Below are 56,930 nucleotides of genomic sequence, written 5' to 3'. Positions count from 1 at the left end.
AGACCGCGCTTTTTCATGTTCTCAAGGGCCACGGCGCGAACGTGCTCTTCGCGGAATTCCGGGAAACGTGCTGAACCCAGGAAGGTGCCGCCGCGGTTGATCATATCGGAAACGCTATAGCGGTCGAGCTGGACCATACGATCTTCATACAGCCCGAGGTAACCGTCATAGATTCCAAAAACTTCCAGACCTTCCGTTAATGCCGCGCGCACAACGCCGCGAATTGCCGCGTTCATGCCCGGCGCATCACCGCCACTTGTCAACACACCGATTTTCTTAATCATGACTACCTCTGAACTTAGGAAGCAAAAAATAATCCTGTTGCCTGAAGCGCTCCCTTATCAGGAGTGCACGACGATAATTGCAATAGTATATCAAACGCTTCTGGCTGAATTGATTCAGGTCAGACCAAACGGCGGTAATTTATACAAATAATGCCGGGCTGCCCCACATTTTTACATCGAGTTTACAGACTATAACTCAAAGCTTAAAAAACGCCCTGCCGCGCCAGCGGCACCACAGAACAGGGGTCCTGATGGATAATGACATCAGAACCCGGAAAACGGTGCAGAATCGCCTGCTCCACCTGGTCGGCAATGACGTGTGCCTGAACCAATGGCAGGTTATCTTCCATTTCCAAATGTATTTGAATAAAGCGAGTCGGCCCTGACTGCCGCGTCCGTAGATCGTGTGCCCCGCTGACGCCAGGCCATGCGGTCACGATATTGATAATGTCCTGACGTTCCTCATCAGGCAGCGCGCGGTCTAACAGCGACTGGACGGCCTCATAGGCCATGCGCAGCGCGCTATACAGAATATAGACGCCTATCCCTAACGCAAATAGCGCATCGGCACGATGCCAGCCGTACCAGGAGAGGCCCAGCGCCACCAGAATAGCGCCGTTCATCATAACATCAGACTGATAATGAAGCATATCTGCACGCACCGCCTGACTCTGCGTTTTTCTCACCACCCAGCGCTGGAAGGTCACCAGCACCAGCGTACTGAGCAGCGCAATCAAGGTCACAATCATCCCGACGCCCGCCGCCTGCATCGGTTCCGGGCGCGCCAGGTGCTGAATACCGGTTAAAAACAGGAACAGCGCCGACCCGGAGATAAACATACTTTGCGCCAGCGCCGCCAGCGACTCGGCCTTACCGTGGCCAAAGGTATGCTCCTCATCGGCAGGTTGCAGCGAATAACGCACCACAAGGAGATTGGTTAACGAGGCGGCAATATCCACCAGCGAGTCCACCAGCGCAGCCAGAATACTCACAGAGCCGGTATACCACCACGCAAAAATTTTGATCAAAAGTAACGCGGAGGCCATCACCGTTGCCGCAACGGCCGCACGACTCACCAGCCGCCCATAAGATTGATTCATAAACGCTCCTTCACCCGCAATGCGCTTAGTATAACCCGATCTATTGTTACGACGGATGGCAAGCGGGAGGTCGTTTAGCTGAATGACAGGCAAAAAAAACCCCCACATCATGTGGGGGAAGACAGGGATGGTGTCTATGGCAAGGAAAACAGGGTTTGTTACTGGGGTTGCACGGTATTGCTACTACTTGAAAGCATCTTCGCTGAGCCTTTCTGCATCCTTACAACCTCACGCAACTGATCCATTCGCTGCTGGTGCTTAGCATTTAAAACCGCTTGCTGCTCTGGCGTTAACAGGTGGTACATCTGGTTGCGAACCTTCGCCATTTCGATCTGGCGGTCAACCTGTTCCTGCGCCATCTTATCGGCCTGAGCGCGCACAGCGTTTTCATCAAATTTTTCTGCGGTGACAAGGCTATGCATTGTCTCCATTTCGCTAACATTAACGGGTAACCTATCGTGGCGTGCCCGTTGCATAAGATCTCGTAACTGCTGTCGTTGCTGTTCGGTTAAACTTATGCCATCAAACATGTGGCCCTGGATGCTGCGCTGCGCCCCTTCTTCTCCGGGGAGCCAGTTAACGCTGGTAACGACTTCAGCGGCCTGGCTATAAGCACTTAGCGCCAGCGTTGAGGCCATGACGGCAGCAATAACATTGCGCATCACATACTCCCAAAACGTTTGTGTCGCGATTCAACGAGAGACAGTTTACGATTCGGGCTGCAAACATGCGTCAGGGGGTGTAAAACAACGTAAAGTCATGGATTAGCGAGCCTTGATGACGTAATTTCTGCCTCGGAGGTATTTAAACAATGAACAAAATCCTGTTAGTTGATGATGACCGGGAGCTCACCTCCCTGTTAAAAGAGCTGCTCGATATGGAAGGCTTTAACGTGCTCGTAGCCCATGATGGGGAACAGGCGCTGGCTCTCCTGGACGACAGCATCGATTTACTTTTACTTGATGTGATGATGCCGAAGAAAAACGGTATCGATACGCTTAAAGAGTTGCGTCAGACACACCAGACTCCCGTTATCATGCTAACTGCCCGCGGTAGCGAGCTGGATCGCGTTCTCGGCCTTGAACTGGGCGCGGATGATTATCTGCCTAAGCCGTTTAACGATCGTGAGCTGGTGGCGCGCATACGCGCGATTCTGCGCCGCTCCCACTGGAGCGAGCAGCAGCAAACCACCGAAGCCGGCTCACCGACGCTGGAGGTTGACGCATTGAGCCTCAACCCGGGCCGTCAGGAAGCCAACTTTGATGGTCAAACGCTGGAGCTGACCGGAACGGAGTTCACCCTGCTGTACCTGCTGGCGCAGCATCTGGGCCAGGTGGTCTCTCGTGAACATCTGAGTCAGGAAGTTTTGGGAAAACGCCTGACGCCGTTCGACCGCGCCATCGATATGCATATTTCTAACCTGCGGCGTAAGCTGCCGGAGCGTAAAGACGGCCACCCGTGGTTTAAAACCCTGCGCGGGCGCGGCTATCTGATGGTCTCAGCTTCATGATTGGAAGTTTAACCGCACGCATCTTCGCTATTTTCTGGCTCACGCTGGCGCTGGTGTTGATGCTGGTTCTGATGCTGCCCAAGCTGGATTCGCGCCAGATGACCGAACTTCTGGAAAGCGAGCAACGCCAGGGCATCATGATTGAGCAGCACGTTGAGGCCGAGCTGGCGACCGATCCACCCAACGATTTGATGTGGTGGCGTCGTCTGTTTCGGGCGATAGATAAATGGGCTCCGCCGGGACAGCGTCTGCTGCTGGTCACCAGCGAAGGGCGCGTTATCGGCGCAGAACGCAACGAAATGCAGATTATTCGCAACTTTATCGGCCAGGCCGATAATGCCGATCATCCGCAGAAAAAACGCTATGGTCGTCTGGAAATGGTCGGCCCGTTTTCCGTCAGGGATGGTGAGGATAATTATCAGCTCTATCTGATCCGCCCCGCCAGCACGTCACAATCCGATTTCATCAACCTGCTGTTTGACCGTCCGCTGCTGCTGCTTATCGTCACCATGCTGGTCAGCGCTCCGCTGCTGCTATGGCTGGCGTGGAGTCTGGCAAAACCGGCGCGTAAGCTGAAAAATGCGGCCGACGAGGTCGCCCAGGGGAACCTGCGCCAGCATCCGGAACTGGAAGCCGGCCCGCAGGAGTTTTTGGCCGCCGGGACCAGCTTTAACCAGATGGTCACCGCCCTGGAACGGATGATGACCAGCCAGCAGCGTCTGCTCTCCGATATCTCCCACGAGCTGCGCACGCCGCTTACGCGCCTGCAGCTGGGCACCGCGCTACTGCGCCGTCGCAGCGGCGAGAGCAAAGAGCTGGAGCGTATTGAGATGGAGGCGCATCGGCTGGACAGCATGATCAACGATCTGCTGGTGATGTCGCGCAATCAGGCCAACAACGCGCTGGTCAGCGAGACGGTGAAAGCCAACCAGCTGTGGGGCGAGGTGCTCGATAACGCCGCCTTCGAGGCCGAGCAGGTAGGAAAATCGTTCACCGTGGAGTATCCGCCAGGGCCGTGGCCGCTGTACGGCAACCCCAACGCGCTGGAAAGCGCGCTGGAGAATATCGTACGCAACGCGCTGCGCTACTCGCATACCCGAATTTCGGTGAGCTTCTCGGTGGATAAAGACGGCATCACGGTTAACGTCGATGATGACGGTCCGGGCGTCAGCCCTGAGGATCGCGAGCAGATTTTCCGCCCGTTTTACCGCACCGACGAAGCGCGCGATCGCGAGTCAGGCGGTACCGGTCTGGGACTGGCGATTGTCGAAGCCGCTATTCAGCAGCATCGCGGCTGGGTGAAGGCCGACGACAGCCCGCTGGGCGGCCTGCGGCTGACCATCTGGCTGCCGCTGTATAAGCGCACCTGACGCGGCATTCCCCGGTCTGCGCACGCAGCCGGGGGAGTCTCATTTCCCCCACAATCGGCGGGAACTATCTTCGATCTGCCCGCTTAAGCGCCGCTTCTGCATGGTGCGGCTCCAGCTTACCGATAGCCCTCCAGCAGAGAGCAGGCGATGATACTGCTCGTCATCAAACGGCATATGCCAGGCAATCGCGCCGGCCTCATGTACGCTGACATCGCTCACCCTGGAGACCAGCTCCAGCGGCGCGTCGCAGGACACAACGCCCCCCGCCACCACCCGATACAGCCAGCCGGTTTTACCGCTATTCTGCATGCGCTGGGCCATATCGCTGATGGCAAAATGGAAGTTGAGCTTAAAGCACGGCGATCGCGGCTGCGTTACCTGAATCAGCGCCTCGCCCCAGCGAAAGATATCGCCGATATAAACGTTTTTCTCGGTCATTCCTTCAGCAGAAAGGTTTTCGCCAAAGGCCGGCGCGCAGAAAAGGTCGGCCTGCTGGGGGAATTCGCGGATCCAGTCGGCGTAGTGCTCGCGCGGGTACTGGCATAGCGCGCGATCCGGGCCGCCATGAATTTTCTTTTCCGCCTGCTCATCGCCCTCTAGCCCCAGATCGCCGAGGGTTAACTCACCGTCGACCTGGATTTTCCCGATGGCGCTCGGACGGCTTCCTTCGTAATCCCTTATCTTGCCCACAAAGACGTTCACCGGATAATGCATCTGCTGCCCCCTGCTACAGGTATAAAAAAAGCGAGTCATCAGACTCGCTTCTCGTTCAGCACAATGCAACCTTATTTTTTGGCGGCAAAACGCGCTGCTGCTTCGTCCCAGTTAACCACGTTCCAGAACTCTTTGATGTAGTCCGGGCGGCGGTTCTGGAATTTCAGGTAGTAAGCGTGTTCCCACACGTCCAGGCCCAGGATCGGGAAACCGGAAGCGCCGGAGATAGCTTCACCCATCAGCGGGGAGTCCTGGTTCGCGGTAGAAACCACGGCCAGCTTGTCGCCTTTCAGCACCAGCCACGCCCAGCCGGAGCCGAAACGGGTGGCGGCAGCTTTTTCAAACTCAGCTTTGAAGTTATCAACGGAGCCGAAATCGCGCTCGATAGCCGCTTTCAGGTCGCCCTGCAGGGTGGTACCGGTTTTCAGGCCTTTCCAGAACAGGCTATGGTTAGCGTGGCCGCCCGCGTTGTTACGCAGAGGACCTTTTTTGTCAGCCGGCAGCTGATCCAGTTTAGTAATCAGCTCTTCAACAGACAGATCGGCGAATTCCGGCAGGCTTTCCAGCGCAGCGTTGGCGTTGTTAACGTAAGCCTGGTGGTGCTTAGTATGGTGGATTTCCATAGTCTGCTTGTCGAAGTGCGGTTCCAGGGCGTCATAAGCGTACGGCAGGGCTGGCAGTGTAAAACTCATAATCATCTCCATTATTGTCGAGCGGCTGCGAGTGTTAAGGCCGCGTAAGCAGTTGGTTCATTATAGTTAATTAAATGATATTGAAAACGCTTATCAATGCCGTATTTTTAATAAGGTTATAACAGAGTGTGATACCCGCGGTTTTGTGAGCTGGAACAACTAATTAAGCTGTTGGTTGCCAGGGTTTTCCAACACGTGGCAACAGCCTGAAGGCGATAAAACTGACCGATTTTTACACTCATCGGGTCGGAAGAAGATTTATCCGATAAAAAATAGATGAGGATAAAATCAATGAATCACGCGATTACGATGGGTATTTTTTGGCATTTGATAGGTGCGGCCAGTGCAGCCTGTTTCTATGCTCCGTTCAAACAAGTTAAGCAGTGGTCATGGGAAACCATGTGGTCTATCGGCGGGATTGTCTCGTGGCTGATCCTGCCCTGGACTATCAGCGCCCTGCTGTTGCCTGATTTTTGGGCCTATTACAACTCCTTTAGCGCCTCGACTCTGCTGCCGGTCTTCCTGTTCGGCGCGATGTGGGGTATCGGCAATATCAACTACGGCCTGACCATGCGCTATCTCGGCATGTCGATGGGGATCGGTATCGCCATCGGCATTACCCTGATCGTCGGTACGCTAATGACCCCGATTCTCAACGGTCAGTTCGAGGTTTTAATCAATACCAAAGGCGGTCAGATGACGCTGCTCGGCGTGCTGGTCGCGGTGATTGGCGTCGCCATTGTGACCCGAGCGGGGCAGCTGAAAGAGCGCAAAATGGGCATTAAGGCCGAAGACTTTAACCTCAAAAAAGGCCTGCTGCTGGCGGTGATGTGCGGCATTTTCTCGGCGGGGATGTCGTTTGCGATGAACGCCGCCAAACCGATGCACGAAGCCGCCGCGGCGCTGGGGGTTGACCCGCTGTACACCGCCCTGCCTAGCTACGTGGTCATCATGGGCGGCGGCGCGCTGGTGAACCTCGGATTCTGCTTTATTCGGCTGGCAAAAGTGAAAAACCTGTCGATAAAAGCGGACTTCTCGCGGGCAAAACCGCTCATCATCGCCAATATTCTGCTTTCCGCTCTCGGCGGCCTGATGTGGTATCTGCAGTTCTTTTTCTACGCATGGGGCCACGCCAGCATTCCGGCGCAGTACGACTACATGAGCTGGATGCTGCATATGAGCTTCTACGTTCTGTGCGGCGGGCTGGTTGGTCTGGTGCTGAAGGAGTGGAAAAACGCCGGGCGGCGGCCGGTCGGCGTACTCAGCCTCGGCTGCGTGGTCATCATTATTGCCGCCAATATTGTCGGCCTGGGGATGGCGAACTAGGCGCCTAAGCGGCGACGCGACTGCGTTGCCGCCACTGCCCCGGCGTCATGCCGATCTCACGGTTAAAGACCACCGAAAAGTAGTTACTGTCTTCAAATCCGCACAGCATGGCGATTTCGCCAATCAGCCGCTCCGTATGCTGCAGCAGGTACTGCGCGTGGCAAATTCTCAGCTGACGTAAATAGTGGTTGACCGTCATACCCGTCTGCTGGCGAAACTGCTGGCGCAGGGCGCGCTCGCTGCACGCTTCCCGCGCGCAAAAGCGATCGAGGAAAAAGGGTCGATTCAGGCTGCCGGCCAGCTCGGTCAGCAGTTTATCGAGCAGGGCTTCGCTTTGGGTTGCCGCCAGGTTGTCGGTCGCGTAGCGATGTCGGTGCAGAATGAGCGCCAGCTGGGCGAACAGCAGCTCGGCCATCTGATTGGCCTGGGGGTCGCTGCGGGTGCTCTCCTGTTCAAGCTGGGTAATCACCTGCCGCACCTGGGTCATACCGGAGCTGCCGATTCGCCAGTGCGGGAGCCACGGCGTACCAAACAGCCCGGGAATATGGGCCGCCCAGTCAAAGTTGAGCCGCAGCCGGTCCGGGCAGTAGATGACGTTTTGCAGGACCAAATCGTTCACCGACGCGTAGGAGTGTTTGTCCTGCGCGCGGATATAGAACAGATCGCCGCGGGTAATGCGCCACGGGCGATCGTTAAGCACGTGCAGGCCGTTTCCCCGCCATACCAGCACCAGTTCGCAGAACTCATGGGTATGCTCGGCGAAGACGTTTTGCGGGTAGCGATCCGCTACCGCCACCGCCTGAGAAGGCGAGGCAAAAAACTCATCTTTGCGAAGAATCAACTGACCGGCCACCGCGACAACTCCAGGCGCAAATAACGTTTCATTATTCGCAATTTTGCTCGCTAAAACGTTGACTGCTCTCGCGTTACTGAAGAATGGCGTCGCGCCCCTGGCGGATATCACGTGGTGACCAGGAAAACTCGCGGCGAAAAAGCGTCGAAAAGTGATTACTGTCGCCGAATCCGCAGTGATAGGCGATATCCGTGACGCTGTCATCGCTGTGCCGCAGCAGATGGCGCGCCTTCATCAGCCGCACCCGGTTCAGGTAGCGCTGCGGCGTCAGGCCGGTCTGCTGCTTGAGCTGGCGATGCAGCGTGCGCAGCGACAGCGAAAACTGGGCCGCCACCTCTTCCCAGCAAACATCCTCGGCAAAGTGATCTTCCAGCCACGCCATCAGGTGATTGAGCCGCGCCTCGCTATCGGCGGCCCCTTCCGCGAGGCTGCTTTTGCGCAGCAGCACCAGCAGCTGCATAAACAGAATCTCCCGACTGGCAATAGTATGCACATCCGACTCAGCGCTGAGGCTTTCCATCTGGCTGACGATCTGTCGCACCTGCTGCAAAGCCCCCTGATTAACCCGCCAGTGCGAGAGATAGTTGCCCTCCTGCTCCTGCGGCAGCAGCTGGCTGACGCCGTTCAGAAAGCGAAACGCATCCGGCGCGCGATAGAGCACGTTGGTCAGGCACAGGTTATCGGTATGTTCATAAAGATGGCGATCGCGATCGCGAATAAAACAGACCGAGCCGCCGCTGATGGTATAGGGCTGGCCGTTGAAAACGTGGATCCCCGTCCCGTGCTCGACGATAACAATTTCATGGAAATCGTGGTGATGCTCCGGAAACGCCGACTGAGGGAGGCGTGGCTCAATGGCAACAGCAGAAGTACCGGACTTAAAGAAATCCACACTGTGCAATACGGTCATAGCAGCTCCCTCGAAATGAGAAATGTTATCAATCAGTGTCGCAAATAGTAATTAAGGACCGGCAATCCGGCCTTCAATTTTTGACCGCAAACGACGTAAAGCCTGCCGCTTTTTCAAGAAACAGCCGGAAAGATCGGGAACTGCGGAGAGCGTCACATCCCCCGCGTCGATAGCGACAGAATGAAATTGTGAGCTCTCTCACGGTCACCTTTGCTTTCTTGCCAGCGGAGAAATTTCCCTGTCCGTGGCAAGAAGGTGCGCGACCGGCGACTTTTTTAGACTGCTGGCAATGATTTTCAGAAGGATCTCTGCCATGAATTTTCGACATTGTGTCGCCGTTGATTTAGGCGCCTCCAGCGGGCGGGTGATGCTCGCCAGCTATGAAAGCGGACAGCGTGCGCTGACGCTGCGTGAAATCCACCGTTTTACCAACAGCCTGCACCAGGTGGATGGCTACGACTGCTGGGATATCGATAGCCTGGAAGGCGAAATTCGCCGCGGGCTGGCGCTGGTGTGCGCGCAGGGCATCCTTATCGACAGCATCGGCATTGATACCTGGGGCGTGGATTATGTCCTGCTCGACGCCCAGGGCCAGCGCGTCGGCCTGCCGGTTTCCTATCGCGACGACCGCACCCACGGCCTGATGCAGCATGCCGAAGCGCAGATAGGCCGGGCGGATATCTATCGCCGCAGCGGCATCCAGTTTCTGCCGTTCAACACCCTGTACCAGCTGCGCGCCCTGGTTGAGCAGCAGCCGGAGCTGGTGAGCCAGGCCGCGCACGCGCTGCTGATCCCGGACTACTTCAGCTTTCGCCTGACCGGTCGGATGAACTGGGAATACACCAACGCCACCACTACCCAGCTGGTCAATATCAACAGCGATAGCTGGGACGAAGAGCTGCTGAACTGGAGCGGCGCGCCGCGCGAATGGTTCGGTACCCCGACCCATCCCGGCAACGTGATCGGCCACTGGATTTGCCCGCAGGGCAACGCGATCCCGGTGGTCGCCGTCGCCAGTCACGATACCGCCAGCGCGGTGATCGCCTCTCCGCTGGCCGGTAAAAATGCGGCCTATCTCTCCTCCGGCACCTGGTCGCTCATGGGCTTTGAAAGCCAAACCCCCTGCACCGGCGATGAGGCGCTGAAGGCCAATATCACCAACGAAGGCGGCGCGGAAGGCCGCTATCGGGTGCTGAAAAATATTATGGGACTGTGGCTGCTGCAGCGGGTGCTGAAAGAGCAGAACGTCAGCGACCTGCCGGCGCTGATTGCCCATACCGCCGAACTCCCGGCCTGCCGCTCGGTGATTGACTGCAACGATGAGCGCTTTATCAACCCGGACAATATGAGCGCCGAGATTCAGGCCGCCTGCCGTGAATCCGGGCAGCCGGTGCCCAGCGGCGACGCCGAGCTGGCGCGCTGCATTTTTGACAGCCTGGCCCTGCTGTATGCCCGCGTGCTCGGCGAACTTGCCCGGCTGCGAGGCCAACCCTTCAGCCAGCTGCATATCGTCGGCGGCGGCTGTCAGAACGCGCTGCTCAATCAGCTGTGCGCGGACGCCTGCGGCATTACGGTCATCGCGGGTCCCGTCGAGGCCTCTACGCTCGGCAATATCGGCATCCAGCTGATGACGCTGGATGAGCTGAACAACGTCGATGATTTCCGTCAGGTGGTGCGCCACAACTACGCGCTCACCACGTTTATCCCTAATCCTGAAAATGAAATTGCCCGCTTCGTTGCGCAGTTTCAGCAACAACAGACCAAGGAGCTTTGCGCATGACCACTCAACTTGAACAAGCCTGGGAAATTGCCAAACAGCGCTACGCCGCCGTCGGTGTGGATGTCGAGGAGGCTCTGCGCCAGCTGGACCGGCTTCCCGTATCCATGCACTGCTGGCAGGGCGATGACGTCGCGGGCTTTGAAAACCCGGAAGGGAATTTAACCGGCGGGATTCAGGCCACCGGCAACTATCCGGGCAAAGCCCGCAACGCGGGCGAGCTGCGCGCCGACCTCGAGCAGGCGCTCAGCCTGATCCCCGGCCCGAAACGGCTGAATCTGCACGCTATCTATCTGGAGTCTGATACCCCGGTTGCGCGTAACGAAATCAAACCTGAGCACTTTAAAAACTGGGTTGAATGGGCCAAAAACAACGGCCTGGGGCTCGATTTTAACCCCTCCTGCTTCTCGCATCCGCTAAGCGCCGACGGTTTTACCCTCTCGCACGCCAACGATGAAATCCGCCAGTTCTGGATCGATCACTGCAAGGCCAGCCGCCGGGTTTCCGCCTATTTCGGCGAGCAGCTGGGCACCCCGTCGGTGATGAATATCTGGGTCCCCGACGGCATGAAGGACATTACCGTTGACCGTCTGGCGCCGCGCCAGCGCCTGCTCAACGCGCTGGACGAGGTTATCAGCGAGAAATTCGACACGGCGCATCATATCGATGCCGTGGAGAGCAAGCTGTTCGGTATCGGCGCCGAAAGCTACACCGTCGGCTCCAATGAATTCTATATGGGCTACGCCGCCAGCCGCCAGACCGCGCTGTGTCTGGATGCCGGGCACTTCCATCCAACGGAAGTTATCTCCGACAAAATCTCTGCCGCCATGCTCTACATTCCGCGCCTGCTGCTGCACGTCAGCCGCCCGGTACGCTGGGATAGCGATCACGTGGTGCTGCTGGATGACGAAACCCAGGCCATCGCCAGCGAAATCATCCGCCATAACCTGTTTGACCGGGTGCACATCGGCCTCGATTTCTTCGACGCCTCCATCAACCGCATCGCGGCGTGGGTGATTGGTACCCGCAACATGAAAAAAGCGCTGCTGCGCGCGCTGCTGGAACCGACGGAACAGCTGCGCCAGCTGGAAGCCGACGGCGATTACACCGCCCGACTGGCGCTGCTGGAAGAGCAGAAATGCCTGCCGTGGCAGGCCGCCTGGGAGATGTACTGCCAGCGTCACGATACCCCGGCGGGCAGCCAGTGGCTGGATAGCGTTCGCGGCTACGAGAAAGATGTGCTGAGCCAGCGCGGGTAGCCCGGCAGCCGACAGATACACAACCTATTCAGGGCGCGGGGTCAACCCCGCGCCGAATCAACAGGAAGCACAAGACTATGCACACCATTATCGACTCCTGGTTCGTCCAGGGCATGATTAAGGCCACCACCGACGCCTGGCTGAAGGGCTGGGATGAGCGCAACGGCGGCAACCTGACGCTGCGCCTCGACGAGGCCGATATCGAACCTTTCGCGGCGGATTTCCACGCCAAACCGCGCTATATCGCCCTGAGCCAGCCGATGCCGACGCTGGCCAACCAGCCGTTTATCGTTACCGGCTCCGGTAAATTTTTCCGCAACGTGCAGCTCGATCCGGCCGCCAACCTCGGCGTGGTCAAAGTGGACAGCGACGGCGCGGGATATCACATCCTGTGGGGCTTGACCCACGAGGCGGTGCCGACCTCAGAACTGCCGGCCCACTTCTTGTCCCACAGCGAACGCATCAGGCTGACCGGCGGCAAAGATCGCGTGATCATGCACTGCCACGCCACCAACCTGATCGCCCTGACCTACGTGCTGGAGAACAACAGCGATCTCTTCACCCGCAAGCTCTGGGAAGGCAGCACCGAATGCCTGGTGGTGTTCCCGGACGGCGTCGGCATTCTGCCGTGGATGGTGCCGGGTACCGACGAAATCGGCGGGGCCACCGCGCTGGAAATGCGTCAGCATTCGCTGGTGCTGTGGCCGTTCCACGGCGTCTTCGGCAGCGGGCCGACGCTGGATGAAACCTTTGGCCTGATCGATACCGCCGAGAAATCGGCTGAAGTGCTGGTGAAGGTTTACTCCATGGGTGGAATGAAGCAGACCATCACCCGCGAAGAGCTGATTGCCCTCGGCAAGCGCTTTGATGTGCAGCCTATGCAGTCCGCGTTAGACCTTTATCAATAATTACATCGCGCCCCGCTCACCGAGACGGGGCGAACTCTGTCACCTGCAAACCCTACCCTAACTCTTTCGCCCTGCGGCAGACCACGCATCGGCAGGATGAAAGATAAGGGGAAACTAACTCAATCATGTGGAGTAAAAGCAATGAAAATAAAGACAAGCTTGATCCTCACCGTTGCCGCCCTGGCGTTGTCCGGTTCCGCTTTAGCAGAAGTTAAAATTGCCCTCGTGGCAAAATCATTGGGAAATGGATTCTTCGAGGCAGCGAACGTCGGCGCGCAGGAAGCGGCTAAAGAGTTAGGCGATGTGAAAGTGATTTATACCGGCCCCACCACCACCACCGCCGAAGCGCAGATCGAAGTGCTGAACGGGCTGATCGCCCAGGGGGTGGACGCGATCGCCATTTCCGCCAACGATCCGGACGCCGTGGTGCCGGTGCTGAAAAAGGCGATGCAGCGCGGAATCAAAGTGGTCTCCTGGGATTCCGGCGTCGCGCCGGCGGGCCGTCAGATCCACTTAACCCCTTCCAATAACGCACTTATTGGCGAGACCAACGTCAGGCTCGCCGCGGATGCCTTAAAAGCGCTGAACATCGAAAAAGGCGACGTGGCGATCCTCAGCGCGACCCCAACCTCAACCAACCAGAACATCTGGATCGAAGAGATGAAGAAGGTGCTGCCGAAGTACCCTTCCGTCAACCTGGTCACCGTTGCCTACGGGGACGATCTCTCCGACAAGAGCTATCGCGAAGCGGTCGGCCTGCTGAAATCGTATCCGAATCTGAAAGCGATCGTCTCGCCTTCGTCGGTGGGGATCGTTGCCGCCGCCCAGGCGGTGAAGGATCAGGGCAAGATTGGCAAAGTGTACGTTACCGGGCTGGGGCTACCGTCCGAAATGGCCGGGGCGATTAAGTCCGGCGCCAGCAAAAGCTTTGCTATCTGGAACCCCATTGACCTCGGCTACGCCGCCACGTACCTGGCCGACGATCTGGTCAAAGGCACGGCAACCAAAACCGAAGCCAACATGGGCAGGCTCGGCAAGGTGAAGCTGGATGCCGACGGCAGCGGCGCGATGGCGGAGCCGTTCGTTTACGATGCCGGCAACATCGATAAGTTTTCCAAAATTTTCTAATCCTCAGCCCCCGTTTCGCCTGGAAACGGGGAAAAAAACGGAGACTTATCATGACGGCGTCCACCCCGCTGCTGTCGCTTAAGGGCATCACCAAGGTTTTCCCCGGTGTGCGTGCCCTTGAGAACGTACAGCTCGATCTCTGGCCCGGCAAAGTGACCGCCTTAATTGGCGAAAACGGTGCCGGCAAATCCACGCTGGTCAAAGTGATGACCGGCATTTATCAGCCCGAAGAGGGCGAAATCCTTTATAAAGCGATCCCGATTCAGCTGCCTCATCCGGAGTCGGCGCACCGGGTCGGGATCACCGCTATCCACCAGGAAACGGTGCTGTTTGACGAGCTCTCGGTGACGGAGAATATTTTTGTCGGCCAGTATCTGCATAAAGGCCTGCTGAAAAAGCTCGACTGGCCGGCAATGCACCAGAAAGCCGGGGAGATTCTCCGCCGCCTGGAAGTACAGATCGACCCGCGCGCGACGCTAAAAACGCTGGGCATCGCCCAGCGCCACATGGTGGCCATCGCCCGGGCGCTCTCCTTTGAGGCGCAGGTGGTTATCCTTGACGAGCCGACCGCCGCGCTCTCGCAGCACGAAATTCTGGAGTTTTATCAGATAGTCGAGCGCCTGAAGCAGGACGGGAAGGCCATCCTGTTTATCTCGCATAAGTTTGACGAAATCTTCGAGCTGGCGGATTACTACACCATTTTACGCGACGGCGTGTACGTGAGCTCCGGCGCCATCAACGAGATCACCGAAGAGCGGATGGTGTCGATGATGGTCGGGCGGGCCATTACCCAAACCTACCCGAAGGTGAGCTGCACCCCGGGAGAAACGGTGCTGGAGGTCAACAACCTCTGCCATCCTACCGAGTTCGCCAATATCAGCTTCACCCTGCGCAGAGGTGAAATCCTCGGCTTCTACGGCCTTGTCGGCGCCGGGCGTACCGAACTTATGCAGGCGCTTTCCGGCGTATCGCATCCCTCCTCCGGCGAAATCGTGCTGAAAGGCAAACCGGTGCGTTTTCGCCAGCCGGCGGACGCCATTCAGGCCGGTATCGTCTGCGTACCGGAAGAGCGGCAGAAGCAGGGGGCGATCGTCGCCCTGCCGATCGCGCAAAACATCAGCCTGCCCCAGCTCGCCAGGCTCAACCCCCGCGGCGTGCTGAACGACGCGCGCGAATGGCGGCTGGCCGATGAGTATGCCTCGCGCCTGCAGGTCAAGGCCTTCAGCTGGCAGCAGGCGGTAGAAACCCTCTCCGGCGGCAACCAGCAGAAGGTGGTGATCGGCAAATGGCTGGCCACCCATCCGCAGGCGATCATTCTCGATGAGCCGACGAAAGGCATCGATATCGGTTCAAAAGCGGCGGTGCACCAGTTTATGTCCGAGCTGGTGGGCCAGGGGCTGGCGGTTATTATGGTCTCATCAGAGCTGCCGGAGGTTATGGGAATGGCTGACCGCATCATCGTGATGCACGAAGGGCTGATGGTGGCCGAATATCGCGCCGGCGAAGCGACGGCGGAAACTATCGTCAGCGCCGCCAGCGGCGCTGCCCGGGAGGCTGCGTAATGTGGCGACAACTGCTTAAAAACCGCGAAGCGCTGCTGGCGGCGGTCATTATCCTGATGGTGACGGGGATCGGCAGCCGGGTACCGTCGTTCATCGCGGCGGAAAACCTGGTTGAGATGTTTAACGACACCTCGATTCTTATCGTCCTCGCTCTCGGCCAGATGATGGTGCTGCTGACCAAGGGGATCGACCTGTCGATGGCCGCCAACCTGGCGCTGACCGGGATGATCGTCGCCCTGCTTAACGCCCACCACCCGGACATTCCGGTGTGGGCGCTGCTGATGCTGGCGATCCTGCTCGGCCTGCTGATGGGGGTGATTAACGGCCTGCTGGTCTGGCGTCTCGGCATACCGGCGATCGTGGTCACCCTCGGCACCATGAGCATCTATCGCGGCATTATTTTCCTGCTCTCCGACGGCGGCTGGGTTAACTCGCATCAGATGAGCGCGGACTTCCTCGCCCTGCCGCGCACCTCGCTGCTGGGGCTGCCGCTGCTGAGCTGGTGCGCCATCGCCGCCCTGCTGCTGGTGGGCTACTTCCTGCGCTATAGCCGCACCGGGCGGGCGCTGTACACCGCAGGCGGCAACGCCACCGCGGCGTACTACACCGGTATCAACGCCGGGAAAATGCAGTTCATCAGCTTCTGCCTTTCCGGGGCGCTGGCGGGGTTTTGCGGCTATCTGTGGATCTCCCGCTTTGCCGTTGCCTACGTTGACGTTGCCAACGGCTTCGAACTGCAGGTCGTGGCCGCCTGCGTCATCGGCGGCATCAGCACCATGGGCGGAACCGGACGCGTAGTCGGCTGCCTGTGCGGCGCGCTGTTCCTCGGGATTATCAACAACGCGCTGCCGGTCATCGGTATCTCCCCCTTCTGGCAGATGGCTATCTCCGGCGCGGTTATTGTCATCGCCGTGGTGCTTAACGAGCGCGGGAACAAACGTCAAGGACGGCTCATTCTGCGCAGCGCGGTGCTGGCTTCGCAAAAACAGACGGTGAAACCATGAGCAAAATAATGACCACTGACGAGATGACCGGCCGCCCGACGGCGCCGTCGCCGCTGCGCCGCCTGCTGTGCTGGGAAGGCTTCCTGCTGGCGGTGACCCTCGCCGTTTTTGCCGCCAACGCGCTGGCGTCGCCCTACTTCCTTAATATCTGGAACCTCTCTGACGCCACCTTCAACTTTACCGAGAAGGCGATTATCGTCCTGCCGATGGCGATGCTGATTATTGCCAGAGAGATTGACCTCTCGGTCGCCTCCACCATGGCGCTGAGCTCCACGGCAATGGGCTTTTGCGCGGCGGCGGGGATGGATACGCCGCTGCTGGTGGCCGTTGGGCTGGGGGTGGGCCTGCTGTGCGGCCTGTTTAACGGCATCCTGGTGACGCGCCTGAACCTGTCGTCGATCGTTATCACCATCGGCACCATGAGCCTCTACCGCGGCCTGACCTACATCCTGCTGGGCGATAAGGCGCTAAACCACTATCCCGACAGCTTCGCCTGGTTCGGCCAGGGCTACGTTTGGGGGGCGCTCTCGTTTGAGTTTGCGCTGTTCCTGCTGCTGGCGGCCGCCTTTACCTTCCTGCTGCATAAAACCAACTTTGGCCGCCGCACCTACGCGATTGGCAATAACCCGACCGGCGCCTGGTTTTCCGGGATCAACGTCAAGCGCCATAACCTGATCCTGTTTGCCCTGGTCGGGCTGATGGCGGGGCTGGCCGCGGTGCTGCTGACGTCACGGCTCGGCAGCACTCGTCCCTCTCTGGCGGTTGGCTGGGAGCTGGCGGTCGTGACGATGGCGGTGCTCGGCGGCGTCAATATCCTCGGCGGCTCCGGCAGCATGGTGGGGGTGATTATTGCCGCCTTCCTGATGGGGCTGGTGACCTTTGGCCTGAGCCTGCTCAACGTACCGGGCATCGTGATGTCGATAATCATCGGCGTCATGCTGATCGCGGTGATTTCGCTGCCGATTATCGCCCGGCGAGTGCTGCAGCGAAGACATTAGCCCTTCGCCTGACGGTGGGGGGAACGGGATTTCATTAACAGGAGAGTTATCATGAGCTTTATGTTGGCATTGCCGAAAATCAGCCTGCACGGCGCGGGCGCCATTGGCGATATGGTCAATCTGGTCGCCGCTAAAGAGTGGGGCAAAGCGCTGATCGTCACCGACGGTCAGCTGGTGAAGCTGGGCCTGCTGGACAGCCTGTTTGCCGCGCTCGACGCGCACCAGATGTCCTGGCACCTGTTTGATGAGGTGTTCCCGAACCCCACCGAAGCGCTGGTGCATAAAGGCATTACCGCCTTCCACGATGCGCAGTGCGATTACATTATCGCCTTTGGCGGCGGCAGCCCCATCGATACCGCGAAAGCGGTTAAAATCCTCACCGCCAACCCGGCCCCTTCCACCGCCTATTCCGGCGTCGGTAAGGTGAAAAACGCCGGCGTCCCGCTGGTGGCGATAAACACCACCGCCGGAACGGCGGCGGAGATGACCAGCAATGCGGTCATCATCGATTCCGCGCGCCGGGTAAAAGAGGTGATTATCGATCCGAATATTATTCCGGACATCGCCGTCGATGACGCCAGCGTGATGCTGGACATCCCGGCCTCCATCACCGCGGCCACCGGAATGGACGCCCTGACCCACGCTATCGAAGCCTTTGTCTCAGTCGGTGCCCACCCGCTCACCGATGCCAACGCCCTGGAGGCCATTCGGCTGATTAATCTGTGGCTGCCGAAAGCCGTCGACGACGGGCACAACCTTGAGGCGCGCGAGCAGATGGCGTTTGGTCAGTATCTGGCGGGTATGGCGTTCAACAGCGCCGGTCTTGGCCTGGTCCATGCGCTGGCCCATCAGCCTGGCGCGACCCACAATCTGCCCCACGGCGTATGCAACGCCATCCTGCTGCCGATCATCGAAAACTTTAACCGCCCGAACGCCGTTGCCCGCTTTGCCCGCGTGGCGCAGGCGATGGGCGTCGAGACCCGCGACATGAGCGATGAAGCAGCCAGCATGGCGGCAATCGAGGCGATTCGCGCCCTGAGCAAACGCGTCGGCATTCCGCAGGGCTTCAGCCAGCTTGGAGTGACCAAAGCCGACATCGAAGGTTGGCTGGACAAGGCCCTCGCCGACCCGTGCGCGCCGTGCAACCCGCGAACCGCCAGCCGCGACGAAGTACGCGAGCTGTATCTGGAGGCGTTATGATCCGCAAGGCGTTTGTAATGCAGGTGAATCCCGACGCGCACGAAGAGTATCAGCGTCGACATTCGCCAATATGGCCGGAGCTGGAGGCGGTTCTGAAGGCACACGGCGCGCACCATTACGCCATTTATCTCGATAAAGAGCGCAGCCTGCTGTTCGCCACGGTGGAGATTGAATCTGAAGCCCGCTGGAACGCGGTCGCCGGAACCGAGGTCTGTCAGCGCTGGTGGCGGCATATGCGCGACGTGATGCCCGCAAACGCCGATAACAGCCCGCTCAGCGCCGATCTGAAGCCGGTATTCTATCTGGATTAACCTGCTCGGCTGCCCCGCCGGGCTACGTTTCGCGGGGCAGCTTTTTACGGTTCTCAGAAGAAGTATTTAAAGCGCACGCGCGCGCCGTAGCGATCGTCGTCATCGCTCTTATTGGCCTGCACATCGCTATCAAGAATGGAGTAGTAGGCCCCGAGATAGATATTAAAGTTCTGCATATTCATCACGTTTGGAATTTGATACGAGGCGTGGAAGGTATGAATATTGTAGGTCCCCTCATCCTTAATCCAGCAGTCGTTATCGCAAATCACCCCGGCATAGTCGTTGATTTTGTTATGGGCGTAGATATAGCCCAGCTCAAAGCGCTGCCACAGCGCGTTAACCCCGGCGGTGAAGTCTTTTTCATTGTTGGCATCCATATACGCGGTGTTCACATTCACCACCACGCCATCGGCAGGGTTGGTTTTCAGGCCATTCCACGTCATGGTCAGCCCATAGCCGGTACGATCGGACTGATCGACAAACTCTCCCCGCGCGTTGCTATAGCCGTAGGCATTTTTCACCACGTTTGACTCCATCGCCGCGGCGACGGAGAACTCATCCTTGGCCCACGAGACAACCGGACGCAGGTAGGCGACGTTCTTTTTCTGCTCCATGTCGCGGCCGTGGTAGTCACCGCCGTCATACAGAGAGGTGCCGTCCTCCAGCAGCGTATTCAGCTCGAAGTACCAGTTATCCAGCTGCTTGCTGAGCAGGAAGTTACCGCCCGCGTCGGATCGCCCGCGTCCCTCTTTCATCATGTAGATATAGCCGTGACCGTCGCTGTAGAGATCGTTGGCGGTATTACCCGAGTGCTCGACGAAGGTGTCCTGGTTCAGCGGGAACATGTCATAGGCTTCGAAACGGCCGACCTTTATCTTCCAGTCCTTCTCCTGACCAAAGAAGAAGGCGGCATCATCAAGGTTCATGGAGCCGGTCATATCGGCCAGCGGTTGGATCGAGAATCCGGCAAAATAGCCGTTGCTCATGGTGCGGATGCCGTCAAAGCCCAGCAGAATGCGGCCGTTTAAATCCCAGTTATCGTAGGTCGGGTCGCTGCCAACATCGGCGTTAGTCATCGCCAGCAGGCCGTGCTTGCTCTCCGCGTCCATGTTGAACTCAACGTCACCGTAGATCTTCAGATCGCCATAGCCGGAGAGCTTAAGCTCCGGCGCGGTAATATTCTTTTTGCTCTCTTCGACCGCCGCGACGCTTTTTACCGCAACGGTCGGTTGTGCCAGCGCAATAGCGGTGCGCTGTTTCTCCTGTAATTCCCGCACCTGGCCTTCCGCCACCGTAGCCCGGCTTTCAGCCGCGGCAAGCCGCGCTTCCAGCTGTTCCATACGCTGTTCAAGCGTCAGAGAATTATTTTTAGCAACTGCCGAACTTGCCATCACACATAAACTCATCGCTAAGGCTATCGTCTTTTTATTCATTTTTATTTTCCGGAGGTAACGGGGAGGTAAGGTGAGTGAATAACTCACCTTTCTATCTTCATTATTTTTATATGGGAACGAGTGCTAATTAATATGTGCCTTATATTTATTGGCCGGTATAGAGCTGATATTTATTTTTATCCTCATCGGTAATATCTCTTAATACCCGGCAGGGCACCCCGGCGGCAACAACGTTCGGTGGAATCGAGCGATTAACCACGCTGCCGGCGCCAATTACCGAGTTTTTGCCGATGGTCACGCCGGGATTAATAATCACGCCGGAACCCAGCCAGACGCCATCCTCAATAATCACCGGCAGAGAGAACTGCTGCAGCGTATGGCGCAGATCCGGATGCACCGGATGACCGGCGGTAGAGATCGTCACATTCGGTGCGAACATCACGTTATTGCCGATAATAATCTCCGCGTCATCGACCAGCGTCAGGTTGAAGTTTGCGTAGAAGTTATCGCCAATAGTGGTGTGAATTCCGTAAGCAAGATTGATCGACGGCTCGATCCAGCACTGTTTACCCACGCTCGCAAACATGCGCTGGATAATATCCTCTCTTAGCTCCTGACCGAATGGGTGCGAGTGGTTATATTCATAGGCCCGCACCTTTGCCATTAGCCGCTCCTCCGGCAGACCGTAGCCGCCGTCGGTATATAATTCACCGCTATTCATTCTTTTTTTAATATCCATAGTCAATCCGTTCTCCCGTTTATTCAGCACATCCCTGTGAGCATTTTCTTTGTTAATTTATTAAATGGTCATTGCTTTATTACTGACGCTGCCAGGCGCGGATTTCCCTGAAAGCGTAAAGGCCGATATTAAGGTGACGGACAGCGCAATACCGCCGAGGATCATATAGGTCTCCTGGAAACCGATCCGGTCATACATATTGCCGGCAAATGCGGAGAGGAAAATCGCCGCCACCTGCTTGGAAAACTGGAAGCCCACCAGATAAATCGTCGCCGACAGCCGGACGTCAAACACGCCGGTAATATATTTAAACGCCCCCACCAGCAGGAACGGCACTTCCAGGGCGTGGAGCATCTTCAGCGCCACGACCTCAACTGCGGTGGTGGCGAAGGATGAGCCGATCATCCGCGCCGCCATCACCATCCCGGCAATCAGCAGGGTGTTCTTCGCACCGATGCGGTTAATAATCCACGGCGAGCTGAACATGATGATCGCGTTGCAAATCTCCCCGGCGGTGGTCGCAAAACCAAAGGCGCGGGTGCCCGATTCCGGCGTAGCAAAGAAGGATTTAAAGAAGGTGGCAAACTGCTGATCGAAGACGTCGTATACGCACGCCACGCCGACCACATACAGAATAAACATCCACATTTTGCGCTGACGGAACATCCGCAGGGCGGTTTTTAAATCCACCGATGGGCGATTCGCGCCCAAAGAATCCATGACCTGAGCGGCCTGGCTGGCCTGCGGTTTCGCGATAGCCACCAGCACCACCAGCAGCAGCGCGGCGGCCGAGCCCATCCAGAATACCCACTCGGGATTGACGCTAAACAGCATCCCCGCGGTCGTCGCGCACAGCGCCCAGCCAAGACAGCCAAAGGTACGCGCTTTACCGTACTCAAACCCGCTGTTGCGGCTGATGCGTTCGATATAGGCTTCCATCGCGCCGGCACCGGCGGAGAACACGAAACCAATATAGGCGCCCCCGCTTAATGCCCCCAGCCAGATATTGGTTTTCAGCAGCGGCGCAAAAACATAGAGGAAGAATGGCGCAATCAGCACCAGCAAAATCGTCACGATCCACATCAGGTGTTTTTTCAGCCCCAGCTTATCGGAGATCACCCCCAGAACGGGCTGGAAGCAGATCGCAAACAGGGAAAGGCTGGAGAAAACGATGCCGGTCTCGGTTTTATTCAGGCCAATAACGTCCGACAGCCAGATCGGCAGGAACGGGAAGCAGGTGGCCATAATGAAAAAGTAGAGAAAAAAGAACAGGCCGAAAATCCAGAAGTTAGGGTTGTTTTTGTGGGTACAGGCAGTCGGGTTCATTTTATATTCCTCAGTCAGGGCCGCCTGGCGGCCCGTCACCATTACACGCGTTGCAGGCCAATCAAAATGGCGCTTTCCGGATCGAGGATTGGCAGCGCCAGCCCCGCCTGCTGTAGCCACTCGCCGCTCACCGTTTGCGGGGTCACCATCCATTCCGGCAGCTTACGCATGGTATGACCGCCCTCTCCCGTAATCTGAATATCCGGGTGATCGAGCAGCGTAACCTGATAGCGGGCGCCCGCCTCCAGCCCCGCAACGCGCAGCGGCGCCATCAGGGTGTAATCCGGCATCGCCAGCTGGCTGACGAGGAAAATCGCCTGGCTCTTATCTTCACTGACCACGCCGTGCGCCAGCGTGGTGGCGTCCGGCATATCCATACGCCACTGCACGCCGTGATGAATGACATTGCGCCACTGCTTATGCAGCGCGGTATACTTGCGGTAGCCCGCGCGCTCCTGTTCGTCGGCGCTCACCGGATCCAGCTCCAGACCCATATGGCCAAACAGCGCGGTCAGGCCACGGAAGGCGATGCTGTGCTGGCGGAAGGTGGCGTGGCAGTGGCGGTTGCCGATATGCGCGCCCATCACCTCCGGCGGGAAGAAATAGCTCATGCCGCGCTGGATAGTGTTGCGCTCCAGGGCATCGTTGTTATCGGAAGCCCAGAAGCGATGGCTGCGCTTCAGCACCTCATAATCGATGCGTCCGCCGCCGGAGGAGCAGGATTCAAATTCGATATGTGGGAAGCGGGCAACCAGCGCGTCCAGCAGACGATAAAACTGGCGGGTCTGCGCATCGGCGGCGGCTTTACCGTTATGGCCCGGCTGCACCAGCTCGCGGTTCATATCCCACTTCACATAATCCACGGCGTGCTCGCCCAGCAGCCAGCTCATCCGCTCCAGCAGATAGTCAAAGGCCTGCGGAATATTGAGGTTCAGGACGTACTGATGGCGGCCGGTCAGCGGCGTATAGCCCGGCAGGGCCAGCACCCAGTCAGGGTGGGCGCGGAAAAGGTCCGAATCCGGATTGATCATTTCCGGCTCAACCCAGATGCCGAACTCCATGCCCAGCGACTTCACGTGGTCGATAACCGGCGTCAGCCCGTTGGGGTACTTTTTCTCATCCAGATACCAGTCGCCGAGCGCCGCCCAGTCGTCGTTGCGCCCTTTGAACCAGCCGTCGTCAATGATGAAGCGCTCGACGCCAAGTTCCGCCGCCTCGTCCGCCATGCGCATGATGTACTGCGGGTCATGATTGAAATAGATCCCCTCCCAGGTATTGAGATGCACCGGGCGCGGTTTGTTATCCGGGAAGCGCACGATCTGCTCGCGCAGGTAGCGATGAAACTGCTGGCTCATACCGTTCAGACCCTGCGCCGAATAGCTGGCGTACAGCGACGGCGTCCACAGGGTTTCGCCTTCGGCCAGCGCCATCTCCCCCGGTAAATAGAGCGCTTCCGCCTGCAGATAGCGGCGACCATCGGTTTTTACCTCAGCGCGCAGGCGGTGGTTGCCGCTCCAGCCAAGGTGTACTCCCCACACTTCGCCCTGCATCTCGCTAAAGGCGGTGCTGCCGGTAATCAGCGCCGGAAAATGCTCGTGGGAGGTGCGCCCGCGGCGGTTTTCCAGCACGAAGCTGTCGTGATCGAGGACAAGCCGATGCGGCTGAAACTCGCGGATCCAGCGGCCATGAAAGGCCATCACTTCGCGGGCGCGTTCGGCAACCGGCAGCGTGACCGCAAGCCGGTCCACCTGCCAGGGCTGCGCGCGCAGGTTGGTCAGACCGTGGCGAACGCTGAGCACACCGCTGCTATCGAGCACAATTTCGCTACGCAGGCGCAGCCCGGCGTGCGGGTCTTCGCTGATAATGGTTAGGCTTTGCCCAGCCTGTACGACCTCGGCGGTGGCGAACACCGGCGAGCCGTCCAGCCCCTGGCGGTGCCCTTCAATTCCAGGCGCGCCAAACAGACCATGACCCAGCTCGGCCATCAGCGTTACGGGGGAATCGACGTCCAGGCGACCGTTCGCCACCGGACGCGCCAGGCTGGCCGCATCCTGCGGCGAAAAATGGCTTAAATGCGGCCCCCAGTAGATAATTTCAGCAAACGGATGGGTTTTGATTACCACATCGGCCCCTGCACTTTGCAGGCGTACAATCGAATCAGACATCAGACATCTCCACAACAAGGAATGCCTTACTGTTGATCCGAAACGTTTCGGGTGCCAACCAAAACGTTTCGGATTCGTGATCTAGTGCAGAAATTAGCGTGGCGGGAGGGGAATCAGGCGGTGTCGCCGGGGATAAATTCGGGCTGCCAGAGCACCTGCAGAGAGGTGAGATCGTCGCCGGCAATCAGCCGACGGACCATGCCGGCGATCTGGCGACCAACGCCCTGGCGAGTGGATTGGATCACCGCCGCCACCGGGGTTTCAATAATGCTGTCCTGCGGCAGTCCGTCGTAAACCACCAGCGACACGCGGTTATCGCCGGTCAGGCGCCCCAGCTGGGATAGCGCCATCGCCGCGCCGTCGCCGTGGGTATTACAGTCGGTCACGATCGCCGTGGGCGGTTCCGGCAAACGCAGCAGCTCCATCGTCGCCTGATAGCCGCCGCGGCGAGTTGGCGGCACGCTGCGCAGCCAGGTATCCGCTAATCCGGCCTCGCGCAGCGCCTGCAGATAGCCGTTGCGGCGCTGGGTGATAAACGCCTGATTGTTATTTTCGCTCAGCAGCGCGATGCGCCGGTGCCCCTGGCTAATCAAATGGCGGGTCGCGCGCCAGGTTCCGGCCTGATTATCAAAATCAAACCAGGCATAGGGCTGCGGCAGCCGGCTACGGCCAAGGGCGAGGAAAGGAAAACCGGAGGAAAGCAACTGCATCAGGCGGGGATCGTCATCCAGGGTATGAGCGACAATCAGCGCATCGACCCGCCGGCTTTGAACCATTCGCATATAGCCGTGCTTATCCGCCTGCTCATCGTCGGCAATCAGCAGTAAATCAATCTCATAGCGCGCCAGCTCGTGGCTAATTTCGCCGACCATGTCGAGAAATACGTTGTTATTCAGCGGGGCCGGGCTGATGGGAAAAACCAGACCCACGGCGTCAATTTTGCCCATCTTAAGGCGTCGCGCGAAGGTATTGGGCCGGTAGCCACGGCGCTGCGCTTCCGCCTCCACGCGGGCGCGCGTCTCCTGCGACACGTCGTCATAACCGTTCAGCGCGCGGCTGACGGTCGTTACCGAGATCCCAAGTTCTTTAGCAATAGCTTTCAGCGACATACGTATCCCAGTCGGCGGTGGAGGAAACGGCTAGTGTCCCGCAATACGGGCGGGACGTCCAGCGGGAGCGGCGCGGTCATCCCCGCAATAAAACGCTAGCTTTGCTCAGCCACCAGAATCGCCTGGGTATCCGGCTCCAGCGCCTGGAAGAGATGTTCGCGATCGGCGGGGTAACAGATGTAGTCCCCGGCACCCAGCTCTTCCGGCGCTTCGGTCAGGCCCACGCGCGCGCGGCCCTGGGTGACAATAATATGCTCTATCGATCCCGGCGGGTGCGGGTGAGAAATACGGTCAGCCCCCGGCTGGGTCAGCAGTAAATAGATATCGCGGCGGGCGCCGGGCGGGCAGGCCGCCAGCAGAATAGCCTGATAGTGGGCCTGCTCAGCCACCACCTTCGTCCCTTCCCCGCGACGCAGCACCTGCGTTTTTTGCGCCTGCGGCTCCAGCAGCCGGGCAAACGGAATATCGAGCGCGACGCAAAGCGCCCAGAGCGTCTCGAGGCTGGGGTTGCCGTTGCCTGACTCCAGCTGCGATAGCGTCGATTTAGCAATACCGGCCCGGCGCGCGACTTCCGCCAGCGAGAGCCCGGTGCGCGAGCGCTCGCGTACCAGGCTCCGGGCAATCAGACTAATTGGCTGTGTCATACACGGCTCCGCGTTTTTTATATAGAACGATTCGTTCGACTTGAAAGTCGATGGGGTTGCGTTCATTATAATGGAAATTCGTTCGATATGGCTAAATAGTATGAAGCAGCACTTTTCCTGTCTCAAAGGGGACACGATAAAAGCGATAGTCTTAGTCTGCCTGGCCGTGGGCGTCGTCGGCCTCTCCTACGGTTCGCTGGCGATAGCCTACGGCTTCCCGGTGTGGGTGCCGTTCGTGCTGTCGGTTTGCGTGCTGGCGGGCGCCTCGGAGTTTATGTTTATCGGCATCGTCGCCAGCGGCGGCAACCCACTGGCCGCCGCCGCCGCGGGATTACTGGTCAACGCCCGCCACGTGCCGTTCGGCGTGACGGTTCGCGATCTGGTCGGCAGGCGCGGCGCCAGCCTGCTGGGCTGCCATATTATGAATGACGAAAGCGTGGTCTTCGGGCTGTCGCAGAAAACGCCGGAGCAGCGTAAAGCCGCCTACTGGCTGTGCGGACTCGGCGTGGCTATCATCTGGCCGCTGGGCGCGCTGCTTGGGGCCCTGGTCGGCAAGATCCTGCCGGCCCCGGAAACCATCGGCCTCGACGCCGTCTTTCCCGCCATTCTGCTGGCGCTGGTCATTCCCGCGTTTAAAAACCGCACCACCTTAATCCGCGCCTGCAGCGGTGCGGCGTTATCCCTCGCAGCGGTCTCCTTTGCGCCAGCGGGCCTGCCGGTGCTGTTCTCCCTGTTCGGCCTGCTGGCGAGGAAAAAATAATGGGCAACATCACGCTGTTTATCATCGGAATCGCTATCCTGTCGGCAGGAACCTACCTGATGCGCCTCGGCGGCGCGAAGATCGGTAGCCGCCTGGCGCTTTCCGAGCGCTCTCAGGCGCTGCTCTCGGACGCCGCGACGGTACTGCTATTTTCCGTCGCGCTGGCGACCACATTTTATGAAAGCGAACATTTTGCCGGTATGGCGCGGGTGCTGGGGGTGGGCTTCGCGGTATTTCTCGCCTGGCGCAAGATGCCGCTGATCGTGGTGATTATCGCCGCGGCGGTGGTTACCGCCCTGCTGCGGCTGGCGGGCATAAACTAAAAAAGCGCCCCAGGGGCGCTCTTTCGACGGTAGTTCTTTTTTTATTTGTTCAGCTCTGCCGTCATATGCACGCGGTTACCGGTAAAGGCTTCGGTAATTTTATAAGATGATGCGCCAGCAGCCTGGGCCTGAGCGGCAATTTTCGCTTCAGCGCCGTCCATAGTGGTGGCGGTGGCGGTCACGCTTTCAGCGGCGAAAGAACTAAAAGAAGCGGCCAGAGCGATAACTGCAGCAAAAGTTTTGACGTTTTTCATGAGATAAATCCTTCAGGTAAGTTGTTTAGGTAAGGCGTTGTGCCTTGATGTGATAAATAATAGACCTCACACCCGGTAACGAAAAGCGGAAGGATTTGCTATTCTTATTCAAATTATTTGAGGCATAAAAATGACGTTCGATTGCGATCGAAAATTACCGTTAGGCGGCCGGAAAACAGTGCGGTCTGCCGGCAGCTGGTTACTTCGTCAGGGCGAACCTCAAACCCATATTTACTTTTTACATCACGGCGTTGTGCGCGCTGTTTATCACTCTCCCGCCGGCGCTGAGCGCGTTAAAGAGTTTTATTTTGCGGGCGAATATTGCTTCCTTTATCTGAACTGGCTCACCAGGACGCCGGCAGATTACGGCCTGCAAACGATCTCCGCGGGTGAAACCAGCGAAATCCCCCTGGCCGCGCTTGATGCCCCCGAAAATCAGGAAATTAAGATACAGCTGCTCACCCGTCAGCTGATCTACAAAGAGAAAAAAGAGCAAATGCTGTTGCTCAATACGCCAGAGCAGCGCTATCAGTACGTGCAAACCCACTTTCCGGACTGGGAGGCGCAGCTCACTCAGCGCGATCTCGCCAGCTACATCGGCATTACTCCCGTTAGCCTGTCCCGCATTCGCCAGCGTCTTAACAAAGGTTAACGCATGACGCGTTTGCATCGCTTAATGTCCCGCCACTCCTCAGCAGATGGCAGACGCGATGAACGCCTTTATTTTCTCTCAGCTCCTGGCCGGTATGAGCTTTTTGCTCGATATTTCCGCCTTTCATTTTCAGCGCCGGGCCGCGACGCTGTCCCTGCTCGCAGGATCAACCACCCTGCTGGCGCTTCATTTTTATCTTCTGGAACAACCCGGCGCGGCGGGATTAATGCTCATCGCAGCATGTCGCTACGCGGTGGCCATCGTGACGCTTAGCCGCCGGGCTATGTGGGGGTTTATGCTCGGGTCGCTGCTTTGTAGCGCCGGTCTGTGGCAAAGTCTGGAGAACATCCTGCCGCTCGCCGGGAGCCTGCTGATGACGCTGGCGTCGTTTCAGAAACAGAGCGAGAAATTACGCGGATACACATTGTGCGGCAGCCTTTGTTGGCTACTGAACAATGTGGTGGTCGGCTCGCCCGTTGCCGTGATGATGGAGCTGGCGTTTTCAGGAAGTATTTTGGCTGCCTGGTGGCGTCACTCCGCTGCCAGACGCTCGGGATGCGTATAAATCGTCGCTCTGCCCGGCTTGCAAAAACCGACCAGCGTCAGGTTGCAGCGTTCCGCGACTTCAACCGCCAGCGCGGTCGCGGCGGAGACCGCAAACAGGATTTCCACGCCGCACATGGCCGCCTTCTGCACCATCTCGTAGCTGGCCCGGCTAGAGACCAGCGCCGCGCCGTTCTGCCAGCCGCTTCCCTCCTCCACGCGCCGCCCGAGCAGCTTATCGAGAGCGACGTGACGGCCAACGTCTTCATGCCCGCCCGCCAGTTGGCCCGACGGACGAACCCAGGCAGCCGCATGGGTGCACCCGGTGACGCGGCCGATGGGCTGTACGTCGTTAAGCTGCTCCAGCGCGCGATCGAGGTTCGCGAGGTTGAAGGTTTGCGTAAACGGCAGCGGACGCACCGGCCTGCCGATATCGTTTAGCTGCTCCACGCCGCATACTCCGCAGCCGGTGCGTCCCGCCAGCGCGCGGCGGCGCTCTTTCAGCCCCATAAACCGGCGGCTGGAGAGCTCAATTCTGACGGACAGGCCGTTGCATTCCTGCACCACGTCCATGCCGTAGATCTCAGAGCGATTTTCGATAATCCCTTCGGATAACGAAAAACCGACGGCGAACCGCTGCAGATCGCCCGGAGAGGCCATCATCACGACGTGGGAGATGCCGTTATAGACCAGGGCGACCGGCACCTCTTCAGCTAACTCGTCCGGCTGAGTATGTTGCAAATTATCGCGCTTCCACAGCGCGACCTGGCGGTAACCTGTGACAGTTGTCACATTTTTGATTTGTTCGGGAGGGTTCTTATTCACTTTGTCTTAACCGTATTAGAACAGGCATACACACAATGTGGTATTCTTTTCATACCCCTTCAAGCAAGAGGGTGATTGCCCCTAATTCTGAACCTTTGCGGTCCTTACCGCAAAGTAAATAACTATATGTGACAATGTCGATACAAGGAGTGAACCATGCAGGTCAGCAGAAGGCAGTTCTTTAAGATCTGCGCTGGCGGTATGGCAGGAACTACGGCAGCGGCGCTGGGCTTTGCCCCCGGCGCTGCGCTCGCGGAAACCCGGCAATATAAGCTGCTGCGTACCCGTGAAACCCGCAACACCTGTACGTACTGCTCCGTTGGCTGTGGGCTGTTAATGTATAGCCTCGGCGACGGCGCGAAAAACGCCAAAGCATCCATCTTTCATATCGAAGGTGACCCCGATCATCCGGTCAACCGTGGTGCACTCTGCCCGAAAGGGGCCGGCCTGGTGGACTTTATCCACTCCGAAAGCCGGCTGAAGTTCCCGGAATATCGCGCGCCTGGCTCCGATAAATGGCAGCAAATCAGCTGGGACGACGCGTTCGATCGTATCGCGAAGCTGATGAAAGAAGACCGTGATGCCAACTTTGTCGCCAAAAACGACGCCGGCACCACCGTCAACCGCTGGCTGACCACCGGTATGCTGTGCGCATCCGCCTCCAGCAACGAAACCGGCTATTTAACGCAGAAATTCACCCGCGCGCTCGGTATGCTCGCGGTCGACAACCAGGCGCGCGTCTGACACGGACCAACGGTAGCAAGTCTTGCTCCAACATTTGGTCGCGGTGCGATGACGAACCACTGGGTTGACATTAAAAATGCCAACCTCATTGTGGTCATGGGCGGTAACGCCGCTGAAGCGCACCCGGTAGGATTCCGCTGGGCGATGGAAGCCAAAATTCACAATGGCGCGAAGCTCATTGTTATCGACCCGCGCTTTACGCGCACCGCGTCGGTAGCCGACTTCTATACCCCGATTCGCTCTGGTACTGACATTACCTTCCTGTCAGGCGTCATCCTGTACCTGTTGAATAACGAAAAAATCAACCGCGAGTACACCGAAGCCTATACCAACGCCAGCCTGATCGTGCGTGAGGATTACAGCTTCGATGACGGCCTGTTTAGCGGCTACGACGCCGAAAAACGCAGCTACGATAAGACCAGCTGGAACTACGAGCTGGACGAAAACGGCTTTGCCAAACGCGATACCTCCCTGCAGCATCCGCGCTGCGTCTGGAACCTGCTGAAACAGCACGTCTCCCGCTACACGCCGGACGTCGTGGAGAATATCTGCGGGACGCCAAAAGCCGACTTCCTCAAGGTTTGTGAATACATCGCCGAAACCAGCGCCCATGATAAAACCGCTTCGTTCCTCTATGCCCTTGGCTGGACGCAGCACTCTATCGGCGCGCAGAACATCCGCACCATGGCGATGATCCAGCTGCTGCTCGGCAATATGGGGATGGCGGGTGGCGGCGTGAACGCGCTGCGCGGCCACTCCAATATTCAGGGGCTAACCGACCTGGGGCTGCTCTCCACCAGCCTGCCGGGTTACATGAACCTGCCGAGCGAAAAACAGGCCGATATCCAGACTTACCTGGCCGCCAGCACGCCGAAACCGCTGCTGAAGGATCAGGTGAACTACTGGGGCAACTACCCGAAATTCTTCGTCTCAATGATGAAGGCCTTCTACGGCGATAAGGCAACGGCGGAGAACAGCTGGGGCTTTGACTGGCTGCCGAAGTGGGATAAAGGGTACGACGTTCTGCAGTACTTCGAGATGATGAACCAGGGCAAAGTGAACGGCTATCTGTGCCAGGGCTTTAACCCTGTGGCCTCGTTCCCGAATAAAAACAAGGTCGTCGCCTCGCTGTCGAAGCTGAAGTTCCTGGTCACTATTGACCCGCTCAACACCGAAACGTCCACCTTCTGGCAAAACCACGGCGAGTCGAACGACGTCGATCCGGCGAAAATCCAGACTGAAGTCTTCCGCCTGCCGTCTACCTGCTTCGCCGAAGAGAACGGCTCGATCGTTAACTCCGGGCGCTGGCTGCAGTGGCACTGGAAGGGCGCGGACGCCCCGGGGATTGCCGTCACCGATGGCGAAATCCTCGCCGGTATCTTTATGCGCCTGCGGAAAATGTATGCCGAAGAAGGCGGCCCGACGCCGGAGCCGGTGTTGAACATGACCTGGGACTACTCCACCCCGCACGAGCCGGCTTCGGAAGAGGTGGCGATGGAGAGCAACGGCAAGGCGCTGGCGGATATTACCGACCCGGCCACCGGCGCGGTTATCGTCAAGAAAGGCCAGCAGCTCAGCTCCTTTGCGCAGCTGCGCGATGACGGTACCACCTCCAGCGGCTGCTGGATCTTCGCCGGCAGCTGGACGCCGGACGGCAACCAGATGGCGAGACGCGATAACGCCGACCCGTCGGGCCTCGGCAATACCCTGGGCTGGGCATGGGCGTGGCCGCTTAACCGCCGCATCCTGTATAACCGCGCGTCCGCAGACCCGCAGGGCAAGCCGTGGGATCCGAAGCGCCAGATCCTCAAATGGGATGGTGCAAAATGGGGCGGCATGGATATTCCGGACTACAGCGCCGCCGCGCCGGGCAGCGACGTCGGGCCGTTTATCATGCAGCCTGAAGGGATGGGCCGCCTGTTTGCTATCGACAAAATGGCGGAAGGACCGTTCCCTGAGCACTACGAACCGTTCGAAACGCCGCTGGGCACTAACCCGCTGCACCCCAACGTGGTCTCCAACCCGGCCGCCCGCGTCTTTAAGGGTGACCTGGAGCAGATGGGTAAAGCGGATAAGTTCCCGTACGTTGGCACCACCTATCGTCTCACCGAGCACTTCCACTACTGGACCAAGCACGCGTTGCTCAACGCCATCGCGCAGCCGGAACAGTTTGTTGAAATCGGCGAGAAGCTGGCGAATAAGCTCGGTATTGCCCATGGTGATACCGTCAGAGTCTCCTCCAACCGCGGCTATATCAAGGCCAAGGCGGTGGTGACCAAGCGTATTCGCACGCTGAAGGTGGACGGTAAGGATATCGATACTATCGGTATTCCAATCCACTGGGGCTATGAAGGCGTGGCGAAGAAGGGCTTTATCGCCAACACGCTAACGCCGTTCGTCGGTGATGCGAATACGCAGACGCCGGAGTTCAAAGCCTTCCTCGTGAACGTGGAAAAGGTGTAAGGGAGACGACTTATGGCTTATCAATCGCAAGACATTATTCGTCGTTCCGCGACTAACGGTTTCACCCCCGCGCCTCAGGCGCGGGACCACCAGCAGGAGGTGGCGAAGCTTATCGACGTCACCACCTGCATCGGCTGTAAAGCCTGTCAGGTGGCCTGTTCAGAGTGGAACGATATCCGTGATGAGGTCGGTCACAACGTCGGGGTGTACGACAACCCGGCGGATCTGACCGCCAAATCCTGGACGGTGATGCGCTTCTCGGAAGTGGAGCAAAACGACAAGCTGGAGTGGCTGATCCGTAAGGATGGCTGCATGCACTGCGCCGACCCGGGCTGCCTGAAGGCGTGTCCGTCGGAAGGGGCTATCATTCAGTATGCTAACGGCATCGTCGACTTCCAGTCCGAGCAGTGCATCGGCTGCGGCTACTGTATCGCCGGCTGCCCGTTCGACGTCCCGCGCCTGAACCCGGAAGACAACCGCGTCTACAAGTGTACGCTGTGCGTCGATCGCGTTACCGTCGGCCAGGAGCCGGCCTGCGTGAAAACCTGCCCGACCGGCGCTATCCACTTTGGCTCCAAAGAGGATATGAAAGTGCTGGCAGGCGAGCGCGTTGCCGAGCTGAAAACCCGCGGTTATGACAACGCGGGCCTGTACGATCCGGCCGGCGTCGGCGGCACGCACGTGATGTACGTCCTGCATCATGCCGACAAGCCGAATCTGTACCACGGCCTGCCGGAAAACCCGGAAATCAGCGCCACCGTGAAGTTCTGGAAAGGCATCTGGAAACCGCTCGCGGCGGTGGGCTTTGCCGCGACCTTCGCCGCCAGCATCTTCCACTACGTCGGCGTCGGTCCGAACCGAGCGGAAGAGGAAGAAGACAACCTGCATGAAGAGAATGACGAGGTGCGCAAATGAAAAGACGTGACACCATCGTGCGCTACACGGCGCCGGAGCGAATCAACCACTGGGTGACCGCCTTCTGCTTTATGCTGGCGGCCATAAGCGGGCTGGGGTTCTTTTTCCCCTCCTTCAACTGGCTGATGCACGTCATGGGCACCCCGCAGCTGGCGCGAATTCTGCACCCGTTTGTCGGGGTTATCATGTTTGCCTCGTTCATCATCATGTTTTTCCGCTACTGGCATCACAACCTAATCAATCGGGATGATATCTTTTGGGCGAAGAATATTCGTAAGATCGTCGTCAACGAGGAGGTAGGTGACACCGGGCGCTATAACTTCGGCCAGAAATGCGTATTCTGGGCGGCGATTATTTTCCTGGTTCTGCTGCTGATAAGCGGCGTGATCATCTGGCGTCCGTATTTTGCGCCTGCGTTCTCAATCCCGGTGATCCGATTTGCGCTAATGCTGCATTCATTTGCCGCAGTGGCGTTAATTGTGGTTATCATGGTGCATATCTACGCCGCCCTGTGGGTGAAAGGCACCATTACCGCGATGGTGGAAGGTTGGGTTACCAAAACATGGGCGAAGAAACATCACCCGCGCTGGTATCGCGAAGTCCGCCAGAAACAGGAAAAAAAGACTGAATGAGTATTCGCATAATCCCGCAAGATGAGCTGGGTTCGAGCGAGAAACGCACGGCGGAATATATTCCGCCGCTACTGTTCCCCAGGCTAAAAAATCTTTATAACCGCCGCGCCGAGCGCCTGCGCAAGCTGGCGGAGAGCAACCCGCTGGGCGACTACCTGCGCTTTGCCGCGCTGATCGCCCACGCCCAGGAAGTGGTGCTGTACGACCATCCGCTGCAGATGGATTTGACGGCCCGCCTCAAAGAGGCGAATGCCCAGGGCAAACCGCCGCTGGATATTCACGTCCTGCCGCGCGATAAGCACTGGCACAAGCTGCTGCATTCGCTTATCGCCGAGCTGAAGCCGGAGATGAGCGGCCCGGCGCTGGCGGTCATCGAAAACCTGGAAAAAGCGTCCGAACAGGAGCTTGAGCTGATGGCGAGCGCGCTTTTCGCCTCCGACTTTGCTTTGGTCAGCAGCGATAAGGCCCCGTTTATCTGGGCCGCGCTGTCGCTCTACTGGGCGCAGATGGCGAGCCTGATCCCCGGTAAAGCCCACGCCGAGTACGGCGAGCAGCGTCAGCACTGCCCGGTTTGCGGCTCGATGCCGGTCTCCAGCATGGTGCAAATCGGTACCACTCAGGGGCTGCGCTACCTGCACTGCAATCTGTGCGAAACCGAATGGCACGTCGTGCGCGTGAAGTGCAGCAACTGCGAACAGAGCCGCGATCTGAACTACTGGTCGCTGGATAACGAGCAGGCGGCGATCAAGGCTGAAAGCTGCGGCGACTGCGGGACCTACCTGAAGATTATGTATCAGGAAAAAGATCCCAACGTCGAAGCCGTTGCTGACGATCTGGCCTCGCTGGTGCTGGACGCCCATATGGAGCAGGAAGGTTTTGCCCGCAGCTCTATCAACCCGTTTATGTTCCCGGGTGAAGGCGAGTAAAAAGTAGCTGATGGCCGGGTAGCGCAGGTTGCCCGGCCAGCCATCAGGCCGCACAGGCCGAAGCCTCACCGACGTTATCCGCGCCCTTTTGTACGCCATCTCCCCGCGCCAGCCCCAAATAATCCCGTGTTCATCCGCCATAAACCAGGCTATAAAGCTGTATATCCATACAGAAAAAAGGAGTGAGAGATGACGCTGGAAAAAGGCATTAGCCGCCTGGTGGATGAGTTTATCGCGGCGGGCCGCCCCTCTTCGCGGGAGCAGAATATTGATGACCGGAGAGCAGGCTACGTGGCAAGCGTGGTGCTGGCCGGCGCGCCTGAAACCCGCGTGCAGGTCGAGGATATCGCCTTAGAAGGTATGACCTTTCGCGTGGTATCGCCGCTCGATGCCGAGGGCGTGCTGCCTACCGTTATTTACTATCACGGCGGCTGCTTTATCAGCGGCGGCTTTGCTACCCACGATCGGCAGCTTCGACAGCTGGCGTATGAGAGCCGCTGCCGGGTCATCGCCGTGCAGTATCGGCTGGCGCCCGAACATACCTTCCCTGCCGCACATGACGATGCGCAGCGCGGCGCCGAAATTATCCACCGCCACGCCGGGCGGCTGGGGGTCGATACCTCACGCATAACGCTTGCCGGAGACAGCGCCGGCGGCCATCTGGCCCTGGTTACCGCCCTGCGGCTGAAAGCCGCGGCAGAGTGGCAGCCCGCGCAGCTAATCCTGATTTACCCGATGCTCGACGCCGCCGCCCGCTCGGCAAGCTACGCCAGCAACGGCGAAGATTACATCATCACCCGGGATACGCTGCTGAGCGGCTACGAGATCTATCTCTCGTCGACCGACGTTTCCCACCCGGAGGCGAGCCCGCTGTGGCGAGAAGACTTCAGCGGCCTGCCGCCGGTGCATATTATTACCGCAGAGTACGACCCGCTGCGCGATGAGGGTGAAGCGTTATATCGCCGGCTGCTCGGGCAGAACGTCGAGTGCAGCGCTCAGCGCTACCTCGGGGTGATTCACGGCTTCTTTCAGCTTGGGGGGATAAGCCCGGCGGCACGGGATGCTATGCGGGATATCGCCTGGCGAAGCGGTTCACCAGGCGCCGCATAAGGCAGGAGCGGCGGGCTACTCTTCTTCGTTGCCGCCCTCTTCGTACGAGCCAAACGGCTTCGCGGGCAGAACGATATAAATGCCTTCAAAAACGGCCCCCAGGTTCTCATCGCCAAACAGCTCAACCTGCAGCTGTACCCGCGCCTTTCGGCCGCGAGCGAGGCGGTCAAGATCGCCGCTTAAGGAGCCGAGGTCCGCCACCGCGCTCGGTCGGCCGCTAATCGGCTGGCTGTAGCGGATATGCGCGTCGGCGAGGATAATCGTTCCGCCGAGGTGCCGCTCGCGCAGCATCAGCCAGATAAGCCCCCAGCCGGTGAGGGTTGCCAGGGAAAAGAGGCTCCCGGCAAACAGCGTGTGGTGCGGATTCTGGTTACCGGCTTCCGGCATGGTGGTGATGAATTTTTTCCCGGTGTACTGCTGAATGCGCACGCCCATTTTTTCGCTGAGCGGAATGTGCTGATACCAGGCCTGCTGCAGCTGTCCGCACCAGTCGCCGCGGTGAAGAATATCGTCCAGCGAGGCAATCGGCTTGATCATCAGAAAATGGCGAATCGGCGTGGTGGTTGGCGTGGTTATCTCGCCCTGGTTAACGAACCCCAGCTTGGCGAAGAAATCCACCGCGTCCTCGCGGGCGCTGCAGGTCACCCTCTTCACCCCTTCCTGGCGCGCCACCGACTCCAGGGTCATCGCCATTAAGGTCCCGAGCCCTTTATCCTGTACGGAAGGGTGCACCGCCATAAAGCGAATGGAGGCCTCATTTTCAGCGTTCACGTACAGCCGGCCCACGGCGACCAAATTGCCGTCCTCATCGACCACCATCTGGTGATGCGCCATGGCATCCCAGGCATCGCGCTCCGACCCTTTTGGCTGATGCAGGGGCTTACGCAGCATCTCCCAGCGGAACTGATAGTAGCTCTCTAACTCTTCTTCTGTTTGCGGTACACGAAGGTGATACATAGCTGTACTCTCTTTTGTTGCCCGCAGCCTTCCCGGAAGCTGACTCATACCTGTAACCAGAAGGTGACAGGGCCATCATTGACCAGCGAGACCTGCATATCTGCAGCGAATCTCCCGGTCTGTGTGTGCATTTCCTGCTGGCGGCAGCGCGCGACGAAATACTCATACAGGGCCTCAGCGGCATCGGGCGCGGCGCCTTTTGAGAAGCCCGGACGCATGCCGCGCTCGGTATCCGCAGCCAGCGTAAACTGGGAAACCACCAGCACGCTGCCGCCAGCCTGCTGGACGTTAAGATTCATTTTGCCCTCCGCATCGCTAAAGATGCGGTAGCCGAGCACGCGTTCGCAGAGGCGGTTGGCCTTCTGCTCATCGTCATCTTTCTCGACCCCTAACAGCACCAGAAGCCCCGGACCGATTTCGCCCGTCACCTCGCCCGCCACGGTAACGCTTGCACGGGATACGCGTTGAATTAATGCAATCATGGTTGTTCTGTTTCTTCTTTTTTTAGTTTGCGGTATTCCCCGAGAGTGACAGTAATTTCAGCCCCAAGCAAGACGATACACCACGTCCAGTAGACCCAAACAAACAAAAGAGGCACCACGGCTATGACGCCATAAATCAGCTGGTACGACGGAAAGGCGGTGATATACAGGGCAAACGCTTTTTTACCGGCCTCAAACAGCAGCGCGGCCACCAGCGAACCAATCAGCGCGTCGCGGTTTCGCACCTGCGTCGTCGGGACAATGCTGTAAAGCAGCCAAAACGCCGCCCACGATAGAATCAGCGGGAAGATGCGCAGCACGTCATCAATGACGCTATTGAGCTCGCTGGCCCAGCGCAGCGACAGCAGGTATGAGCTGATCGCCAGGCTCGCCCCCGCCAGTAAGGGTCCGAGGGTAAGGATCATCCAGTAGACCGCAAAAGAGTAAATTTTGGGCCGGGCGCGCGGGCTGCGCCATATGGTATTCAGCGCGCTATCTATCGAATACATCAGCAGCAGCGAGGTCACGATCAGCCCGCAGGCGCCCACCGCCGTCATTCGGCTGGAGTTCGCGACAAACTGCTCGATATAGCGCTGAATGACGTCCCCCGTCGCCGGGATAAAGTTGGCAAAGATGAAGTGGCGTATCTGCCCGCTCACTTCAGAAAACATGGGAAAGGCGGAGAAAAGCGCGAACACCACGGCAATCAGCGGCACCAGCGCGAGTAACGACACGTAGGCAAGATTCCCTGCCAGCGTCGTCATATTGTCTTCATCAATCCGGCGCCACAGCAGCTTTAGCCAGGCCAGCAGCGGACGGCAGCGGCGCTTTGCTTTTTGATGAACGGTTTTTAACATAATCATTGCGCAAAGTAGTCGGGGATAGTCTCCTTTCCGGTCACCAAAATGCTGGTTATTCCCAGCCGGTTCGCGCCGGCAATATTCTCGGCGTTATCGTCAAAGAAGACCGTATCGGCAGCGGAAAATCCCTCCTGCTGCAGAACGCTTTGGTAGATCCGCTCCTCGGGCTTACGCATCCCCATCTCCTGCGAAAGATAGATACGGTCGGCCGCGGCGCGCACCTGCGGATATTCATCTGGCCAGAAAGTGGTGTGCAGGCGGTTGGTATTCGATAACACGACGACGCGGTGTCCCTGCTCGCGTAGCTTGTGCATAATCGCGATGACCTCCGGGCGCAGCGCGACAAATACGGCCTGCCAGCCGTGGGAAAACTGCTCATAGCTCAGCGCCATATTCATCTCATGGCACATCGCTTCAGCGAAGGCTTCGTCGCTGATTTCACCGCGCTCGTGCTGGCGAAACGCCTCACCCATGGTGAAGTGCTGCTTCAGCGTCGCCAGCGGAATGCGGCTTAAATCACTCCACGTTCCGAGTACCCGGTTGAAGTCGATGTCGACAATCACATTACCTAAATCAAAGATATAGAGCATGGCCCTCTCCTTTTGCACCGTGGAAAATTAACTGTAGCGGGAAAGGCGAGGTTTGACTATGAGGTGGGGGCTTTGGGGACAAAAAAGAAACCCCGCCATTAAGGCGGGGTTTAGATATCAACGGACGGCGAGAATTAGTCTTCTTTCGCACCGCGCATGGCGCGTTTACGATCGTTCTCGGTCAGGTGACGTTTACGAATACGTACGGAAGCAGGCGTAACTTCTACCAGTTCGTCGTCATCGATGAACTCGAGAGCTTGCTCCAGAGACATCTTGATCGGCGGAACCAGAACCGTTGCTTCGTCAGTACCGGACGCACGCATGTTGGTCAGTTTCTTACCGGTCAGGCAGTTTACGGTCAGGTCGTTAGAACGACTGTGAATACCGATGATCTGGCCTTCGTAAACTTCAGCACCGTGGCCCAGGAACAGCTTGCCGCGGTCCTGCAGGCTGAACAGAGCGAACGCAACTGCTTTACCCTGACCGTTGGAGATCAGTACGCCGTTCTGACGCTGGCCAACATCGCCCGCACGAACATCATCGTAGTGGCTGAAGGTGGAGTACAGCAGACCGGTACCGGAGGTCATGGTCATGAACTCAGAACGGAAGCCAATCAGGCCACGGCTTGGGATCACGTAGTCGAGACGTACGCGGCCCTTGCCATCTGGATTCATGTTTTTCAGGTCGCCTTTACGCTCACCCAGAGCCTGCATCACGGAACCCTGATGCTGCTCTTCAACGTCCAGCGTGACGTTTTCGAACGGCTCTTGTTTGCGGCCATCGATTTCGCGGAAGATAACTTTCGGACGGGAAACCGCCATTTCGAAACCTTCACGACGCATGTTCTCGATAAGAACGGACAGGTGCAGCTCGCCACGGCCAGAAACGCGGAATGCGTCCGCATCCGGAGTCTCTTCAACGCGCAGCGCCACGTTGTGTACCAGCTCTTTGTTCAGGCGATCGAGGATCTGGCGAGAAGTAACGTACTTACCTTCTTTACCACAGAACGGAGAGGTGTTAACGCAGAAGAACATAGAAACGGTCGGTTCATCAACGGACAGCGGCGGCAGCGCTTCGACGTTCTGCGGATCGCAGATGGTGTCGGAGATGTTCAGCTCGCCCAGACCGGTGATCGCGATGATATCACCAGCTTCCGCGACGTCAGTCTCGATACGTTCCAGACCGAGGTGGCCCAGGACTTTACCGACTTTACCGTTACGGGTTTTGCCTTCGCTATCAATCAGAGTGACCTGCTGGTTCGGCTTCACTTTACCGCGCTTGATGCGACCGATGCCGATTACGCCAACGTAGTTGTTGTAATCAAGCTGGGAGATCTGCATCTGCAGCGGGCCATCACTATCAACGTCCGGAGCCGGTACGCGATCGATGATGGTCTGATACAGCGGAGTCATGTCTTCAGCCATATCTTCGTGGTCCAGACCCGCGATACCGTTCAGCGCAGATGCGTAAACGATAGGGAAGTCCAGCTGCTCATCAGTTGCGTCGAGGTTAACGAACAGATCGAAGACCTGATCGACAACCCAGTCAGGGCGTGCGCCCGGACGGTCAACTTTGTTGATGACCACAATCGGCTTCAGGCCGTGGGCAAAGGCTTTCTTGGTGACGAAGCGCGTTTGCGGCATCGGACCGTCAAAGGCATCAACCACCAGCAGCACAGAATCAACCATGGACATAACACGCTCAACTTCACCTCCGAAGTCGGCGTGCCCAGGGGTATCAACGATGTTGATACGGTAATCATTCCATTTGATTGCGGTGTTTTTCGCGAGGATGGTAATCCCACGCTCTTTCTCCAAATCGTTGGAGTCCATCACACGCTCTTGTGTTTCGGCACGTGCATCGAACGTACCGGATTGCTGGAGCAGCTTGTCGACCAGGGTAGTTTTACCATGGTCAACGTGCGCGATGATGGCGATGTTACGCAGATTTTCGATCACAAACTTTGCCTCAGGCATTAGAAATAGCGCGTTATTGTACACGTAATAAGCGAAGGACTGAACAGGATCACAAACATCCTCCGCAAACAAGTATTGCAGAGTTTCTTTGTGATCGCTTTCACGGAGCGATAAAAGGGCACCGTAACAAAAACTGCACCAAAATGGTGCTCAATGTTCACACTGAAGCACTATTTTGGTGCATTATTCCTATCATGGTGCAGTTCTTTTGCACTATGGTGCGCATGATACAGCGTTTTACATAGCATTTAAAAGTTGGCACAGATTTCGCTTTATCTATTTTAAGGCAACAACGCCACTTTAAGTAGTAAAAAAGTTTTCGTTACCACGACGACAATGACCAATCCGGGAGAGTTTAAGTATGTCCGCTGAACACGTTTTGACGATGCTGAACGAGCACGAAGTGAAGTTTGTCGATCTGCGCTTCACCGATACCAAAGGTAAAGAACAGCACGTCACAATTCCTTCTCATCAGGTTAATGCCGAATTCTTCGAAGAAGGCAAAATGTTTGATGGCTCCTCGATTGGTGGCTGGAAAGGTATTAACGAATCTGACATGGTTCTGATGCCGGATGCGACCACCGCGCTGATCGACCCGTTCTTCGAAGAACCGACGCTGATCATCCGCTGCGATATCCTGGAACCAGGCACCCTGCAGGGCTACGACCGTGACCCGCGCTCCATCGCTAAGCGCGCTGAAGAGTACCTGCGTTCTACCGGCCTGGCAGATACCGTACTCTTCGGGCCAGAGCCAGAGTTCTTCCTGTTTGACGACATCCGCTTTGGCGCTTCTATCTCCGGTTCCCACGTGGCTATCGACGATATCGAAGGCGCATGGAACTCCTCCACCAAATACGAAGGTGGCAACAAAGGTCACCGTCCTGGCGTGAAAGGCGGCTACTTCCCGGTTCCACCGGTTGACTCCTCTCAGGACATCCGCTCTACCATGTGTATGATCATGGAAGAGATGGGCCTGGTTGTTGAAGCTCACCACCACGAAGTCGCCACTGCTGGTCAGAACGAAATCGCTACCCGCTTCAACACCATGACCAAAAAAGCGGACGAAATTCAGATCTACAAATACGTTGTGCACAACGTTGCTCACCGCTTTGGTAAAACCGCGACCTTTATGCCAAAACCAATGTTTGGCGATAACGGTTCCGGCATGCACTGCCACATGTCCCTGTCCAAGAACGGCGTAAACCTGTTCTCTGGTGACAAATATGCTGGCCTGTCCGAGCAAGCTCTGTTCTACATCGGCGGCGTAATCAAACACGCTAAAGCGATTAACGCCCTGGCTAACCCGACCACCAACTCCTACAAGCGTCTGGTCCCGGGTTACGAAGCACCAGTTATGCTGGCTTACTCTGCCCGTAACCGTTCTGCCTCTATCCGTATTCCGGTGGTCACCTCTCCGAAAGCGCGTCGTATCGAAGTGCGCTTCCCGGACCCGGCTGCTAACCCGTACCTGTGCTTCGCTGCGCTGCTGATGGCTGGTCTTGACGGTATCAAGAACAAAATCCATCCGGGCGAAGCCATGGATAAAAACCTGTATGACCTGCCGCCGGAAGAAGCGAAAGAGATCCCACAGGTTGCAGGTTCTCTGGAAGAAGCACTGAACGCGCTGGACGCTGACCGTGAGTTCCTGACCGCGGGTGGCGTATTCACCAACGACGCTATCGATGCCTACATCGCCCTGCGTATTGAAGAAAACGACCGCGTACGCATGACTCCGCACCCGGTTGAGTTCGAGCTGTACTACAGCGTCTAATTTTGCTGTAAATCCTCGGTATTCCGTGTTGTGGCGTGGGGTACCAGGGATATTTTGTTGCCGTGGAAACTTTCAGCCCATCTCAGGATGGGCTTTTTTCTCCACCAACATGCTGATCTTATGCGCTTTTTACTTATAAAAAGCTATACTGCACTAAAATAGTGCACTCTTTTCAGGAGACTGTCAGATGGCAACAGGCACTCAGCCCGATGCTGGGCAGATCCTTAACTCTTTAATCAACAGCATCTTATTGGTCGATGACGACCTGGCGGTGCACTACGCGAACCCGGCGGCGCAGCAGCTGCTGGCCCAAAGTTCACGCAAGCTGTACGGCACGCCACTCCCCGAGCTGTTGAGCTACTTTTCGCTGAATATCGGTCTGATGCAGGAGAGCCTGCAGGCGGGCCAGGGCTTTACCGACAACGAAGTCACCCTGGTGATCGATGGCCGCTCGCATATCCTGTCCTTAACCGCACAGCGCCTGCCTGAAGGGCAAATCCTGCTGGAAATGGCGCCCATGGATAACCAGCGGCGTCTGAGCCAGGAGCAGCTGCAGCACGCGCAGCAAATCGCGGCGCGTGATTTAGTCCGCGGTCTGGCCCACGAGATTAAAAATCCGTTGGGCGGCCTGCGGGGTGCGGCGCAGCTGCTGAGTAAGGCGCTACCCGATCCGGCGCTGATGGAATACACCAACGTCATCATTGAGCAGGCCGACCGCTTGAGAAATCTGGTCGATCGCCTGCTGGGACCGCAGCATCCCGGAATGCACGTCACCGAAAGCATCCATAAAGTCGCTGAGCGGGTGGTGAAGCTGGTGTCGATGGAGCTGCCGGACAACGTCAAGCTTATCCGTGATTACGACCCTAGCCTGCCGGAGCTGGCGCACGACCCGGACCAAATTGAACAGGTCCTGCTGAATATCGTACGCAATGCGCTGCAGGCGCTGGGGCCAGAAGGCGGAGAAATTATTCTGCGCACCCGCACCGCCTTCCAGCTGACGCTGCATGGCGTACGCTACCGTCTCGCTGCGCGCATTGATGTGGAAGACAACGGCCCGGGAATTCCGTCCCATTTACAGGATACGCTTTTTTATCCCATGGTCAGCGGTCGCGAAGGCGGTACCGGTCTGGGGCTTTCCATTGCCCGCAGTCTTATCGACCGACACTCCGGCAAAATTGAATTTACCAGTTGGCCAGGGCATACCGAATTCTCGGTATTCCTGCCTATTCGGAAGTAGAGGTGTTTATGCAACGAGGGATAGCCTGGATCGTTGATGACGATAGCTCCATCCGTTGGGTGCTTGAACGCGCGCTCACCGGGGCAGGCTTGAGTTGTACAACGTTTGAAAGCGGCAACGAGGTGCTTGATGCACTCACCACCAAAACCCCGGATGTACTGCTGTCTGATATTCGGATGCCGGGGATGGATGGGCTCGCGCTGCTGAAACAAATTAAGCAACGCCATCCGATGCTTCCGGTCATCATAATGACCGCGCATTCGGATCTGGATGCGGCAGTAAGCGCCTATCAGCAGGGGGCCTTTGATTATCTGCCGAAACCTTTTGATATTGATGAAGCCGTGGCGCTGGTTGACCGCGCTATCAGCCACTATCAGGAGCAGCAGCAGCCGCGAAATGCGCCGATAAACAGCCCAACGGCCGATATCATCGGTGAAGCGCCGGCGATGCAGGATGTCTTTCGCATTATCGGCCGCCTGTCGCGCTCTTCTATTAGCGTGCTGATCAACGGTGAATCCGGTACCGGTAAAGAGCTGGTCGCCCACGCCCTGCACCGCCACAGCCCGCGGGCGAAGGCGCCGTTTATCGCGCTGAATATGGCCGCGATCCCAAAAGACCTGATCGAGTCCGAGCTGTTCGGTCACGAGAAAGGGGCATTTACCGGTGCTAACACCGTGCGCCAGGGCCGCTTTGAGCAGGCCGATGGCGGCACGCTGTTTCTCGATGAAATTGGCGATATGCCGCTGGACGTGCAGACGCGCCTGCTGCGCGTGCTGGCCGACGGTCAGTTCTATCGCGTTGGCGGCTATGCGCCGGTGAAGGTGGACGTCAGGATCATTGCCGCGACCCACCAAAACCTCGAACAGCGCGTCCAGGAAGGTAAATTCCGTGAGGACCTGTTCCACCGTCTGAACGTAATTCGCGTCCATCTGCCGCCGCTGCGCGAGCGCCGGGAGGATATTCCGCGCCTGGCTCGCCACTTCCTGCAGGTTGCGGCGCGCGAGCTGGGCGTTGAAGCTAAGCTGCTGCACCCGGAAACGGAAACGGCGCTCACCCGCCTGGCCTGGCCCGGCAACGTGCGTCAGCTCGAAAATACCTGCCGCTGGCTGACGGTGATGGCCGCCGGTCAGGAGGTGCTGACCCAGGATCTTCCCAGCGAGCTGTTTGAAACCTCGGTACCGGACAGCCCCACGCATATGCAGCCGGATAGCTGGGCGACGCTGCTGGGACAGTGGGCCGATCGCGCCCTGCGATCCGGTCATCAAAACCTGCTCTCTGAGGCTCAGCCGGAAATGGAGCGGACGCTGCTGACCACCGCCCTGCGCCATACGCAGGGGCACAAGCAGGAGGCTGCACGCCTGCTGGGATGGGGACGAAACACGCTTACCCGTAAGCTGAAAGAGTTGGGAATGGAATAACGCGGTTCGCGCTGGCCGCTCGGCCAGCCGCTTCATCACCCCGGTAACCCTGCGTCGCCGGGATTTTGCTTAAATAACCCGTGAGAACTGCTGCATCCGCGCTTTCTGGCGCAGATAGGTATCAAAACACATGCAGATGTTGCGGATCAGCAGGCGGCCTTTCGGCGTGACCTGAATCCCCTTTTCATCGATGTCCACCAGCCCATCTTTCGCCAGCGGTGCAAGCAGCTGCAAATCTTCGGCAAAATAGTGCTGACAATCGATGTCCCACTGTGCGGTGACGGCAGCAAAATCGAGACGGAAATTACAGATCAGCGATTTGATGACGTCCCGGCGTATGCAGTCATCGCGGGTCAGCGCAATGCCGCGCCACAGGGCGTTCCCGGTTTCATCAACCTGCTGATAGTAGTGCTTCAGTTCTTTCTGGTTCTGCGCGTAGCAGTTGCCAATCATGCTGATCGCAGAAACGCCCATCCCCAGCAGGTCGGTGTCGCCCTGGGTAGTGTAGCCCTGGAAGTTGCGATGCAGCACGCCTTCACGCTGGGCAATCGCCAGTTCGTCATCCGGGCGCGCAAAATGATCCATGCCGATAAACTGGTAGCCGGCATCGGTGAGCGAGCCAATCGTCTCCTGCAGGATATCCAGCTTCTGTTCCGCCGTAGGCAGGTCCGCATCCTTGATTTTACGCTGCGCGGCAAAGAGCGTGGGCAGATGCGCATAGTTAAATACGCTCAGGCGATCGGGGTTGAGTTCGGCCACCTTCTGCAGCGTAAAGGCAAAACTTTCCGGCGTTTGCTTCGGCAGGCCATAAATCAGATCGATATTGGTAGAGGTAAACCCAATATCACGCGCATGGTTGAGCAGAGCAAAGATAAAGTCTTCATCCTGCTCGCGGTTCACCAGACGCTGCACCTCTTTATTGAAGTCCTGCACGCCCATACTCAGGCGATTGAAGCCCTCAGCGCGCAGGTGGTCAAGCACGTCCAGCTCAATTTCCCGCGGATCGACTTCAATTGAAATCTCAGCATCGGCAATAAAATTGAAGTGGGTGCGCAGCAAATTCATCAGCCGGCTGATTTGTTCTTTATTCAGATAGGTTGGCGTTCCGCCGCCCCAGTGCAGCTGACGCACCTGGCGTTCGGTAAACAGCGGGGCCCGATGAATAATCTCCTGCTCGAGCACGTCCAGGTACTGGTCGGCCTTATGCTGCTGGCGGGTCACAATTTTATTGCAGCCGCAGAAATAGCAGAGCTTATGGCAAAACGGGATATGCACGTACAGCGATAGCGGGCGCTGCGGATAGCGGGCCACCGCCTCGTCGAACTCAGCGGCGCCAAATTCGGGAGAAAACTCCAGCGCGGTGGGGTACGAGGTATAACGCGGCCCGGAATAGTTATATTTTTGGATCAGGGCCAGATCCCAGTCGATTAACTGCACGGTCATGCTCACTCCTTCCGATGGTGCCGCCGGCGGGTACGCCGCCCCGGCCCAACCGCACTTCGGGTAATGAGCCGGTTGCGCAGCCATTTCTGACGCCGCGACAACCGTCGTAGTTTAGCGAATAACCACAGCAGATAACACATAACCAGAAGGGTTATAAGCAGGACCGGGAATCCGACTGAGTGCAAACGTTAGTTTCCACCCTTCAGCAGGCGCATCATATCTTCCTTGCGCTCTTCTTCTTCCTCATCTTCGTCGTCGTCGTAGGAGAGGCCGAGCTGCTGCATAAGCTCATCAATGCGATCGAGCTTGGCATCAACCCAGGTCTGTTCTTCAGCATTCAGGGAACCACCCTCTTCCAGACGTTCCAGCAGCGCGTCCAGGCGCTCATCGTTTTCCAGCAAATCCAGCTCAGCCTGCGGTGAAAGCATAGGTTTCTCGCTCTTCGGTTTGTGCTGCTTAGTAGCCGGGGTGCTCTCGGTCACGCCCAGCGGAATCGGTTTCTTGCTACCAATACGCGGATCTTGCTGCTGACCTGCTTTTTTGCCTGCCGAGGAGCCCTCTCCGCCGGTGGCGCGACTTCCTGCCGTATGACCGCGATGTTTCTTCTGACGCTTGCGATCGCGGGCTTCCTGATTCAATTCTTCACGCGTCTTACGCTGTGTTTTACCACGGGATACAGATGTCGGTTTTTTCATGGTGTGTAATCTTCAGATCGTTTTCTTCAGTATAGAATTGAGGCGGAATCTAGCAGAAAGCAAGCAAAGAAAAAAGGCGACAGATTACTCTGTCGCCTTTTTCCTCACGAACAACCCTTAAAGGGTTTCCACTTTCCATGTTAGCTAACGACAAACCCTGTCTTTCCCTTAGCTAATAACGTTCCTTGTTACATCCTTTTCCCTTTGAAAACGTCTCCAGACGCTGGTCATCCTGACAATCCCTGGTCTTCGCCTCCTGGCGCTCCCTGACCGCTCATCCTGAGCCCTGTTCCTGTTGGCATCCTCGCCTTGACCACTACTTTACCGGGTTAAAGGAATCCTACAACCAGGTACCGTGCAAAAAGGCAATTTTCGGAATTTTCTTCAAGAGATAATTCATTGATAAATAATGATTTTAACCATTAAGCCACCAATCTTTTTCATGTATTTCCCATACCACGAATGGTCAATGTCTTACAAAGTATATGGTTTTAACCTACAGCGCCTTAATTTGAGGGATGCGGTAAAAACAGCCTTTTTCTGTTGTTCAGGTATAATCCCCGCCATAGCCTTATTTAACGGAGACGACAGTCTTGACCAACTGGAACTATCAACAGACGCATTTTGTCACCAGCGCACCGGATATCCGCCATCTTCCTTCCGATACCGGAATCGAAGTGGCGTTTGCCGGTCGCTCAAATGCCGGGAAATCCAGCGCCCTGAATACGCTGACTAATCAGAAAAGCCTGGCGCGTACCTCAAAAACGCCGGGGCGTACCCAGCTGATTAACCTGTTCGAAGTTGCCGACGGTAAACGCCTGGTCGATTTACCGGGCTACGGCTACGCTCAGGTTCCCGAGGAGATGAAGATCAAATGGCAGCGGGCGCTGGGTGAATACCTCGAAAAACGCCTGTGTCTGAAAGGGCTGGTTATTTTGATGGATATTCGCCATCCGCTGAAAGACCTCGACCAGCAGATGATCGAATGGGCAGTAGAAAGCGATATCCAGGTGCTGGTGCTGCTGACTAAGTCCGATAAGCTGGCCAGCGGAGCCCGTAAAGCGCAGCTCAATATGGTGCGTGAGGCGGTACTCGCCTTTAACGGTGATGTGCAGGTTGAGGCATTCTCTTCGCTGAAGAAATCAGGCGTCGATAAGCTGCGGCAGAAGCTCGATAGCTGGTTTAACGAAATCCCTCCTCAGGAAGAGATCGAAGACGGGGAGTAATCTCCGTCAGACTCCCCGGATAACGGCGCTTAGCGCCTTATTCGGGCGACAAAATCAGGCCAGCGCCCACCATTCCGGTCGATAAAAACTTTTCTTTCGCGCAATAAAAAACGCCCCGGTCATAAATGACCGGGGCGGCTAAAATATTCAGCCAAATCCGATTACGTGAAGTAAAAGGTCTGAAAGATAGAACATCTTACCTCTGTACCCTACGTCATTAACTCTACTCTTCTTTCAGTTAGGGAGAAAGCACTTTTTGTAGTTTTTTTTCACTCTTTACATAGCAAATTCGAATGATCGTCACAAAACGCTATAAGTTATGTTGCTTACTTACAGAAAAACGCTCTCTCCACGAAATACTTAGTGCGCTTGATCCCAGTTTTCTCCGCTACCCACTTCCACCAGCAGCGGAACCGCCAGCGTGGTGCTGTTTTCCATTAATTCATGGACCTTTTTCGCCACGCTATCGAGGTCATCTTTATGCACTTCAAAGACCAGTTCATCGTGCACCTGCATGATCATCCGCACCCGCGGCTTCTCGGTCTGCAGCCACTCATCAACGGCAATCATTGCCCGTTTAATGATATCCGCAGCCGTCCCCTGCATTGGCGCGTTGATTGCCGCTCGCTCAGCGCCCGCACGACGTGCGCCGTTGCTGGATTTGATGTCCGGGAGATAGAGCCGACGACCGTCCAGGGTTTCAACATATCCCTGCTCTTTCGCCTGCGCGCGGGTGCGCTCCATATAATCCAGCACGCCCGGATAGCGCTCGAAGTAGAGATCCATATACTTTTGCGCTTCTCTGCGCGGAATATTGAGCTGGCGTGCGAGGCCGAATGCGCTCATGCCGTAAATCAAACCAAAGTTGATCGCTTTAGCGCTACGACGCTGCTCGCTGCTGACGCTCTCCAGCGGCAGGCTAAAGACCTCCGCCGCCGTCGCCCGGTGGATATCTTTCCCTTCGGCAAAAGCGGTCAGCAGGCCATTATCGCGAGATAAATGGGCCATGATGCGCAGTTCAATCTGCGAGTAGTCGGCAGAGACGATGAGATAATCCTGCGGCGCGATAAACGCCTGGCGAATGCGTCGCCCTTCGTCGTTACGCACCGGTATATTTTGCAGGTTAGGGTCCGTAGAAGAGAGACGCCCAGTGGCGGTAACGGCCTGATGGTATGAGGTATGGACCCGGCCGGTTTTGGGGTTAATCATCAGCGGCAGCTTATCGGTATACGTCGACTTCAGCTTGGCCAGCCCGCGGTACTCAAGAATCACCTTCGGCAGCGGATAGTCCAGCGCCAGCTCTTCCAGCACCTCTTCCGAAGTCGACGGCGCGCCGCCTGGAGTTTTCTTCAGCGGTTTAATGCCCTGCTTTTCAAACAGAATCGTTTGCAGCTGCTTCGGTGAGGAGAGATTGAACTCTTCCCCGGCGATCTCATAGGCCTTCTGCTCCAGCTCAACCAGGCGCTTAGCGATCTCCTGAGAATGGGCATGCAGCACCGCCGGATCAATTTTAACCCCGTTGCGCTCAACGCGGGATAGCACCGGTACCAGCGGCATTTCGATATTTTTAAATACGTGTAGCGGCCCTTCGTGCTGCTGCAGCTTCGGCCACATCTTCAGGTGCAGCTGCAGAGTGACGTCGGCATCTTCAGCCGCATAGCGGCCCGCTTCTTCCAACGCAATCTGGTTAAACGTAAGCTGATTCTTTCCTTTGCCGGCAATCTCTTCAAAGGTAATGGTTTTATGCTGAAGCCAGCGATCGGAGAGGCTATCCATGTCATGACGCCCGGCCACGCTATCAAGGATGTAGGACTCCAGCATCGTATCGAAGGCAATGCCGCGGAGCTCAATGCCATAGTTCGCCAAAATCCCGCGGTCGTACTTCAGGTTTTGCCCAACTTTGAGGAGGCTGTTATCTTCCAGCAGCGGTTTGAGCAGCTCAAGCACGCGATCGCGCGGGATCTGATCCGGCGCATCGAGATAATCATGCGCAACCGGTACATAGGCCGCAACGCCGGGTTCGATAGCGAACGACAGGCCGACCATGTTGGCCGAGATGTTATCCAGGCTGTCCGTTTCCGTATCAAAAGCAAACAGCGGCGCTTTCTTGAGCTTCTCAATCCACGCCGTTAGCGTCTCTTCATCAAGAATGGTGACGTAGTTTTCGGCAGACAGCGTTGCCGCAGCTTCAACAACCTCTTCTTCAGCCACCGCCGCTTGCGCCGGTTTTGCCGCAGGCTTGCTCCCTTTTGCCTGCATCCATTTGCCGGACTCCACGTCGGTTATCCAGCGCTTGAATTCATACTTTTTGAACAGCGTCAGCAGATCGTCCGCCGCCGGTTCCACAACCAGCAGCTCTTCGCAGCTCAGATCCAGCTCCACGTCTGTTTTAATGGTTGCCAGCTGGTAGGAGAGGTACGCCACCTCTTTATTCTGCTCGAGCTTCGCCGCCATTGTTTTGGCGCCACGGAAGCTCAGGCCAGCGATTTTTTCCGCTTCGGCATACAGCGTATCAAGGCCACCCAATCCCTGTAGCAGGGCCTGAGCGGTTTTCTCTCCGACCCCCGGAACGCCTGGAATGTTATCCGAGGAGTCGCCCATCAGGGCGAGGAAATCGATGATCAGCTCTGGCGGAACGCCGTACTTCGTCACCACTTCATCCGGGCCGAGGATCGTATTGGTCATGGTGTTAATCAGGGTGATACCCGGAGTGACCAGCTGGGCCATGTCCTTATCGCCGGTACTGATCAATACCGGACGACCCGCTTTTTCAGCCTCACGCGCCAAGGTGCCAATCACATCGTCAGCCTCCACGCCCGGTACCGCCATCAGCGGCAGGCCCATCGCTTTCACCATCGTGTGCAGCGGCTCAATCTGCGCGCGCAGATCGTCTGGCATCGGCGGACGGTGGGATTTGTAGTGCTCAAACAGTTCGTCACGGAAAGTTTTTCCTTTGGCATCAAACACCACCACGGCATGGGTGGGCTGGTACTGCAGGATCAGGCTTCGCAGCATATTCAGCACGCCGTACATTGCGCCGGTCGGCTCGCCTGCGCTGTTGGTCAGCGGCGGGAATGCGTGATACGCCCGGTAAAGGTAAGAGGAGCCGTCAACGAGGATGAGGGGGTTTTCAGGGATCTGAACCATAATTTCCGTGCCTGTTTATCAGATTATGGATAAAGGATGCCACAGACAGGCATGAAAACCTGAATTTTTCCCACATTTCGCCGAAAAGATTCATCGATCCGGTCGATCCTGCGGTACGGCTATCTGTGGATAAGTTTGTGCATAGTTTTAGGCCGGTAGCCGGTGCGTGTGAAAAAAAACGCACATCACTATAATTAGTTTTTATTTATCATGGTGTTATATATATTTTATTGATTTAAAGCCGTCACTATGACTCAATGCTCCATGTGGATATAAGATCCGCCTGTTTTTCTATTCTCGTTAGACCCGTCATTTGCTGCGTTTTCTGATAAAATCAGGCTCTTGCGCCGTTTAATCGCGCTCTTTCTCAGCCTAACTTTCTGAATAAAATAACTATGTCGAGATTACTCGCAGCGATAACGCTTCCTCTAAGTATCACTCTTACCATCCTGGTTACCATTATTTGTTCCGTACCGATTATCATCGCCGGAGTCATTAAACTGCTGGTGCCGATCCCTGCGGTATGGCGCGCTATCTCTCATTTTTGTAATTTCATGATGTACTGCTGGTGCGAAGGGCTGGCGCTGCTGCTGTACCTCAACCCGGGGCTGAAGTGGGACGTGCAGGGTCTTGAAGGGCTGAATAAAAAGAACTGGTATCTGCTCATTAGCAATCATCATAGCTGGGCAGATATCGTGGTGCTCTGCGTGCTGTTCCGCAAGCATATACCGATGAACAAATACTTCCTCAAGCAGCAGCTAGCCTGGGTGCCTTTTATCGGTCTTGCCTGCTGGGCGTTGGATATGCCCTTTATGCGCCGCTACTCGCGAGGCTATCTCATCCGCCACCCGGAGCGCCGCGGCAAAGATGTTGCAACGACCCGTCGCTCCTGCGAGAAATTCCGCGCTTACCCAACGACCATCGTTAACTTTGTCGAAGGGTCGCGTTTCACCGAGGAAAAGCAGCACCAGACCCGTTCGCCTTACGCCAATTTATTGCCCCCAAAGGCGGCGGGCATTGCGATGGCGCTAAACGTACTGGGCAGTCAGTTCGATAAGCTGCTGGACGTGACGTTATGCTATCCACAGAATAACCGACGCCCCTTTTACGATATGCTTTGCGGCCGCCTCACGCGCATTACGGTGCAGGTTAATCTGATGCCCGTCGCTGGGGAGCTGCACGGTGATTACGTGAATGATAAGAACTTTAAACGTCGCTTTCAGCGCTGGCTGAACGAGTTATGGCAAGAAAAAGACGCCCGGCTGACGGAAATGCTACAACGGCAGGAAAAGTAACTTTATTGAGCCCGGAAACAACAACGCCGGTCACTGACCGGCGTTATTTTTTTATTTCTTCTCAACCAGCTGCTTAACGGTATCAGCATACTGGGCGACAAATGCGTCCATATTACTGGTATCCATTCCCTGCGGGTTCAGCTGATATTTACCGTTAACATACATCGCCGGTACGCCCTGCAGCTGCAGGTCAGCCGCGGCTTTTTCCTGCTGGGCAACCAGAGATTTCACCACGAAGCTGTTCCAGGCCGCATCGTAATCTTCCCCCTTCACGCCGGCATCAACGAAGACTTTGCGAATATCGGCAACGGTCTGCACGGTTTGTGTTTTCTGCACCGCTTCAAACATCGGCACGGTGATCCGATCTTCAACGCCCAGCGCCATGGCCACCGCCCACGCCTGAGTTAAATCTTTGCCCAGCGGGCCAAGGAACTCAACGTGGTACTTGGTCATTTTGACGCCTTCCGGCAGCTTTTTCTTCACGTTGTCAGAAACGTGCAGCACTTCTTCAAACTGATAGCAGTGCGGGCAGTAGAACGAGAAGAATTCGAGCACCTGAGGCTCGCCGGCAACCGGCTTCTCGAGGGTAATGTACTGCTTGCCGTCGGTTATCTGGGCAGCGGATGCACTAAAAGCCAGAATCATACCAGCCAGCGCCAGCCAAATTTTTTTCATTTTTAACTCTCTCCTGGAAATATCAGATTAATACATTGGCGTTAACTGAAGAGGGGGTTCCTGTAGAACCTTCACCTGCTCAAGAAAAGTTTTGGTCTGCCCGCGCCAGTAGTCTTCCTCGGTCAGCCATGGGAAGTTGATAGGGAAGGCAGGATCGTCCCAGCGTCGCAGCAACCACGCAAGGTAGTAGACTAAGCGCATGGCGCGTAAAGGTTCGATGAGGGCAATTTCGTCGGTGTTAAACGGGCTGAATTCTTCATAAGCTTCAACGATCGTCTCCAGCTGCATGCGCTGTTCGGCTTTATCACCGTTCAGCAGCATCCAGAGATCCTGGATAGCGGGGCCGTTGCGGGCATCATCCAGATCGACAAAAAGCGGGCCATCGCGCCAGAGAATATTTCCGGCATGGCAGTCACCGTGCAGGCGCAGGATCTTAGCGCCGCCGTCCCATTTCGCCGTGACCGCCTCGATCAGCTTATCCACCGCAGCGAGAAAACGTCCCTTCAGACCGGCCGGTATCAGCGTTGAGTGCTCAAAGACCGCGCGCGGCTCGAGTAAATATTCCTTAATGCCGATCTCTGGTCGGGCAACAAAGAGCTGCTTGCGCCCGGTTTGATGCAGGCGGCCAAGAAAACGCCCTACCCACTCCATCTGATCAAGGTTATCTGCTTCAAACTGACGCCCGCCAAGGCTTGGGAAAACGGCAAAGAAGAAGCCCTGGTGTTGATGAAGCGAGCGATCGTTGAAGCGCAGCGGCGCGGCGACGGGCACCTCATCCTGCTCTAGCTGGAAGGTAAACTGGTGTTCTTCGAGGATCTGTTCGGCAGACCAACGCTCAGGACGATAGAACTTCACCACATAGCGGCGGCGATCTTCGTCCTGAAACTGGTAAACGCGGTTTTCATAGCTATTTAGCGGAGTGAGACCTGAGTCTACCCGCATCCCCAGATCAAACAGGCCATCGATGATGGTATCCGGGTGAAGCGTCTGAAAATTGAAAGCCTTATCGTGCATCCTGACATCCGATAATCGTACGAATAGTTCAGGATATCATCTCATAACTCATTCTGTGGTCGCACTTACAACCTTTTACTCTTTAATCACGCCGCGAGCGCGCAGTAGCGCCGTTTTGAAATCTTCTTCGTAGTCTTTCTTAATCCCTGGAATAACGGCTTCTTTTGTCGAGTCACGCATCTTCAGATGGTAAATAAGAATATCGTCAGAAAGATCGGCGAGTTCCCCCTTATAACCGGCCTCTTTCGCCAGTTTCTGCAAGAATTGAATCAGATTCAGTTCCGGCTCTTTTTGCCAGGCTGGCTGGAGGAGTTCAATAACTTCATTCAGACGTTTACATTTCATGGTCATGCTCCTTACTCTTGATAGGGACAAGTTAACAGGGTCAATCCCACAATGAAAGAGGCGATATTTCTATGCAAGGCGAGGCAATAACCGGCGTCGTGCTGGCCGGCGGAAAAGCCACGCGGATGGGCGGAGTGGATAAAGGACTGCAGCCGCTAAACGGGCAGCCGCTATGGCGCTATGTTACGGATGCGCTGCAACCGCAGGTGACCAGCCTGGCGATCAGCGCCAACCGTAATCTGCAAAGCTGGCAAGCGACGGGTTACCCAATCTATACCGATAGCCTTAGCGATTTTCCCGGACCGCTGGCCGGTATGCTGTCGGTGATGCAGCAGATAGAGTGTCCCTGGTTTGTGTTTTGCCCCTGTGACACGCCGTTTATTCCGCCGTTTCTGGTTGAGCGTTTGATGCAGCAGAAGCAGGCCTCACCGGTGGTCTGGGCGCACGATGGGGAGCGGGATCACCCCGCTATCGCCCTGATACATCGCCGGCTAATACCACAGCTGGAAGCCTATCTGGCGGCCGGCGAACGGCGAGTGATGGTCTTTATGCGCCAGGCAGGCGGGCATAGCGTCGATTTTAGCGACGTAAAGTCTGCGTTTATTAATGTGAATACGCTTGCTGACTTACAGCATATTCACGATATGCAGGAGCCGTTATGATCCCTGTTTTAGCAATTTCTGCCTGGAGCGGAACCGGTAAAACAACGTTATTAAAGCAGCTGATCCCGGCATTATGCGCCGAGGGGTTGCGCCCTGGTTTGATAAAGCATACCCATCACGATATGGATGTCGATAAGCCAGGGAAAGACAGCTATGAGCTGCGCAAAGCAGGTGCCGCGCAGACTATTGTCGCCAGTACGCAGCGCTGGGCGCTGATGACTGAAACTCCGGATCAAGAAGAAGTAGACCTGCCGTGGCTGGTTAGCCGGATGGATGCCTCAAAGCTGGACGTTGTGTTGGTAGAGGGTTTTAAGCATGAACCTGTAGCTAAGATCGTGCTTTTTCGGCAAAACGGCGGCCATCGTGTTGAGGATCTTGTTCTCGATAAGTACGTTATTGCGGTCGCCAGCGATGCGCCGGTGATGACTTCTTTGCCCCAGCTGGATTTAAATGATATTGCGCAGATCGCGGCATTTATTGTGCGCTGGTTAGAAGAACAGCGCGGGTGGTGAGAGGCAAGATTAGCGGCTGAAGGGTTAGGGATCGCGGCGCGCGACGCCCGATCCGGGCGGCGTCCGGCCGCTTTTCCTTAAACCGCAGACAACAAAAAACCCCCATGCTTTCGCATGAGGTTTTTCTGTTTGTTTGATGCCTGGCAGTTCCCTACTCTCACATGGGGAGACCCCACACTACCATCGGCGCTACGG

At 57.0% G+C, this 56,930-nt stretch carries 55 protein-coding genes (1 of these 55 running past the window's edge); 28 read left to right on the top strand and 27 right to left on the bottom strand.

Going from position 1 to position 56,930, the window contains the following annotated elements; genetic code table 11:
* From pfkA to cpxP, 3 genes are all read right to left on the bottom strand, one after another.
* Positions 1-284: the 5' portion of a 6-phosphofructokinase gene (gene pfkA / locus EDF75_RS25515; RefSeq protein WP_045853664.1), read on the bottom strand. 679 nt of this gene lie to the left of the window's left edge; only the first 284 of its 963 coding nucleotides appear in the window; its start codon is at positions 282-284; the stop codon falls past the left edge of the window.
* Positions 285-487: 203 nt separating this feature from the next.
* Positions 488-1,384 carry a CDF family cation-efflux transporter FieF gene (gene fieF, locus EDF75_RS25510; RefSeq protein WP_133601312.1) on the bottom strand — a complete coding sequence of 299 codons (897 nt, stop codon included), beginning with the start codon at positions 1,382-1,384 and terminating at the stop codon, positions 488-490.
* Positions 1,385-1,542: 158 nt separating this feature from the next.
* Positions 1,543-2,046 (bottom strand): cell-envelope stress modulator CpxP, encoded by a 504-nt coding sequence (gene cpxP / locus EDF75_RS25505; protein ID WP_045853666.1) that lies wholly within the window; start codon positions 2,044-2,046, stop codon positions 1,543-1,545.
* A gap of 149 nt (positions 2,047-2,195) precedes the next feature.
* On the opposite strand from cpxP, the gene cpxR reads away from it, so the two are divergent.
* Together cpxR and cpxA are read left to right on the top strand one after the other, a co-directional pair.
* Entirely contained in the window at positions 2,196-2,894 is a 699-nt protein-coding gene (gene cpxR / locus EDF75_RS25500; RefSeq protein WP_004203671.1) for an envelope stress response regulator transcription factor CpxR, read from the top strand.
* Positions 2,891-4,264 carry an envelope stress sensor histidine kinase CpxA gene (gene cpxA, locus EDF75_RS25495; RefSeq protein WP_041143428.1) on the top strand — a complete coding sequence of 458 codons (1,374 nt, stop codon included), beginning with the start codon at positions 2,891-2,893 and terminating at the stop codon, positions 4,262-4,264. Before cpxR ends, cpxA begins: the two co-directional genes overlap by 4 nt.
* 39 nt (positions 4,265-4,303) lie before the next feature.
* Here the strand turns inward: cpxA and yiiM are convergent, their stop codons facing one another.
* Together yiiM and sodA are read right to left on the bottom strand one after the other, a co-directional pair.
* Positions 4,304-4,978, bottom strand: coding sequence for a 6-hydroxyaminopurine reductase (gene yiiM / locus EDF75_RS25490; RefSeq protein WP_133601311.1), 675 nt, complete (start codon positions 4,976-4,978; stop codon positions 4,304-4,306).
* Between the two features lie 71 nt (positions 4,979-5,049).
* Positions 5,050-5,670, bottom strand: coding sequence for a superoxide dismutase [Mn] (gene sodA / locus EDF75_RS25485; RefSeq protein ID WP_041143426.1), 621 nt, complete (start codon positions 5,668-5,670; stop codon positions 5,050-5,052).
* 291 nt (positions 5,671-5,961) lie between these two features.
* On the opposite strand from sodA, the gene rhaT reads away from it, so the two are divergent.
* Positions 5,962-6,996, top strand: a complete 1,035-nt coding sequence (gene rhaT, locus EDF75_RS25480) for an L-rhamnose/proton symporter RhaT (RefSeq protein ID WP_133601310.1) — start codon at positions 5,962-5,964, stop codon at positions 6,994-6,996.
* Between the two features lie 4 nt (positions 6,997-7,000).
* Here the strand turns inward: rhaT and rhaR are convergent, their stop codons facing one another.
* Positions 7,001-7,849 (bottom strand): HTH-type transcriptional activator RhaR, encoded by an 849-nt coding sequence (gene rhaR / locus EDF75_RS25475; RefSeq protein ID WP_208113329.1) that lies wholly within the window; start codon positions 7,847-7,849, stop codon positions 7,001-7,003.
* A 73-nt stretch (positions 7,850-7,922) separates the two neighbouring features.
* On the bottom strand, positions 7,923-8,759 hold the full coding sequence (rhaS, locus tag EDF75_RS25470; protein WP_133601309.1) for an HTH-type transcriptional activator RhaS: 837 nt from the start codon (positions 8,757-8,759) through the stop codon (positions 7,923-7,925).
* A gap of 313 nt (positions 8,760-9,072) precedes the next feature.
* On the opposite strand from rhaS (EDF75_RS25470), the gene rhaB reads away from it, so the two are divergent.
* The 9 genes from rhaB to rhaM all read left to right on the top strand — a co-directional run bounded on the left by rhaB (position 9,073) and on the right by rhaM (position 18,906).
* Positions 9,073-10,539 (top strand): rhamnulokinase, encoded by a 1,467-nt coding sequence (gene rhaB / locus EDF75_RS25460; protein WP_133601308.1) that lies wholly within the window; start codon positions 9,073-9,075, stop codon positions 10,537-10,539.
* The gene (gene rhaA / locus EDF75_RS25455) at positions 10,536-11,795 is read left to right on the top strand and encodes an L-rhamnose isomerase (RefSeq protein WP_133601307.1); all 1,260 of its coding nucleotides are present in this window, start codon (positions 10,536-10,538) and stop codon (positions 11,793-11,795) included. Before rhaB ends, rhaA begins: the two co-directional genes overlap by 4 nt.
* Positions 11,796-11,872: 77 nt before the next feature.
* Positions 11,873-12,703, top strand: a complete 831-nt coding sequence (gene rhaD / locus EDF75_RS25450; RefSeq protein WP_133601306.1) for a rhamnulose-1-phosphate aldolase — start codon at positions 11,873-11,875, stop codon at positions 12,701-12,703.
* A 141-nt stretch (positions 12,704-12,844) separates the two neighbouring features.
* Positions 12,845-13,831 carry a rhamnose ABC transporter substrate-binding protein gene (rhaS, locus tag EDF75_RS25445; protein WP_133601305.1) on the top strand — a complete coding sequence of 329 codons (987 nt, stop codon included), beginning with the start codon at positions 12,845-12,847 and terminating at the stop codon, positions 13,829-13,831.
* Positions 13,832-13,881: 50 nt separating this feature from the next.
* Positions 13,882-15,393, top strand: coding sequence for a sugar ABC transporter ATP-binding protein (locus EDF75_RS25440; protein WP_133601304.1), 1,512 nt, complete (start codon positions 13,882-13,884; stop codon positions 15,391-15,393).
* Positions 15,393-16,397, top strand: coding sequence for an ABC transporter permease (locus EDF75_RS25435; protein ID WP_133601303.1), 1,005 nt, complete (start codon positions 15,393-15,395; stop codon positions 16,395-16,397). Before EDF75_RS25440 ends, EDF75_RS25435 begins: the two co-directional genes overlap by 1 nt.
* A complete protein-coding gene (locus tag EDF75_RS25430) occupies positions 16,394-17,395 on the top strand; it encodes an ABC transporter permease (RefSeq protein ID WP_133601302.1) in 1,002 nt (333 codons plus the stop codon). Before EDF75_RS25435 ends, EDF75_RS25430 begins: the two co-directional genes overlap by 4 nt.
* A gap of 51 nt (positions 17,396-17,446) precedes the next feature.
* Positions 17,447-18,595 (top strand): lactaldehyde reductase, encoded by a 1,149-nt coding sequence (gene fucO, locus EDF75_RS25425; RefSeq protein ID WP_133601301.1) that lies wholly within the window; start codon positions 17,447-17,449, stop codon positions 18,593-18,595.
* Entirely contained in the window at positions 18,592-18,906 is a 315-nt protein-coding gene (gene rhaM / locus EDF75_RS25420; protein ID WP_133601300.1) for an L-rhamnose mutarotase, read from the top strand. The genes fucO and rhaM overlap by 4 nt, the downstream gene beginning before the upstream one ends.
* Before the next feature lie 53 nt (positions 18,907-18,959).
* Here rhaM and EDF75_RS25415 read toward each other — a convergent pair whose 3' ends face one another.
* The 6 genes from EDF75_RS25415 to EDF75_RS25390 form a co-directional block, all read right to left on the bottom strand.
* A complete protein-coding gene (locus tag EDF75_RS25415; protein ID WP_133601299.1) occupies positions 18,960-20,339 on the bottom strand; it encodes a carbohydrate porin in 1,380 nt (459 codons plus the stop codon).
* A 106-nt stretch (positions 20,340-20,445) separates the two neighbouring features.
* Complete coding sequence (locus EDF75_RS25410) at positions 20,446-21,039, bottom strand: DapH/DapD/GlmU-related protein (protein WP_133601298.1); 594 nt, start codon at positions 21,037-21,039, stop codon at positions 20,446-20,448.
* Between the two features lie 60 nt (positions 21,040-21,099).
* Positions 21,100-22,365 carry an MFS transporter gene (locus EDF75_RS25405; RefSeq protein ID WP_123710490.1) on the bottom strand — a complete coding sequence of 422 codons (1,266 nt, stop codon included), beginning with the start codon at positions 22,363-22,365 and terminating at the stop codon, positions 21,100-21,102.
* A gap of 41 nt (positions 22,366-22,406) precedes the next feature.
* Complete coding sequence (locus tag EDF75_RS25400) at positions 22,407-24,530, bottom strand: alpha-galactosidase (RefSeq protein ID WP_133601297.1); 2,124 nt, start codon at positions 24,528-24,530, stop codon at positions 22,407-22,409.
* Between the two features lie 113 nt (positions 24,531-24,643).
* Positions 24,644-25,639, bottom strand: a complete 996-nt coding sequence (locus EDF75_RS25395) for a substrate-binding domain-containing protein (protein ID WP_133601296.1) — start codon at positions 25,637-25,639, stop codon at positions 24,644-24,646.
* Between the two features lie 95 nt (positions 25,640-25,734).
* A complete protein-coding gene (locus EDF75_RS25390; protein ID WP_045853684.1) occupies positions 25,735-26,283 on the bottom strand; it encodes a helix-turn-helix domain-containing protein in 549 nt (182 codons plus the stop codon).
* A gap of 100 nt (positions 26,284-26,383) precedes the next feature.
* Between EDF75_RS25390 and EDF75_RS25385 the strand changes: the two genes are divergently transcribed.
* Positions 26,384-27,043, top strand: coding sequence for an AzlC family ABC transporter permease (locus EDF75_RS25385; RefSeq protein WP_095105330.1), 660 nt, complete (start codon positions 26,384-26,386; stop codon positions 27,041-27,043).
* The gene (locus EDF75_RS25380) at positions 27,043-27,366 is read left to right on the top strand and encodes an AzlD domain-containing protein (protein WP_045853686.1); all 324 of its coding nucleotides are present in this window, start codon (positions 27,043-27,045) and stop codon (positions 27,364-27,366) included. The genes EDF75_RS25385 and EDF75_RS25380 overlap by 1 nt, the downstream gene beginning before the upstream one ends.
* A gap of 41 nt (positions 27,367-27,407) precedes the next feature.
* Here EDF75_RS25380 and EDF75_RS25375 read toward each other — a convergent pair whose 3' ends face one another.
* Positions 27,408-27,620 (bottom strand): YdgH/BhsA/McbA-like domain containing protein, encoded by a 213-nt coding sequence (locus EDF75_RS25375; RefSeq protein WP_045853687.1) that lies wholly within the window; start codon positions 27,618-27,620, stop codon positions 27,408-27,410.
* A 130-nt stretch (positions 27,621-27,750) separates the two neighbouring features.
* Between EDF75_RS25375 and EDF75_RS25370 the strand changes: the two genes are divergently transcribed.
* Together EDF75_RS25370 and EDF75_RS25365 are read left to right on the top strand one after the other, a co-directional pair.
* The gene (locus EDF75_RS25370) at positions 27,751-28,272 is read left to right on the top strand and encodes a Crp/Fnr family transcriptional regulator (protein ID WP_133601295.1); all 522 of its coding nucleotides are present in this window, start codon (positions 27,751-27,753) and stop codon (positions 28,270-28,272) included.
* A gap of 58 nt (positions 28,273-28,330) precedes the next feature.
* Complete coding sequence (locus tag EDF75_RS25365; RefSeq protein ID WP_133601294.1) at positions 28,331-28,837, top strand: YgjV family protein; 507 nt, start codon at positions 28,331-28,333, stop codon at positions 28,835-28,837.
* Here EDF75_RS25365 and fdhD read toward each other — a convergent pair.
* The gene (gene fdhD / locus EDF75_RS25360) at positions 28,804-29,640 is read right to left on the bottom strand and encodes a formate dehydrogenase accessory sulfurtransferase FdhD (RefSeq protein ID WP_133601293.1); all 837 of its coding nucleotides are present in this window, start codon (positions 29,638-29,640) and stop codon (positions 28,804-28,806) included. The two genes, EDF75_RS25365 and fdhD, sit on opposite strands and share 34 nt — an antisense overlap.
* A 156-nt stretch (positions 29,641-29,796) precedes the next feature.
* On the opposite strand from fdhD, the gene fdnG reads away from it, so the two are divergent.
* From fdnG to EDF75_RS25335, 5 genes are all read left to right on the top strand, one after another.
* Positions 29,797-32,847 carry a formate dehydrogenase-N subunit alpha gene (gene fdnG, locus EDF75_RS25355; protein WP_133601292.1) on the top strand — a complete coding sequence of 1,017 codons (3,051 nt, stop codon included), beginning with the start codon at positions 29,797-29,799 and terminating at the stop codon, positions 32,845-32,847.
* Between the two features lie 12 nt (positions 32,848-32,859).
* A complete protein-coding gene (fdxH, locus tag EDF75_RS25350; RefSeq protein ID WP_045853693.1) occupies positions 32,860-33,762 on the top strand; it encodes a formate dehydrogenase subunit beta in 903 nt (300 codons plus the stop codon).
* Entirely contained in the window at positions 33,759-34,394 is a 636-nt protein-coding gene (fdoI, locus tag EDF75_RS25345) for a formate dehydrogenase cytochrome b556 subunit (protein ID WP_133601291.1), read from the top strand. Before fdxH ends, fdoI begins: the two co-directional genes overlap by 4 nt.
* Entirely contained in the window at positions 34,391-35,320 is a 930-nt protein-coding gene (gene fdhE, locus EDF75_RS25340) for a formate dehydrogenase accessory protein FdhE (protein ID WP_045853695.1), read from the top strand. The genes fdoI and fdhE overlap by 4 nt, the downstream gene beginning before the upstream one ends.
* 189 nt (positions 35,321-35,509) lie before the next feature.
* Positions 35,510-36,430 (top strand): alpha/beta hydrolase, encoded by a 921-nt coding sequence (locus EDF75_RS25335; RefSeq protein WP_133601290.1) that lies wholly within the window; start codon positions 35,510-35,512, stop codon positions 36,428-36,430.
* A 15-nt stretch (positions 36,431-36,445) separates the two neighbouring features.
* On the opposite strand, the gene fabY is transcribed toward EDF75_RS25335, so the two are convergent.
* The 5 genes from fabY to typA all read right to left on the bottom strand — a co-directional run bounded on the left by fabY (position 36,446) and on the right by typA (position 41,277).
* The gene (gene fabY / locus EDF75_RS25330) at positions 36,446-37,387 is read right to left on the bottom strand and encodes a fatty acid biosynthesis protein FabY (protein WP_045853697.1); all 942 of its coding nucleotides are present in this window, start codon (positions 37,385-37,387) and stop codon (positions 36,446-36,448) included.
* Positions 37,388-37,431: 44 nt separating this feature from the next.
* Positions 37,432-37,869 carry a D-aminoacyl-tRNA deacylase gene (dtd, locus tag EDF75_RS25325; RefSeq protein WP_133601288.1) on the bottom strand — a complete coding sequence of 146 codons (438 nt, stop codon included), beginning with the start codon at positions 37,867-37,869 and terminating at the stop codon, positions 37,432-37,434.
* Positions 37,866-38,726 carry a virulence factor BrkB family protein gene (locus EDF75_RS25320; RefSeq protein ID WP_133601287.1) on the bottom strand — a complete coding sequence of 287 codons (861 nt, stop codon included), beginning with the start codon at positions 38,724-38,726 and terminating at the stop codon, positions 37,866-37,868. The genes dtd and EDF75_RS25320 overlap by 4 nt, the downstream gene beginning before the upstream one ends.
* 2 nt (positions 38,727-38,728) lie before the next feature.
* Entirely contained in the window at positions 38,729-39,319 is a 591-nt protein-coding gene (yihX, locus tag EDF75_RS25315) for a glucose-1-phosphatase (RefSeq protein WP_041143389.1), read from the bottom strand.
* A 134-nt stretch (positions 39,320-39,453) separates the two neighbouring features.
* Positions 39,454-41,277 (bottom strand): ribosome-dependent GTPase TypA, encoded by a 1,824-nt coding sequence (gene typA, locus EDF75_RS25310; RefSeq protein WP_133601286.1) that lies wholly within the window; start codon positions 41,275-41,277, stop codon positions 39,454-39,456.
* 379 nt (positions 41,278-41,656) lie between these two features.
* Here typA and glnA point away from each other — a divergent pair, with 379 nt between their 5' ends.
* The 3 genes from glnA to glnG all read left to right on the top strand — a co-directional run bounded on the left by glnA (position 41,657) and on the right by glnG (position 45,721).
* Positions 41,657-43,066, top strand: coding sequence for a glutamate--ammonia ligase (gene glnA / locus EDF75_RS25305; protein WP_041143387.1), 1,410 nt, complete (start codon positions 41,657-41,659; stop codon positions 43,064-43,066).
* A 187-nt stretch (positions 43,067-43,253) separates the two neighbouring features.
* Complete coding sequence (glnL, locus tag EDF75_RS25300) at positions 43,254-44,303, top strand: nitrogen regulation protein NR(II) (protein WP_041143386.1); 1,050 nt, start codon at positions 43,254-43,256, stop codon at positions 44,301-44,303.
* Between the two features lie 8 nt (positions 44,304-44,311).
* Complete coding sequence (gene glnG / locus EDF75_RS25295; RefSeq protein ID WP_041143385.1) at positions 44,312-45,721, top strand: nitrogen regulation protein NR(I); 1,410 nt, start codon at positions 44,312-44,314, stop codon at positions 45,719-45,721.
* A 69-nt stretch (positions 45,722-45,790) separates the two neighbouring features.
* Here the strand turns inward: glnG and hemN are convergent, their stop codons facing one another.
* Together hemN and yihI are read right to left on the bottom strand one after the other, a co-directional pair.
* Complete coding sequence (hemN, locus tag EDF75_RS25290) at positions 45,791-47,164, bottom strand: oxygen-independent coproporphyrinogen III oxidase (protein WP_133601285.1); 1,374 nt, start codon at positions 47,162-47,164, stop codon at positions 45,791-45,793.
* Positions 47,165-47,352: 188 nt separating this feature from the next.
* Positions 47,353-47,859 (bottom strand): Der GTPase-activating protein YihI, encoded by a 507-nt coding sequence (yihI, locus tag EDF75_RS25285; RefSeq protein WP_133601284.1) that lies wholly within the window; start codon positions 47,857-47,859, stop codon positions 47,353-47,355.
* A 593-nt stretch (positions 47,860-48,452) separates the two neighbouring features.
* Here yihI and yihA point away from each other — a divergent pair.
* Entirely contained in the window at positions 48,453-49,085 is a 633-nt protein-coding gene (gene yihA / locus EDF75_RS25280; RefSeq protein ID WP_041143382.1) for a ribosome biogenesis GTP-binding protein YihA/YsxC, read from the top strand.
* A 147-nt stretch (positions 49,086-49,232) separates the two neighbouring features.
* On the opposite strand, the gene spfP is transcribed toward yihA, so the two are convergent.
* On the bottom strand, positions 49,233-49,280 hold the full coding sequence (spfP, locus tag EDF75_RS27695) for a small protein SpfP (protein ID WP_071892919.1): 48 nt from the start codon (positions 49,278-49,280) through the stop codon (positions 49,233-49,235).
* A gap of 165 nt (positions 49,281-49,445) precedes the next feature.
* A complete protein-coding gene (gene polA, locus EDF75_RS25275) occupies positions 49,446-52,232 on the bottom strand; it encodes a DNA polymerase I (protein ID WP_133601283.1) in 2,787 nt (928 codons plus the stop codon).
* A 395-nt stretch (positions 52,233-52,627) separates the two neighbouring features.
* Here polA and EDF75_RS25265 point away from each other — a divergent pair, with 395 nt between their 5' ends.
* A complete protein-coding gene (locus EDF75_RS25265; RefSeq protein ID WP_133601282.1) occupies positions 52,628-53,527 on the top strand; it encodes an acyltransferase in 900 nt (299 codons plus the stop codon).
* Between the two features lie 51 nt (positions 53,528-53,578).
* Here the strand turns inward: EDF75_RS25265 and dsbA are convergent, their stop codons facing one another.
* The 3 genes from dsbA to EDF75_RS25250 all read right to left on the bottom strand — a co-directional run bounded on the left by dsbA (position 53,579) and on the right by EDF75_RS25250 (position 55,561).
* Positions 53,579-54,202: a thiol:disulfide interchange protein DsbA gene (gene dsbA, locus EDF75_RS25260; RefSeq protein ID WP_041143379.1), complete on the bottom strand. Its 624-nt coding sequence runs from the start codon at positions 54,200-54,202 to the stop codon at positions 53,579-53,581.
* Positions 54,203-54,229: 27 nt separating this feature from the next.
* Complete coding sequence (locus tag EDF75_RS25255; protein WP_133601281.1) at positions 54,230-55,216, bottom strand: serine/threonine protein kinase; 987 nt, start codon at positions 55,214-55,216, stop codon at positions 54,230-54,232.
* Between the two features lie 75 nt (positions 55,217-55,291).
* Positions 55,292-55,561, bottom strand: a complete 270-nt coding sequence (locus tag EDF75_RS25250) for a YihD family protein (protein WP_045853708.1) — start codon at positions 55,559-55,561, stop codon at positions 55,292-55,294.
* Between the two features lie 71 nt (positions 55,562-55,632).
* Here EDF75_RS25250 and mobA point away from each other — a divergent pair, with 71 nt between their 5' ends.
* Positions 55,633-56,223 (top strand): molybdenum cofactor guanylyltransferase MobA, encoded by a 591-nt coding sequence (mobA, locus tag EDF75_RS25245; RefSeq protein WP_133601280.1) that lies wholly within the window; start codon positions 55,633-55,635, stop codon positions 56,221-56,223.
* A complete protein-coding gene (gene mobB, locus EDF75_RS25240; protein ID WP_133601279.1) occupies positions 56,220-56,735 on the top strand; it encodes a molybdopterin-guanine dinucleotide biosynthesis protein MobB in 516 nt (171 codons plus the stop codon). The genes mobA and mobB overlap by 4 nt, the downstream gene beginning before the upstream one ends.
* The last annotated feature ends 195 nt before the right edge of the window (positions 56,736-56,930 follow it).

Origin of the sequence: Klebsiella sp. BIGb0149, from assembly GCF_004362605.1 — a bacterium.
Classification (GTDB): Bacteria; Pseudomonadota; Gammaproteobacteria; order Enterobacterales; family Enterobacteriaceae; genus Klebsiella; species Klebsiella terrigena.
This window is presented reverse-complemented; position numbering and strand designations above follow the sequence as displayed.

Coding starts and splice junctions, on each gene's coding strand:
- fieF (WP_133601312.1), bottom strand. CDS start 1,384: ATGAATCAATCTTATGGGCGGCTGGTGAGTCGTGCGGCCGTTGCGGCA.
- cpxP (WP_045853666.1), bottom strand. CDS start 2,046: ATGCGCAATGTTATTGCTGCCGTCATGGCCTCAACGCTGGCGCTAAGT.
- cpxR (WP_004203671.1), top strand. CDS start 2,196: ATGAACAAAATCCTGTTAGTTGATGATGACCGGGAGCTCACCTCCCTG.
- cpxA (WP_041143428.1), top strand. CDS start 2,891: ATGATTGGAAGTTTAACCGCACGCATCTTCGCTATTTTCTGGCTCACG.
- yiiM (WP_133601311.1), bottom strand. CDS start 4,978: ATGCATTATCCGGTGAACGTCTTTGTGGGCAAGATAAGGGATTACGAA.
- sodA (WP_041143426.1), bottom strand. CDS start 5,670: ATGAGTTTTACACTGCCAGCCCTGCCGTACGCTTATGACGCCCTGGAA.
- rhaT (WP_133601310.1), top strand. CDS start 5,962: ATGAATCACGCGATTACGATGGGTATTTTTTGGCATTTGATAGGTGCG.
- rhaS (WP_133601309.1), bottom strand. CDS start 8,759: ATGACCGTATTGCACAGTGTGGATTTCTTTAAGTCCGGTACTTCTGCT.
- rhaB (WP_133601308.1), top strand. CDS start 9,073: ATGAATTTTCGACATTGTGTCGCCGTTGATTTAGGCGCCTCCAGCGGG.
- rhaA (WP_133601307.1), top strand. CDS start 10,536: ATGACCACTCAACTTGAACAAGCCTGGGAAATTGCCAAACAGCGCTAC.
- rhaD (WP_133601306.1), top strand. CDS start 11,873: ATGCACACCATTATCGACTCCTGGTTCGTCCAGGGCATGATTAAGGCC.
- rhaS (WP_133601305.1), top strand. CDS start 12,845: ATGAAAATAAAGACAAGCTTGATCCTCACCGTTGCCGCCCTGGCGTTG.
- EDF75_RS25440 (WP_133601304.1), top strand. CDS start 13,882: ATGACGGCGTCCACCCCGCTGCTGTCGCTTAAGGGCATCACCAAGGTT.
- EDF75_RS25435 (WP_133601303.1), top strand. CDS start 15,393: ATGTGGCGACAACTGCTTAAAAACCGCGAAGCGCTGCTGGCGGCGGTC.
- EDF75_RS25430 (WP_133601302.1), top strand. CDS start 16,394: ATGAGCAAAATAATGACCACTGACGAGATGACCGGCCGCCCGACGGCG.
- fucO (WP_133601301.1), top strand. CDS start 17,447: ATGAGCTTTATGTTGGCATTGCCGAAAATCAGCCTGCACGGCGCGGGC.
- rhaM (WP_133601300.1), top strand. CDS start 18,592: ATGATCCGCAAGGCGTTTGTAATGCAGGTGAATCCCGACGCGCACGAA.
- EDF75_RS25415 (WP_133601299.1), bottom strand. CDS start 20,339: ATGAATAAAAAGACGATAGCCTTAGCGATGAGTTTATGTGTGATGGCA.
- EDF75_RS25410 (WP_133601298.1), bottom strand. CDS start 21,039: ATGGATATTAAAAAAAGAATGAATAGCGGTGAATTATATACCGACGGC.
- EDF75_RS25405 (WP_123710490.1), bottom strand. CDS start 22,365: ATGAACCCGACTGCCTGTACCCACAAAAACAACCCTAACTTCTGGATT.
- EDF75_RS25400 (WP_133601297.1), bottom strand. CDS start 24,530: ATGTCTGATTCGATTGTACGCCTGCAAAGTGCAGGGGCCGATGTGGTA.
- EDF75_RS25395 (WP_133601296.1), bottom strand. CDS start 25,639: ATGTCGCTGAAAGCTATTGCTAAAGAACTTGGGATCTCGGTAACGACC.
- EDF75_RS25390 (WP_045853684.1), bottom strand. CDS start 26,283: ATGACACAGCCAATTAGTCTGATTGCCCGGAGCCTGGTACGCGAGCGC.
- EDF75_RS25385 (WP_095105330.1), top strand. CDS start 26,384: ATGAAGCAGCACTTTTCCTGTCTCAAAGGGGACACGATAAAAGCGATA.
- EDF75_RS25380 (WP_045853686.1), top strand. CDS start 27,043: ATGGGCAACATCACGCTGTTTATCATCGGAATCGCTATCCTGTCGGCA.
- EDF75_RS25375 (WP_045853687.1), bottom strand. CDS start 27,620: ATGAAAAACGTCAAAACTTTTGCTGCAGTTATCGCTCTGGCCGCTTCT.
- EDF75_RS25370 (WP_133601295.1), top strand. CDS start 27,751: ATGACGTTCGATTGCGATCGAAAATTACCGTTAGGCGGCCGGAAAACA.
- EDF75_RS25365 (WP_133601294.1), top strand. CDS start 28,331: ATGAACGCCTTTATTTTCTCTCAGCTCCTGGCCGGTATGAGCTTTTTG.
- fdxH (WP_045853693.1), top strand. CDS start 32,860: ATGGCTTATCAATCGCAAGACATTATTCGTCGTTCCGCGACTAACGGT.
- fdoI (WP_133601291.1), top strand. CDS start 33,759: ATGAAAAGACGTGACACCATCGTGCGCTACACGGCGCCGGAGCGAATC.
- fdhE (WP_045853695.1), top strand. CDS start 34,391: ATGAGTATTCGCATAATCCCGCAAGATGAGCTGGGTTCGAGCGAGAAA.
- EDF75_RS25335 (WP_133601290.1), top strand. CDS start 35,510: ATGACGCTGGAAAAAGGCATTAGCCGCCTGGTGGATGAGTTTATCGCG.
- fabY (WP_045853697.1), bottom strand. CDS start 37,387: ATGTATCACCTTCGTGTACCGCAAACAGAAGAAGAGTTAGAGAGCTAC.
- dtd (WP_133601288.1), bottom strand. CDS start 37,869: ATGATTGCATTAATTCAACGCGTATCCCGTGCAAGCGTTACCGTGGCG.
- EDF75_RS25320 (WP_133601287.1), bottom strand. CDS start 38,726: ATGTTAAAAACCGTTCATCAAAAAGCAAAGCGCCGCTGCCGTCCGCTG.
- yihX (WP_041143389.1), bottom strand. CDS start 39,319: ATGCTCTATATCTTTGATTTAGGTAATGTGATTGTCGACATCGACTTC.
- glnA (WP_041143387.1), top strand. CDS start 41,657: ATGTCCGCTGAACACGTTTTGACGATGCTGAACGAGCACGAAGTGAAG.
- glnL (WP_041143386.1), top strand. CDS start 43,254: ATGGCAACAGGCACTCAGCCCGATGCTGGGCAGATCCTTAACTCTTTA.
- glnG (WP_041143385.1), top strand. CDS start 44,312: ATGCAACGAGGGATAGCCTGGATCGTTGATGACGATAGCTCCATCCGT.
- hemN (WP_133601285.1), bottom strand. CDS start 47,164: ATGACCGTGCAGTTAATCGACTGGGATCTGGCCCTGATCCAAAAATAT.
- yihI (WP_133601284.1), bottom strand. CDS start 47,859: ATGAAAAAACCGACATCTGTATCCCGTGGTAAAACACAGCGTAAGACG.
- polA (WP_133601283.1), bottom strand. CDS start 52,232: ATGGTTCAGATCCCTGAAAACCCCCTCATCCTCGTTGACGGCTCCTCT.
- EDF75_RS25265 (WP_133601282.1), top strand. CDS start 52,628: ATGTCGAGATTACTCGCAGCGATAACGCTTCCTCTAAGTATCACTCTT.
- dsbA (WP_041143379.1), bottom strand. CDS start 54,202: ATGAAAAAAATTTGGCTGGCGCTGGCTGGTATGATTCTGGCTTTTAGT.
- EDF75_RS25255 (WP_133601281.1), bottom strand. CDS start 55,216: ATGCACGATAAGGCTTTCAATTTTCAGACGCTTCACCCGGATACCATC.
- EDF75_RS25250 (WP_045853708.1), bottom strand. CDS start 55,561: ATGAAATGTAAACGTCTGAATGAAGTTATTGAACTCCTCCAGCCAGCC.
- mobA (WP_133601280.1), top strand. CDS start 55,633: ATGCAAGGCGAGGCAATAACCGGCGTCGTGCTGGCCGGCGGAAAAGCC.
- mobB (WP_133601279.1), top strand. CDS start 56,220: ATGATCCCTGTTTTAGCAATTTCTGCCTGGAGCGGAACCGGTAAAACA.